Genomic DNA, 57,671 nt, shown 5'->3' on the forward strand with positions numbered 1-57,671 from the left:
TCTAACTTATGGGGTGCAGTTCAGAACGGGAGGGGGACACCTTCGGGTGTGCTGGATTCTTTGGCTCCAGTCTGCTAACCCTCTTTCGTTTCGCCACCATTATTTAGCAGTAATGCGGTGAAACTTCTTTTATAGCCAAAGGAGTCCGCTATGCGTACTAATTCTTCTCAATTTTTGGTCTTTGCCAAAATCTCTCTATTTATACCGTTTAAATGCTCTCTAAATCGGTTTAATCGACTCTAGGTTTTTACGCCTAAACATCGTTACGACTAAAACATAGCAACAATAAAACCGAGATAGGCGAGCACACCATTTTGTGCCGCTTTTGTATGCCTGTTTTTAGCACTCAATTTAAGAGTGACGGCATTTCTATCTCTTTTACATACAACAAAAAATTATTTTAAGCGGTATATATGAAAAATTTAGAATCTTCCTTTCGAGTGTTGCGAACGCTTCACACGGCAACAGATTTATTTAAACAATATGGGTTTCATAAGGTCGGGGTCGACCGAATTATTGCAGAAGCTCAAACCTCAAAAGCTACTTTTTATAATGCTTTTCACTCAAAAGAAAGACTCATTGAGAGGTGCCTCATTTTTCAAAAAGATGCCCTCAAAGACAAGGTAATTTCGATTCTCTATTCTTACAATGAACTTATGGTGCTCGATAAACTTAAGCAGATTTACCTTCTACATACCAATTTAAATGGCCTTTATTATTTGCTCTTTAAGGCAATATTTGAAATTAAAACGCTCTATCCAATGGCTTATCGGATTGCGATTGAATATAGAACTTGGCTTGTAAATGAAATTTATAAACTGCTTTTAACAGTCAAAACTGAGGCTTCAGTTGACGATGCACGGATGTTTTTGTTTGTAGTGGATGGGGGAATGATTCAGCTTTTAAGTAAAAACCAGACAGGTGAGCAAGACAAGTTAGTAGAGTATTTTTTATTAATGATGTCTTAGAGATAGCCCCAATAATCATCAAAATAAAAAGCCCGTGATTGGGCTTTTTATTTTTGGTGTGGCGATTAAAACTTAAGTTTTTTAAGCCCACGACTCACATCATTTTGTAGAGCGGCTTTAATAATAGGACCAATAAAAGGTACGCGGCCTTTAAAGCTAATGGTGTAATCCAAACGAGTTCGATTATTTCCCAAGTCAGTAAATTTCATGACACCACGGTGACCCTTAATTGGGCTAATCCCGCTCGTGATTGCGTACTCGATCAGTTCATTTTCTTTGTAGATTAAATTGGTTTCTACAAATGAAGGGGTCAATGGAATAGACATTTTGCGCGCAGAGCCAACACCATTACGAGCGTCTTTTCCGTTGCTAATACGAGTCACTTTAGCAGGAGCAAAAAGCTTACTTAGGTTTTCATGCTCACTTAAAGTCGCAAAGACCTTGTCTACGGGTGCATCAAATTCTTGTACGATGTTGATTTTTTGAGTTTTTAACATCTTATTCCCTCTAGAAATTATTTTGACATTGGTAATTGTCAGAATTTGGATGTTAGCATGCTTTGGGCAATGGGGGGAATTCTTCTTCGTCGGAGTTATCGCATACTTAAAAAATTCACTTTGGTACATCTACAATACTTTTTGGCTTTTTGTTAATTTTTTAAAGAAAGGCTGAATCACAGACCAGTTGGTTGAAACCCAGCAAATAAAGGAACCAGCCGTTACCATTGCTGTTCCTTGCCAAAAGCTCATTGAAAGTTGAGTTTGTAAAACAAACATTGCCAAAATAGACGAAATAATCGGGGTGAAATAAGAGGCCACCACAAGCACGGTAATGTTTCCATGAATGATGCCAATGTTCCAAGCAGCATAACCAAAACCCATGGCAGCAGAAGCAACTAAAAGAGTCATGACTGTTGGAATATCCATTGAAGGAATAGCAAAGTGCCCCGAGACAAGCAGCTTGAGCCATAGCGTGAGCGCGACACCAACAAAGAAAATGGAAATTGGATTTTGCCCATTACTTAATTTTTTGGTGAGTACACAGTAAAAAGCCCAAATGATGGCGCCTGCAAATGCCAAAATATAGCTCAGTGGGTTGCTATGAAAATTATCGACAAGACTATTTAGACTAAAATCACCGCTTCCAGTTTGAATAAAAATAATGCCGAAAATTGAAAGTATTAGACCTAAAATAATAAGGAAATTAAACTTTAATTCCTTAAAAATAACAAAAGCTAAAACCGTTAAACTCGGCCACAGATAGTTAACGATGCTGATTTCAATTGCCTGCCTTGCTGTCTGAGAATAAGCAATCGCAAATGAAAAGCACACCTCATAAGCCACGAACAGAATTGTGCCAAATATTAAGTATTTTCTAGAGATCTGCTTAAAATCTGGAACTTTGAAAATGGCAAGCAACAGTAGCGCACTTAAAGAATAAATAAAGGTAACACCTAGCTCAGGCCCAATGGCGGCACTGACTTGCTTCATCAGACCGACCAGAGATGCCCACATGAGAATGGCGCTTAAACCAATCAATATTGCTAGATTTTTTGACATAAAATTCAATAAATAACGGTTAAAAAATGGTAAAAGATGAGGTTGTACTAATCAAAGGAATAAATTTTCAAGCTAAGGAATATAGGACAAATTATATAAAATATAAACAATTAAATTTATTGATTGGTTGAATCTGCTATGTTTATTTAGCATTCAATTGAGTAAAGAAATTTCGAATAAAACAACATTTGTACGAGGAAAATATGGAAGTCATTAAAACGGTTGGTGTTGTTGGAGCAGGTGTAATAGGTGCGAGTTGGACAGCCTTATTTTTATATAAAGGATTTAAAGTTAAGGTCTATGACCCATATCCTATAGATGAAGCGGTCTTTAAAAAAAGAATATCTGCAAATTTAAATGATTTATTGGCTTTAGATCAAAATGCTGAATCCAGTTATTTTCAGCAAGATGTACTGCTTCATCTGGAAATTTTTAATAATTTAAAAGATGCAGTTTCAGATGTAGATTTTATTCAGGAAAATGCCCCTGAACGTCTGGATGTAAAACAACAGCTATATCAAGAAATCACAGCATATTGCCCTGAACATACCATTATTGCTTCAAGCTCATCGGGCTTAAAAGTGTCTGATTTTCAAAAAGAGGCGCAGCACCCTGAACGTATTTTATTAGGTCATCCTTTTAATCCGCCTCATCTCTTACCTTTGGTCGAGATTGTCGGTGGTACTTTGACAGATCCTCAAATTTTAAAACAGGCTTCTGAGTTCTATAAACAGCTGGGCAAAAATCCAATTATTTTAAATAAAGAAGTAAAAGGGCATGTCGCAAACCGTTTGCAGGCTGCGCTATGGCGAGAAGCTTTTTCATTGGTTGAACAAGGTGTGTGTTCTGCCGAAGATGTTGATGTCGCGATTACCAGTGGCCCGGGTTTAAGATGGGCTCTCTTTGGCCCCTACATTAATATGCAGCTTGCCAACCAAAAGGGGTTTAAAGAAGCAATTCATCATTTAGGCCCACCAATGACAGAATGGTGGAATGATATGCATGCATTTCAACATTCAGACGAGACAACAGAGTTATTGGAAGCACAAACCAACCAGTTATTAACACAATATAAAGATATCGATTTATATGAAACCAGAGATAAAGGTCTGGTCGATATCTTAAAGCTCAGACAACAACTTAAGTTAGATTAATTCAAAATATTAGAATAGAGCCAATCATTTTATTGCAGAGATGATTGGCTTTTTTTGTTGGGGTAAATAACAAAAACATTCCTACCTGAAACAATCCTATATTCATTAAATGTTACTGAAATTCCTATCGCGTTGCATTTGAACTATATGCCTTACGTGAAAAGTAAGAATCGTTGCAAACCGTAAAGAAAGCCTCCTCATAATCAAAGGACATGATAGAAAATAGAGGAATAACAATATGCGTGCTCTAACTTACCACGGTGCCGAAGATGTTCGAGTAGAAACAGTAGCAGACCCTATTATTCAAGAACCAGATGACATTATTTTACGCGTGACTGCCACAGCGATATGTGGCTCTGATTTACATTTATATCGAGGCAAAATTCCTAGAACCGAGCAGGGTGATATCTTTGGGCACGAATTTATGGGCGTGGTTGAAGAGGTCGGCCCAGCTGTCACCGCAGTCAAAAAGGGTGATCGAGTGATTGTTCCTTTTGTGATTGCCTGTGGCGAATGTTTCTTTTGCCAGCTAGACCTAACCGCTGCCTGCGAAACAACTAATACAGGGCGCGGCGCAATCATTAATAAAAAGCAGATTCCACCAGGTGCAGCTTTGTTTGGCTATAGCCATCTTTACGGCGGTGTACCAGGCGGGCAAGCAGAATATGTGCGTGTGCCAAAAGCCAATAAAGGCCCTTTTAAAGTACCAACCTCATTATCAGATGAAAAAGTACTTTTCTTGACCGATATTTTACCCACCGCTTGGCAAGCCGTGACCAATGCCCAAGTGAAGCGTGGCTCAACCGTTGCAATTTATGGTGCTGGTCCAGTCGGACTGTTAAGCGCTGCTTGTGCCAAGATGCTCGGTGCTGAAAAGATATTTATGGTCGATCACAATGACTATCGATTGAACTATGCAGCGGCAACATACGGTGCCATTCCAGTGAATTTTGACGAAGTCGATGCGGCCGAATTTATTATTCAACATACCGACAATTACCGCGGTGTCGATGCGGTGATTGATGCCATTGGTTTCGAGGCGAAAGGCAGTGTGATTGAAACAGTTCTAACTAATTTAAAGCTTGAAGGTTCAAGTGGTGCAGCACTGCGTCAATGCATTGCGGCGGTTCGCCGTGGTGGTGTGGTCAGCGTACCAGGTGTATACGCAGGCCCGATTCATGGTTTCTTATTTGGTGATGCTTTTGATAAAGGCTTAACTTTTAAAATGGGACAAACCCATGTGCATCAATATTTGCCGCAACTCTTGGAATTGATTGAGCGTGGCGAATTAACACCTGAAACGATTATTACCCATCGAATGAAATTAGAAGATGCCGCAGAGGGATATCGCATTTTTAATGAAAGAGAAGAAGATTGCCGTAAGGTAATTCTGCTTCCTTAATACGCTCTCTTATAATTTAGTCTTAAGCCTCTTAGTGAAAGGGGCTTTTTTATTTTGAGATGCACAATTTTTAGTGCAGCTTTTTATTTTGTGTTTTAAATCGCACTCAAATTGCCCAATCTTAGTATTACTTTTAACCAGAAACGTAATACTAAGCTGGCATGTCCTTTGCATAGTCATAACCAATCAAAAGTGATCTAGGGTTCCGATACTTACAGTATGTCTGGACCGAGAGTTCACGGTTCCTAGCGAACTACACGGAGGGATAAAAGCCCGGGAGGAAGTCTAAAACTATCCGACAGGAGTAGCTATGAACACTGCAAGTTATCATAACAATCAGGCGATTTGGACCGAACTTTTACCCGGCGGACATCACTGGTCGGGTCGTATTCAAAAAGGAACTATTCTTAGATTTACATCGCTAGGCGTTCAGGCAAATGTTTCTTTGTTTTGTGTAAATGCTGCCGATGTGCTTGAACGTTTTAACATGCCCGACAGTTTAAAAGGGCAACACACCGCCTATTTAAAAGCTTCTAATGTGCTGTACTCAGACCTAGGCCGTGTGATGGCTTCCATTGTTCATGATGATCATGGCTGGAACGATGCACTTTGTGGCCCAAGCCGACCTGAGCAAATTGAAAAGCAATTCGGCAATCGCACATTTCAAGATGCCCGCAATGATATGTACCAAAATGGCTTAGACAGCTTACTCATTGAAATGTGTAAATACGGACTTGCCAGTCAAGACCTGAGTGCCGCCGTTAATCTATTTTCTAAAGTTGTGCCAGACGAAAACGGCGCTTTGTCTTATGTCAGTTCTGACAATACTGATCAAAGCATTGAACTGCGCTTTGAAATGGACTGTTTGCTATTTTTATCTGCTGCACCGCATGGTTTAGACACCAGCCCAATCTATCAACCTGCTGATATTCAACTCAGTCTATTTAAAGCCAACTCTCTAACAGACAGCGATATTTGTCGTGATGCATGTTCGCAAAATCAGCGTGCCTTTCAAAACACAGCCCGCTACTACGCGCTTAGCAATATTTAAATCAGGAGAAGCATCATGACAGTTTTACAATCATTTGAAAAAGCAGTTTTAAATGAAGTTTGTCCTGCGGGTGAAGCGTGGATGTGCGAGGTTAAAAAGGGCCAATATTTTCGAATCATTGATCTTGAGGGAAACCAAGCGGTCGATACTTTATTTATGAGTGCCGAAAATCCAACTGAGCGTTATAGCGCAATGGACACTTTGGCTATCAACCAACAAATCTATTTAGAAAAGGGCACCAAGCTCTATAGTAACTTTGGCCGTCCAATTGCGGTTATTCATGATGATAACTGTGGTCGCCATGACACCATTGGCGGTGCCTGTTCGTGTGAAAGTAATACGGTTCGCTATGCACATGAAACGTACCCTATGCATAGTTGCCGTAACAATTTTATGTACGCCTTGGCAAAACACCCGATTGCAAAAAAGCATGGTTTAAATGTCCGTCATATCGGTCCAAACATTAACTTTTTTATGAATGTGCCTGTGACACCAGACGGTCAGCTTAAATTTGATGACGGAATTTCAGGCCCCGGTAAATATGTAGAAGTTCGGGCAGAAATGGATTTAATTGTTTTAATTTCCAATTGCCCGCAGCTAAACAACCCATGTAATGCCTATAACCCAACCAAAATTCAACTGGTTGTCCGTGAAACGGAAGGGGTGTAAGCATGTTTAAAAAAGTTCTGATTGCTAACCGCGGTGCAATTGCCTGTCGCGTCATTCGCACTCTTAAAAAACTCGGGATCGCTTCGGTGGCTGTTTACTCCGAAGCCGACCGTGATTCTTTACACGTGACTTTGGCCGATGAAGCTTTTCTGATTGGTCCTGCGCCCGCTCATCAAAGTTATTTAAATATTGAAAAAATCCTTGAGGTTGCAAAACAATCTGGTGCGGAAGCCATTCACCCCGGTTATGGTTTTTTATCAGAAAATGCCGAGTTTTGTGATTTATGTGAAAGCCAAGGTATTGCGTTTATTGGGCCAACTTCAAGCCAAATGCTCGATTTTGGTTTAAAACATACAGCACGTGAGCTGGCTATTAAAAGCAATGTACCTTTACTTCCGGGCAGTTCGCTACTTGCCGATGAAGCTGAGGCCTTAACTGAAGCGGCCCGTATTGGTTATCCAGTCATGCTGAAAAGTACCGCGGGCGGTGGCGGTATTGGCATGCGTTTGGTCTGGAACGAAACCGAGTTAAAAGATGCCTATCAAACAGTGTCTTATTTAGCGCAGGTCAATTTTAAAGATGCAGGTTTATATTTAGAAAAATTTGTACAACATGCGCGCCACATCGAAGTGCAAATTTTTGGTGATGGAAAAGGACAAGTTTTAGCCTTGGGTGAGCGTGATTGTTCGGTGCAACGCCGTAATCAAAAGGTGATTGAAGAAACACCTGCACCACATTTAAATGAACAGCAACGTGACTACCTTCAAAAAGTTGCGATTCAACTCATGCAGTCGGTGAACTACCGTTCGGCAGGCACGGTTGAGTTTGTCATGGACACCGAAACCCAAGAGTTTTATTTCTTAGAGGTCAACACGCGTTTGCAAGTCGAGCACGGCGTGACCGAGCAAGTGTTTGGTGTCGACTTAGTCGAGTGGATGGTTACTTTAGCAAGCGGTGACTGGTCAGCACCGACTGAAAAGTTAGAGCCAACAGGACATTCCATTCAGGTTCGTCTTTATGCAGAAGACCCAATTAAACAGTTCCAGCCGAGTGCAGGCTTACTCACGCATGTTAAATTTGACCCGCAAGCACGAGTCGAAACATGGGTGGAAACAGGTTCAACGGTGTCGTCTTTTTATGACCCAATGATTGCCAAAATCATTGTGACTGCTGCAACACGAGACCAAGCCATACAGGCAATGAGCGCTAGTCTTGCCAACACGCAAGTCGCTGGCATTGAAACCAATTTGGAATATTTACAAAACATTATTGCTTGCGATGTGTTTGCTTTAGGTACCCAAACCACTCGATTTTTAAATACGTTTGAATGGAAAACTCAAAAAATTGAGGTGTTGCAGGCTGGCATTCAAACTGCCATTCAAGACGTAACAGGTCGATTAGGTTATTGGGATGTTGGGGTGCCGCCATCAGGTGCCATCGATCCACTCAGTTTAACGGTGGCAAACCATCTTCTAGCCAATGAACCAAATACCGCAGGGCTTGAATGTACCTTGCAAGGGCCAACTTTAAAGTTTCACTGCGATAGCCAAATTGTCATTACAGGCGGTGATATGTCTTCAAAACTTGATGGCGAACTTGTGCCGATGTGGCAAACCATCAATGTAAAAAAAGGCCAAGTTTTAAAATGTGGAATTATTCGTTCAGGTTGCCGTAGCTATATAGGTGTGAAAGGTGGTTTCGATGTTCCTAACTACTTAGGGTCACAGGCGACTTTCACTTTAGGGCAGTTTGGTGGGCACGCAGGCCGTAATTTATTAATTGGCGATATGCTGCCGATTACTGAATATTCCGCTCAATCGACCACAGCTTTAGCTCAAGCGCAAATTCCTAGCTTTACCCAAAACTGGGAAATTGCTGTGATGTATGGGCCACATGGTGCGCCAGATTTTTTCACCAAACAAGATATTGATACATTCTTTGCCAACGAGTTTGAAATTCACTATAACTCAAGCCGTACAGGCATTCGTTTAATAGGGCCAAAACCTGAGTGGGCACGTGAAGACGGCGGTGAGGCAGGCTTACATCCATCCAATATTCACGACAATGCTTATGCGATTGGGGCAATTGATTTTACGGGCGATATGCCAATTATTTTGGGGCCGGATGGTCCGAGCTTAGGCGGCTTTGTCTGTCCTGCGGTAGTCATTCATTCCGAGCTTTGGAAAATCGGGCAGCTAAAAGCAGGTGATAAGGTCAAATTTGTACCTGTGAGTTATGCGCAAGCAAAAGCACTCGATCAAAAATATCATCAAAGCTTAACCGCGACTGATACAACTCAAATCGATTTCAACCCAACCATTCAAGCAGAACCAGACACTTTAAAAGATGCAGTTTTGGCAACTTTAGACGGTGAAACTGACTTACCAAGCGTGACCTATCGACCAGCAGGAAATAGCTATTTGTTGGTAGAATATGGTGAGTTAGTACTCGATTTAAATTTACGCTTCCGTATTCATGCACTCATGCAATGGGTCAAAGAACAAAACATTCAGGGCATTATTGACCTAACACCGGGTATTCGTTCACTACAAATTCATTTTGATTCAATTCAACTCGATCAACTTGAGCTTTTACAGAAACTTCAACAAGCAGAAGCCGAATTACCTGACATTCAAAATATACAGGTGCCTTCACGGACGGTCTATTTGCCTTTGGCTTGGGAAGATTCACAAACTCAGCTTGCCACCGAGCGCTATACGCAAATTGTTCGTCCAGATGCACCGTGGTGCCCAGATAACGTCGAGTTTATTCGTCGTATTAATGGCTTAGCTTCTAAGCAAGCAGTTAAAGATGTGGTCTACAGCGCAAACTATTTGGTGATGGGTTTAGGTGATGTGTATTTGGGAGCACCCGTTGCAACGCCACTCGATCCACGCCAACGTTTAGTCACCACAAAATATAATCCGGCACGAACTTGGACACCTGAAAATGCGGTCGGCATTGGCGGGGCGTATATGTGTGTCTACGGTATGGAAGGGCCGGGCGGCTACCAGTTTGTTGGTCGCACGACCCAAATGTGGAGCCGTTACCGTAAAAATGCCGACTTCGAAGAAGGCAAACCGTGGTTATTACGCTTTTTTGACCAAGTTAAGTTTTATGAAGTTTCTGAGGCTGAACTTCTGCAAATGCGTGAAGACTTCAAGGCGGGTCGTTTAAAACTTCGCATTGAAGATGGCGTGCTCAACTTAAAAGAATACAACGAATTTTTAAAAACACATCAAGACAGCATTCAAGCCTTTAAAGACATGCAACAAGCCAATTTTGAGGCTGAGCGCCGCCGTTGGCACGAAGCGGGCTTGCAAGAATATATCTCTGAAAGCCTAGATGCGGTTGATGAAGGCGAAACTGTGGTGATCCCTGAAGGGGGCTGTGCAGTCGAATCGCATATGCCGGGTTCAATCTGGAAAATCGAATGTGCATCAGGAGATATTGTTGAAGAAGGTGCAACCCTTGCGGTGATTGAGGCAATGAAAATTGAAATTCCAATTATTGCGCCTGAACGCATGAAGGTAGAAACCATTACCATTGAAAAAGGACAAACCGTAAAAACAGGACAAGTGCTATTTACCTTAGCCCCTGTCGCTTAAACCAAAAGAGAGCATCGATATTGATGCTCTCTTTTCATATTATGCTTCGGTCAAATGCTTTAATACTTTATGACCATGTTCAACCGCTTCTAATTTAATTTTCGACTCTGGGTTACCTGATAAAGGTGATACGTCATAAAGCAAGTAAGTGGCGCTTAACTGCATTTGCGTATATTGAATTGAATATTGAACCGCTTTTAAAAAGCTATCGATTAAGTTTTCTTGGTCGTTCACCATGTTGGCTTCTGTTTGGCCGACCGTCATACTAATAATGACTTTTTTGTCTTTTAATTTATCGCCCTGAGAGCCATAGGCAAACTGATAAGTAAAAACTTCATCAAACCATAATTTCAAAATTGCCGGCATATTAAACCAGAACATTGGATATTGCAGAATGATGGTGTCATGGCGCAACAAGGCTTCTTGTTCAGCACTTACATCAATTTGGTAGTCTGGATAAAGTTGGAAAATATCTCGGACTTCAAGGTCTGGATAGGTTTTTACGAGTTCATTCACAATCGTTTTATTTGCAATAGATTGCGCGTAGTAGGGATGAGCTAAAATCAGTAAAGCCATGAGAATACCTTTAAACTATAAAAATAATAGTCACTATAATTTTTATAGTATTGGCGTACAATAACTATCAAAGTTGATAGGTAGCGTTAAAAATGGCAAATACTGAAAATACATGTGAAGTCACAGTAAATGGAAAAACTTATCCATGTCATATCAGTATGGCTATGGACTTGGTGGGTGGAAAATGGAAATGCGTGATTTTGTATTATCTAAAAGATGGGCCAAAACGTTTTAATGAAATCAAGCAACTCATTCCTACAATTACTGAAATGACCTTAAGCCTTCAACTCAAGCAGTTAGAGCAAAGCGGTTTAATCTCTAGAACGGTTTATGGTGAAAAAGCACCAATTAAAGTGGTTTATGAAATGACCGAATTAGGCCAATCTTTTAAGCCTGTTTTAGAGTCTTTATCGGTATGGGCACATAGTTTGATTAGTCTATCTGAGGTTGCAGAATAAAAGTTCGATTCACAATTATTATAATTAATATGAAAGATTGATTTTTTAATGCTCACTTCAATTAGCTCCATCCCTGTGCATGGGGCTTTTTTTTGCCCAAAAATCACTCATAAATACCCGTAAAGCCCATCAAAACGACGCTTAAAAACTGGCACATTTTCTGCATCTCTTATCAGTAATACAAAAACTGAATTTGGTAATACCAAGCTAGAGGTGAGATATGAACGATGTAAAACCTGTGGTTCAACCAAAGCCAACTTTAAAAGCCTTTTTAGTCGAATTGCTTAGCGTACGTGCAGGCGTATATATCAAACAAAACAATCAGCCGCCTAAAACAAAAGGATAAGACTGTGGCAAAACAAAAGCTTGCTCGAATCAGTATTACCGTACCTGAAACGACCCTCAACGCACTCGACCAAAAAATTGTCGAGCAGAACTATGAAAGTCGCTCGCAAGCCATTGTCGACATGATTAATAAACACCTGATTGCAGAGCAGGCGCAGGCCAATGAAGTCATGGTGGGCACCTTGACGCTGCTTTATGACGCTAGCCAAATGACCTTGCGTAATCAATTGGTCGATTTACAACAACAGTTTTTAGCGCAGGTGATTAGTTCACTTCATATTCAACTTGACCAACAAAAGATATTGCAAGTCATGTTAATGCAGGGCGCGAGTTCTGAGCTTAGACAAATTAGCCAGCAATTTATTGTGCTGAAAGGGGTAATCAAAGGACATCTAGAACTGATGGATGCCGTCATGCCGCCCATACAGCAAAATGACTAAATGAGGAGTAGCGTGTTGAAAAATTTATGGACAATTCAAGACTGGAAAACAGCATATCAAAACGGGCAAAGCCATCTTAAAGATTTGATTGGCTATGTTGCAGAAATTAAAAATGATGATCATGCATGGATTGAAATTGCATCGAACGAGCAGATTCAGGCACAAATTGATGTTTTAAAAGACCAGAATATTGCTGACTTACCACTATACGGTGTGCCGTTTGCAGTCAAAGACAATATTGATGTCGCTGGTTTTCACACTACTGCCGCCTGTAAAGAAGTTAAATATTTAGCGACTCAAGATGCTGCCGTAGTTGCCAAACTAAAAAAAGCAGGGGCGATTGTGGTCGGTAAAACCAATCTTGATCAGTTTGCGACTGGGCTGGTTGGCGTTCGCTCTCCATATGGCGCAGTAAAAAATAGTTTTAACCCTGAATATATCAGCGGTGGTTCAAGTTCTGGTTCATCAGTGGTGGTTGCCAACGGCATTGTGCCTTTTAGTTTGGGGACAGACACGGCGGGGTCAGGGCGTGTTCCTGCGGGCCATAACAATATTGTGGGTCTTAAGCCGACAAAGGGCTGGTTTTCTACTACAGGTTTAATTCCTGCATGTCGGACTATTGATGTCATTTCTATTTTTGCGCTGCATATTGATGATGCGTGGACCGTTGCCAGTTTAATGCAGGGCTATGATGAAATAGATGAATATTCACGAGCACATCCAGCCAATGTACCGACTCAATTTTCTAAACAAAAAATTGCTATTCCAGCTCAGCTTGAATTTTATGGTGATCTTGAATCTAAAAAAGCCTTTTTAGTTGCAGTCGAGCGCGTAAAAAAACTAGGCTATGACGTTGAGAGTATTGATTTCAGTGCGTTTAATGAGCTTGCTGCTGCACTATATAACGATGCTTGGGTAGCGGAAAGAACAGTCGCCGTTGAACGCATGACAACACGTGAAAAGGCTCATCCTGTTATTGCTCAAATTATTGCGCAGGCAGATAAATTCAAGGCAACAGATGCACTTCAAGCCGAATATAACCGCGCCGTGCTTGCTCGAAAAATTAATTCGGCATTACAACCTTTTGATGCCTTGATGGTTCCGACAGCGCCAACCATTTATACTATTGCCGAAGTTGAAGCCGATCCTTTAACTAAAAATGCGCACATGGGTGCCTATACCAACTTTGTCAATTTTGCCGATCTTTCTGCTTTGGCCTTACCCAATGTACTCCGTGCAGACGGCCTACCAAGCGGAGTAACCTTTATTGCACCAGCTTGGCATGATCAGGCACTCGCCAATTTTGCGCAGCTCTGGCAAGCCGAAACATCGCTGAGTTTAGGTAAATCAGCTCAACATTATCAAAAAAGTATAAACATCCACTCGAATCATTCAGTGCAGCTTGCTGTAGTGGGAGCGCACTTAACAGGCATGCCCCTTAATTTTCAGCTCACTACCCGTAATGCTACTTTGCTCAAGAAAACCCAGACAGCAGATGCTTATAAACTCTTTGCCTTAAAAAATACCACGCCACCAAAGCCAGGGCTGCAATGCGACGTGACAGGTACGTCAATTGACGTCGAAGTGTGGGATGTTCCCTTAGCAAATTTTGGAGCCATTGTGGCTGAAGTGCCTGCACCACTTGGTATTGGGAACCTGAAACTAAAAGATGGAACATGGGTCAAAGGCTTTATTTGCGAAGCTTATGCCATTCAAGATGCAACCGATATTAGTCATTTTGGAGGCTGGCGAGCCTATATACAGTCACTCAATCAAACCGCTCAAAGTGTTGTTAGTAAAAATGTTGGGGAAGTTTCTATATGATTAAAAAAGCGTTGTTATCCGTATCTATTTTATCGGCAGTTGTATTGGGCGGGTGTGACAATACCGCTAAAGTGCCCGAGGCCAAACAAGACACTCAGGCATCCACAAAAACAAAACCAATTACCATTGGATATAGCGATTGGCCGGGCTGGGTGGCTTGGCAAGTGGCTATTGAAAAAGGCTGGTTAAAAGAAGCAGGGCTAAATGTAGAGTTTAAATGGTTTGATTATTCGGCTTCTCTTTCGGCTTTTTCGGCAAATCAGCTCGACGCTGTGTTGGTCACCAATGGCGATAACTTGGTAACTGCTTCTGGCGGTACTCAAGGCATGATGATCATGGCAACAGATTATTCTGCGGGCAATGATGTCATTATTGCAAAAGAGGGCATTAATACCATTCAAGACTTAAAAGGAAAATCAATCGGCGTCGAAAAAGGCTTGGTTGACCATCTTTTATTGGCAACAGCTTTAACCGACCATAACATTAAAGCGAATGAGGTGAAGCTAGTAAACTCAGCCACTAACCAATTACCCCAAGTGTTTAATAGCCCTGATATTTCCGCGATTGCTGTTTGGCAACCTGTTGCAGGTCAGGCATTAAAAGCAGTGGCAGGCTCTAAAATTATCTATACCTCTAAAGACAAGCCGGGTTTAATTTACGACACCTTAACAGTCAATATGAGCCACTTAACTGCTCATCAAGAGGAATGGAAAAAAATCATTCAGGTGTGGGATAAAACCGTTAAATATATTAATGACCCTGCAACTCATGCCGATGCGGTTAAAATTATGGCAAACCGTTCAGGGGTTGATCCAAAGCAATATGAGTTGATGGTCAGCGGTACGCATTTATTAGATATCAGTGCCAATAAAAAAGTATTTGCTAAATCTCAAGGCTTTGACTCGATTTATGGCTCTAGCTATCACGTCAATAAATTTAACGTCGAAAACGGTATTTATAAAACTGAACAAAATGTAGATGGGCTGATTTATCCAACACTCATCGAACAACTTAAATAAACCCTATAAATAAAAAAGCCCAATATGAACTTGGGCTTTTTTATGTCGGACTTATTTTTCTGTACTGACCTGAGTCATACGCGGTATTTTTGGTAAGTCTTGTAAAGCAGGGTCAAGCTCATCTTCTTCAGCGTGTACCAGATAATCAACCCGTGAACGGAGCTGTTTAAACTCATGTGTACTCATTAAATCGAGTGAGCGTGGACGTGGCAAATTAACTTCAATAATTTCTTTAATTTCACCGGGATTGGCTTTGAGTGCCACAATTCGGTCTGCCAGTAAAATGGCTTCATCCATGTCATGGGTGACAAAAATAATGGTGATATCAATGTTTTGCCATAAATCCATTAAATGCTTTTGCATTTTTTGACGAGTGTGCGGGTCGAGTGCACCAAAAGGTTCATCCATGAGTAAAATTTTAGGTTGATTAACCAAAGCTCTAGCAATCGCAACCCGCTGTTTCATGCCACCAGAAAGTTGATGTGGATACTGATTTTCATATTTTTCTAAACCAATAATATTGATCCATTCACGTGCTTGAGCTTCGGCTGTCATTTGACTAGCGCCGCGCATTTGCGGACCAAACATTACGTTTTCTTTTACAGTTTTCCATGGAAAAAGGGTATAGCCCTGAAATACCATGCCGCGTTCAGGGCATGGACCCGTAATGCATTCGCCGTCTACTAAAACTTCTCCACTATGGTATGGGTCTAAACCTGCAATAACACGGCTCAGTGTTGACTTACCGCAGCCAGAAGGGCCAATCACACAAATAAATTCTCTTTTATGAATTTTTAAATCGAGCTTATTTAAAACGGTACGTTCGCTTTGACCATGCTTAAAGACTTGGCTCAGTTGTTTAGCTTCTAAAATAACAGGACGTTCATAAATTTTTTGAAAGTATTCATGTGTGTTAAATGTTGAATCATTCATTATTTTGCTCCTACTTTCCACGTGAACATCCGCTCACCTAACTTCATTAATACCCAGTCACAGACCAGCCCAATCACGCCAATAATCAAAATAGCCGCATAGACGTTGTCAAAGTTTTGATAGCGAGCCTGTTGGGTAATAAACCATGTAATACCCGAGGTCGTACCAATCAACTCCGAAACAATTAAATAGGTCCAAGCCCACCCCAATAGCACACGTAAGTCACGGTAAATATCAGGTAAGGCCGCAGGAATTACCACGTGAAATAAACTTTTGAGCTTATTGGTGCCAAGCGTATAGCCAGCTTCAATTAAGCTTCGATCTACCATTCGGGTGGTATTGGCAATAATGAGAATTTGCTGAAAGAGAGTACCAATCACAATAATGGCAATTTTAGGTGCATCATTAATTCCTAAAATTGCTACTGCAAGCGCGCCAAATGCGGGAGCGGGTAAGTAACGGAAAAATTCAACAAACGGTTCTGTTAACAGCGATATCCGCTTAGAAAAACCACACAAAATACCCAGTGGAATCCCAATCAATGAAGATATAAAAAAGGCTGAAAAAACCAGTTTAATACTGTGCCATAAACTTTGATGAAACCACGGTGAATCAGGTTGTTCTGGTGGTGTTGTAAATGCGGTGACCAAAGCCTTAGCGACTTCATGGGGAGCGGGTAAATAAATCGGATTAACCAAAATACCTTGTGGTGGTGCAGAATTTCGATTGACTGCATTTTGTGCTTCGAGATAGAACACATTTTTATCAATGCGACTTCCTACTTGTAAGTAAGAAACACTTCCCGAACTCGTGATTTGTACTTGAGGATGCCAAACAAAAGGTAAGTAACTGATTGCGCACCAAAGACATATTGGAATCACGAAAGAACAAATACTGAGAATCAGCTTGTTCTTTCGCGTAAATTCCTTTGCAACATAACCCATATCGAGAGCTCCCCATTTTGATCAGTATTACGATTTTCATAAAACGTAATATTGTTAAGCAAAATAGGTGCCATCTTTAAGGTGCATCAGATGAGTTAAGAAGACGAGGGAACTAAAGTTTCATGTAAATACACCCAATAACATTTTTTATCTTCTACTTTAATGCAGGCCGTAGAGGTACGCACTGTCTCGGTTTCATCAGTTTGCTGATGTTCCTGATATTGCACCCAACAATAATTTTCAAATTTGTATAAAGCTGTACTCTTAATAATGTCGATTTTTAAAGAGGGTTTCTTTCCCATATTTTGGCTAAATAAACTATTCACTTCGGCGAAACCAATACTCTGACCTTGAACCGTTACCATCTTAAAATTTTGATCAAAACTATCTAAAAGCGGGCTTAGACTTTGCTCTGCATTTTTTCCTGTAAATACATTTTCTATTAAAACATGTAGGTCAATGACACTTTGAATGGCTTGATCCATTTGATTAGACATGATTTTTCTCCTTTAATACCTTATCTTTCTTTTAGATAAACTAAAAAGTATGTAAGTTAGGGGAAGATAAGCTATTTTATATAAATAGACAATTCTGTCTGTTTTTTATAAAATATCGATGATTATGACTCAGTTTTTATAATAATGATGTCCCCAAATCGACTTCTACCGTGCAAATGGTGATAAGCGCATCAAGTACTTACAAATCAAATTGAAGCATGTTCTAGTGTCTAGTGTAACTCCAACAGTTAATGAAGAAGGTGTTCCAACAGAAGCGTTTGGTTTGAAATACGCAGCTGTTGAATGGACTTACAATCAACAAGATATTAACGGTACTGCTAAAGGTGCTGTTACTAAGAAATGGTCACTTTCTAACAATACTGCTTCTTACGCAGCGTAATTGTTTAAGTGAATATTTGGTGGAGGCTGACTTAAAGTTAGCCTCTGCTGTCTTTAAGCATGCTTGTTGTGAACTCGAATGAATTTAGATCGGCTTTATCCATATGGATTTCGTTCAACTTTGTTTGATCGCTTAATTCCTGAAAGTGAAGATTATGCAAAAGGTCTTTCTATTCAGCAATTAAGAGAATCGGTAGCAAAAGATTTAGAAGACTTACTTAACAGTCGAGTCGCTAAATTGGATCATGTAGTTGATGATTACCCGCTAGTTAAAAAATCTATACTTCAGTTCGGTATTATTGATTTTGTGGGGCTTTCTACAGCCAATCCGCTAGATCGTGCCAAGATTTGCCAATCTATTGAACAGTCAATTGCAGCTCATGAACCTCGGTTAAGACAAATACGGGTAGAGATGTTGTTGGATGGGCACAATATGGGGGCATTGTGTTTAAGCATTCAGGCGTATCTAAATATTCATCCACTGTATGAACCTGTCGTTTTTGATGCATTGTTAAAACCGACAACGCAGCAATATGTAATTTCAGCGAGAACCTAGGCATAGTGGGTGTGTTGTGATAGAAGAGCTTTTACCTTTTTACGAAAAACAACTACAGGAATTTGGTCAGCAATCTCGTGAATTTGCTCAAAAATATCCGAAAATTGCTCAGCGTTTATCTTTAAATCAAGAGCAGATTGATGACCCGCATATCGAACGTCTTATACAAGCATTTTCATTAATTTCTGCTCGTATTGATAAGAAGCTTGCTGATAGTTATGACGTATTTACCCGTTCTTTATTTGAGGTGATGTTCCCTCAATATTTACGTCATTTTCCGGCTTGTTCAGTAATAAGTTTTGAAGATATAAATAAAATAAAGCAGCTCACAGAGGCACATATTGTTCCTGCTCACACGGTCTTGAAGTCACGCAGTTTTAAAGGGGTCCAGTGTGAGTTTAATACTACGCAAGAAGTCAAATTACTCCCTATAAATTTACAAGCGCTAGAGTTTAAAAGCACACCTAGTGCACACATGCATTTAAGCCAAAATGCGACTTTAACTTTTAAGTTTGAAATTTTTAATCATGCTCATGTATGTTTAATAAATGAAAAACTACCTATTTATTTAGATGCAATTTCTAATTTTCCACTTCAAGTACTAGACAGTATTTTTAAGAAGGGAACAACTTTTGCCATTAAAATAGGACAGAAAATTGTTGAACTGGATAAAAATCCATTTGAGTTAACAGGTTTTTCTGAGCAAGAAAGTCTATTACCACTCGATCAGCATACTCATCATGCTTATCGTTTGCTGATGGAGTATTTTTGTTTTCCTGAAAAATTTAATTATCTAAAACTTGATTTAGGTTTTTTAAAGCGCTTATCCCTAGAAGATAGTAATTTTGAACTGCTTATACATTTTAAATTAAATTTAAATGATCAAGCTGTAGTGCGAAATTATTCTGAATTAAATGTCGCTAATTTTAAATTGTTTACTACACCAGTTATTAATTTATTTGAAAAATACGCTGAACCACAAAAAATTGTACATAAGCAATTAGAATATCCGCTGATTACAGATGCTCATCATCCTGAGTTTTATCAGGTGTATTCAATTACTGAAATGAATATGGTTCGTGAAAAAACGAGTCAAGAAGAAAGCTATGTTCCGGTACTGCCTTTTTTTGCCATGAGTCATTATCATGCTGACACAGCACGTTTTTTCTATGCAGTGAACTATCAAAAGCTACAGCCCAATTTTGTCGAAATGGGTTATTCAATTATTTCTAAAAATTTAAATCCTTCGTCAACACGTTCGGATTTTATTAGCACAAAACTATTATGCTCAAATCGTGACTTACCGCATGAAGCATTAGGGCAATCTAATAATATATTAAACCTTAATGATAGTAGTCTGGCTCGCCGCGCTATTGTTTTAAAAAGACCTACAAAACCTTATCAATTTGGTCAAAGCCAGAGTGAGCAGTGGCGTGTTATTTCACACCTTTCATTAAATAGTTTAGCGTTAATGAAAGGTGATGCGGTATCTCATATTAAAGAATTACTTGCTTTATATAACTTACCTTTATCAAAAGAAAATTATCTAATTATTGAATCAATCAAACATCTTGAATTTTCACTTACTCACAAACTTGTAGATGGAAAGCCATTCCCAATGTTTGTAAGAGGAGTAAAGGCAGAGTTACAAATTGATTCATCGGTATTTAGAGGTCATAGCCTATACATTTTTAGTCAGTTATTAAGTCGTGTTTTTAATTTAAAGGTTCAAATTAATAGTTTTGTTGATTTGGTTGTTAAGGATTATTCATCTCAGCAGGAGTTATACCAATGCAGTCAGAACGTTGGTGGCAAGACTCTTCTGTAACAGCTGAGCTCTTTACAAAGCCAAAGTCTTTTGAGTTTATCCAGGCAACACGGCTATTAAGACACGATTCAAATCGTACAGTTAGTTCATCTTGGAGTGATCATTTTAAGTTTGAGACATCCTTTAATTTAAATTTTCCTGCTACAGAGATTGAAAATTTAGAATTAACGGACGAGCGGATTTATATCACGAATTTAATCGTTGGTCTTACGGGCATACAAGGTGCTTTACCTTATACGTATACGAATAAGATTAAGCAGGCTCCACGTCAGCAACGGGCTGAAACTAAAGAGTTTTTAAGCTTATTTAATCATAAGCTTACTGCTCAATATGTAGAGTCTAGTATTACCTATAATCTACCGATTAGATATGAGATAGAACATAAAAATGACTATTTAGATATTCTACATGCTTTGAATGGCTATGTGCGATCACAGCATCAACAAGCCGATCTGGATGAATATTTTGCAGAATTTTCAGGATTAATGCAGGGGCAAAATAATACAGTTCATGCATTAAAAACGATGCTGTCATGTATTTTTAAACATGAAATTACGATTAAAGAATTTGTACAAGAATCCTTTAAGTTAGCGAGTGATCAGTTAACAACTTTAGGTGGAAGTCAGCCGAGTCTGCTTGGTGTTAATACTTTTTGTGGGGAAACCATTCAGCAGATTGACGGAAAAATTGAAATTCAAATTGGACCTTTAAAACGTCAGCAATATCTCAGTTTCTTACCAAATCAAGAGTTAAGCTTAAAGCTTAAGAAACTTGTAGAAACGTGGTGTAGTCCAACTTTATCAATAGATTTACGGCTTATCTTGGATGAATCAGAAATACAACCTATTTGTCTCACTCATAAGAATCAGAGTGGATTAGGGCAGGGTTCTTTTCTTATGTCGCGACAACCAAAAGTACATAGTCATGAAACCTGTTATAGCCTTATTGGGGAGACAATATGATAAAAAAAATATTACTCTCGTTCATTGCTATTTTTTCAATAGTTAGTGGAATTATTATTTTCTACTGGCGTGATGTTCAATATAACCCTGATAAAGGAGATTTTTTCCTTTATTTCTTAGTTTTACCAGCAATAATTACATTGGTGATTTTATCGCCATGGTTAATTTATAGCGCTTATACAACGTATAAAGACAAAAAAGAGCAAGCTATAAATCAAGATAAAGATGACGTTAACTCAAAACAAACTGCGATAACTGATCAGCCATTAGAACAGCTAGATTTCAATATTTATTCTAGTTTTGCTTTACATGCTTTTGGTGAGAATGAAAGCATTATTGAACAGCTACAAAACTTTAAAAGCCCAGAGCTGGATGATCAACTGTTAAATTCTTACGGATTACCCCTTTTATCTTACCGTATTAAAGATTTGGATGAAGAGAATCATGAGGAGAGTGATTACTCATCGCCAAGACAAGTTCGTATGATGTCATTAATAAGACAGCAACTCGAACAAAATATAGAAAATTTATATCTTCTAGCTGAGCATTTAAAGCGTTCAACTTTATTTTATGAGTCGCAGCAAGCCCTTGAATATCATATGCATCCAGCATGGGTAAATCCTGAGTCTGAATATGACAATGTAGAAATGCCGATCGTAGAAGTTTATCGCTTAAATCGCTTAAATCTACACATCCTTCTTTCGGAGGATTTGTTACATATCTGGAATGATGGCCACAGTAATGAATTAATTTTAGAATTTTTTACTGAAATTGGTATTCCTGCTCAAAAAATCCATATTGAATATCATTTTTTTGGAGAGCAACTGGCTTACCAAGAGTTAATGCATTTATTAAAGGGTATTCATAAAAGAGAGCATGAGATGTTCTTTTTGGTCGTGGCCGATTCGGAAATTGATCAAGATCTAATTGATGAAAAATCTTGGATGATTAAAGATTATATTCCTGCTGAATTTGCAGCAAGCTGTTTACTCGCAGATCCTTTAGTAAAAATTCAAGAATTAGAACCGACTAAAGCACTGAAAGTGGTAGTAGGTCAACAAGATACAGCGAAGCTTTTTAATAATTTTGAATTTAATGATTTACCTCAGCATGAAGGTGATGAGCCTTATGTACTGATTTTGTCAGATCAGACCGATATAAAAGTTTCGAAGAAATTGCAGCAACACTTTCTTCAAACGCCTGTAGAACCGCATCACTATATTTATGTGAAATCGTCATTAGGGCATACCCAACATTTAGCTGATATTTATGGCTTTATGCTGAGCATGCATTTCCCTGAACATATCATTCCTTTTGTCTTTGGAGAAAATACGGTGTCAGCACATACGTTTGTGCAGAGTATCACTGAAAACTCAGAAGATGATGCGATGGTGTTGAATAACTAATTTAAACTTTGGACTTAGAACGAGAATAGAATGCATACAATTTTAGGCTACTTGTGGCAGTACATCACGAATCCTAAAGCAATTATCGCCTTGTCATTGTTCGTGGCATTGATGTCTTCATATACTTCAATTCCTCGTCATATATTCTGGGCTTTAGCTACTGCCTATGCTTTGGGTCTCATTGTTTATGGTATCTATTGGCTTATTCAACGAAGAAAGCATGCTGCTCAAGGTGAAGAGTTAGCTGAGGCGATCGAAAAAGATAACCAAGCTGAATATGGCAAAAATAAAGATAAAGAAGAACTTCAGCTAGTTAGTCAACAAATGAAAGAATCAATTCAACTGATTCGTAAATCTAAGTTGGGTGATAAAAAAGGCAATGCTGCATTATATGAGCTTCCTTGGTATATGGTTATTGGTAACCCGGCAGCAGGTAAAAGTTCAGCTATCTATAACTCTGGTTTAAAGTTTCCTTTTGAAGAAACACATCAGAAAATGGTATCTGCTGGCTTAAGTGGTACTCGAAATTGTGACTGGTTCTTTTCTACAGAAGGTATTTTGCTTGATACAGCGGGCCGTTATTCTGTTTATAGCGAAGATCATTCTGAGTGGTTAGGTTTTTTAAATATTTTAAAAAAGAACCGTTCTAAAGCACCAGTTAATGGTTTGATTCTAATTGTTAGTATTGCTGAGTTAATTAGTCAAAGTCCTGAAAACTCATTAAAGCTTGCTAAAAATTTACGTGCTCGTATTCAAGATCTAACCGAACGTCTAGAAGTGGTTGTACCTGTTTATTTAGTCTTTTCAAAAATGGATTTGATTGCAGGTTTTACTGAGTTTTTTGAATTTTATGAAGCTCAAGAATATAACCAAGCTTGGGGAGCAACGCTTCCATATGAGCAAAATTCTTCTCATAACGCGGTAGATTTGTTCGAAAAACATTACACCATTCTTTACGATGGTCTAAAAGGGGTAAGTTCGACTCATTTAAGTCGCCGTCATTCGCAAAATATCTCACCAAGCGTAATGACTTTCCCATTAGAATTTAAAACACTAAAACCAGCTTTAAAAAGCTTTATTGGTACACTTTTTGAAGATAACCCATATCAATTTCAACCTGTTTTCCGCGGGTTTTACTTCACCAGTGCTTTGCAGGAAGGTGTAATTGAAAGTCCAATGACTGAACAAATTGCACAAGAATTCCAGCTGACACAAATTGCTCAAAATGATTTAAAAGACCATTCAAAAATTACTCCTAACCATGGCTATTTCTTAAATGGTCTATTTTCAGATGTTATTTTAAAAGATAAAGATCTCGTTAAGCAGCATGTAAATACGGGAAGAAAACGTCAACGTTATATTGCATTTATTGGTGCTTTAGCAGGTGTTTCAATAATTTTGGGTGTATGGGTTTGGTCTTATCGTAATAACCAGCAATTAATTGGTGAAGTTCAAGCAGATTTAAATAAAGTCGTTCAATTAGAAAGAGCCTCTGGTCAGCAACTGTCTACCCAATTAGAAGCTTTGCTGATTCTTCAAAGACGTTTACAGCAGTTAGATGAGTTTGATGAAAATAGACCACTTAAGTTTAGTTTTGGTTTATATCAGGGCAATGAGCTTCGTGAAAAGTTAAAAGCCGAATATTTAAAAGGTGTTAAGCAGATTGTGTTAACACCAACACAGCAAAATATTGCTCAATATTTGCAACGCGTAAAAAATAATGAAGCAACATTAAAAGCAAACCATACGAATGTTGAGATCAAGCAAACTGCTCAATCTCAACAATATCTGGAACCTTCAGATACCAATCCTCAAGATGCTTATAATGCATTAAAAGCTTATTTAATGATGAGCAATCCGCAATATATGGATGCTAGTCATCTAAGCGATCAGGTTACGCGTTTCTGGCGCTCTTGGTTAGATGCAAATAAAGGTCAAATGCCGCGTGCAGATATGATTCAAGAAGCTGAACAGATCTTGTCGTATGCAATGACCTTAGCAAATGATAAACAATTCCCAGTTTTAGAAGCAGATTCGCAAATTGTTGATCAAACACGTCAAGTATTGCTCTCTGTTGTTCGAGGGATGCCAGCGCGTGATCGTGTTTATAACGAAATAAAAATGCGTGCCGCGGTACGTTTCCCAGCGCTGACTGTAAGTCAGATTGTGGGTGAGGCAAATAAAAATATTGTATTGGGTAGTTATGCATTACCAGGCGTATTTACCCAAAAAGCTTGGAATGACTATGTAGAAAAAGCAATTGAGGAAGCTGCAGATAAGCCAACAGACAGTAAAGACTGGGTGTTAAATAGTCGACAATCTGATGATTTAACTTTCTCGGGTAGTCCAGAGCAAATTAGAAAGCAGCTAACAGCGCTTTATAAGCAAGAATACATTGCTGAATGGAGAAAATTCTTAAGTGGTATTCACTATGCTAAAGCTGGCCAATTTGCTCAGCAAGTAAAAAATATTGATGTTTTAGGTGAACCGCAAAACTCTCCAATTAGAACATTAATTGAAAGAGTTGCAGTCGAAACAAATTGGGATAATCCGGTTGTTCAAGCTGAGCTTGCAGCTCCACAAAAAGGATTTATTGCATGGTTTAAACGTAAAGTTTTAAATCATGATGACAAGCAAGTTGCTAATCAAGTGGCAAACAATGCCCAAGGTGCTATTTCTCAAGAATATCAAATGTTCTACCAGTTGGTTCGCAAACGTGATGATCAACAAGGTAAGTCATTGCTTGATGAATATATGACAAATTTAGCACTCGTTCGTAGTAAGTTTAATGAGCTTAAAAATGCGGGTGAAATTGGACCTAATGCGATGACATTAGTCAAGCAAACCCTTAATGAGCAAACGTCTGTATTTAACCAAACTCAAAAAATTGTAGATGAGAAAATGGCGGTTGGTTTCAATGAAATTGATCAGCGTTTACTGCAAAAATTAGTAGTTAGCCCACTTACGCAAGCTTTTGAGAGTTTAATTACACCGACACAAGACGAAATTAATAAATTATGGGTAATGCAAGCCTATCAACCATTTACAGCAAATCTTGCTAAGAAATATCCATTTAACTCATCAGCTTCTTTACAAGCAACAAGTAGTGAAATTGGTCAAATCTTGGGTGAGAACGGTAGTATTTCTCGCTTTGTAAAAGAAAGTCTTGATCCATTTGTGATTCGTCGTGGCTATACGTTAACGTCTAAAACTTGGAAAGATTTAGGCATTAGTTTAAATCCTCAATTCGTTATGAATTTCCAAAGATATGTTGCACCAGCCAATGGTATGGCAACTGGTGAGTTGAATGCTCAAGCGCAAGCTGCTCCAGCAACCAACCAATCGAACTTCCAGTTCTACCCAATTCCAAACCCGCAATTGCTTTCATATACCGTTGATATTGATGGTCAGCGTATGACTTATGAAAACGGTGTTCAGCAGTGGGTTAACTTCATTTGGCCAAACCAAGGCAGTATTCCAGGTGCTCGTATTACCGCTGTAGATTTACAAGGCCAAACACATACAATTTTTGATGAGCCAGGTGAGTACGGTATTAACCGTTTAATTGATAGTGCTCAACGTAAGGAACAAAATGGCGGATTTGAAATGCTTTGGCGTAGTAAAACTGATCCATCATTATTTGTAAAAATGAATTTCCGTCTAATTAGCAGTAATTCAGGCAGTATTGGTTCAAGCCGTGGTTATGCAGGTATGCAACTAGTTGATAAAGTCACTGCCGACAAAGCAGCTCGTGTGGTGTCTGCTCAGCAAGCGCCAGCTCAAGCTGCTCCAGCAAGAACTGAAAATCCTGTTTCAGCACTTGCTCAGCCTTCTGCGGGAGTTAAACCATGACATGGAAAATAACCTCTATGCGAAAGGAGGAGCAATAATGCAAACATTAAAAACAACTCCTTTGTATTACGGCAAAAGTCCTGCACGAGGCGACTTTTTAAAAACAAAAGGACAGAATGCTTTAATACAGTTGCTTGATCAGTGGATTACTGAAGCACTGGAATATGCAATGCAATCAGGCAGCTTTAAAGAAGCTTATAACACGTTACCTTCACTGGATTTCTTTATTGCGAATCCGAAAGAAAATATGTTTTTAGCGGCGAATCTGCTTGCAAGTGAAGATAGTTCAGGCCGAGCTTTTCCAATGGTACTGAGCCATTTATTAGAAATTGATTTACCGTATGATAATTTGTTGTATGCGCCCTATAGCTATAAACATGTATTAGTTGATTTATTTCAAAACAATCGTGCTTTAAAAGGAATTAAAGACTCCGATCTGTTACTTGGAAAATTAGGTCACTTACAAAATCAAATTCAGGTTTTAACTGAACGTGAATGTGTAGGTTTCTATGAAAATCATACGATGCACTCATTTGCTCAATTAATGAAGTTAAGTATTTATGAGTTAGCGCAAAGTATGATTGGGCTGGGGTTATTACTGCAGCCAATTTTACAAAATGGAACGAGTCGATTAAATAAAGTTTTAATTTTGCCTATTAATAATCCTGCTTACAGTTATGAAATAGCAGCATTTTGGGTCAGTATTATTTGTCGCTTTTTAAAAGAACATAATACTGAGGTGCTGATAGGTTTGCTACATCGAGAGCAACCCGTATTATTCTTCGGTTTTCAAGGGGCTGATATTTTAGCTCTGAGCGATATTTTTACTCAGAATATGGATAGTAAACACTGGGTTTCTTTAATAGAAGCACAATGGATTGATACTTATTTGGAGCAGAATGCTGGTTTAGCTACGCTAGAGCAATCATTATGCCAACGCCAATTAAGTTTAAATCAAGGTTTAAAACTATTTAGACAGACTTTTTTGGGTGAATAATAATGAATCAACGATATCAAAGTAAACTTTCACAGCTCATAAAAGGCTGTTGTATCTATGCAATTGCTAACTATGCTTTAGCTCAGCCCATTGTCGTAGAAGGTGTGGTTCCTAACGAAGCGAGTAAACAGGCCATCTTATTAAAAATGCAATCTGTTTATGGTGCTGATCAGGTTGTAGATAAAATACAAGTGAGACCCGTAGCTGCTCCTAATGGTTGGAGTGACTCGGTAACTCGAGTGATTACGCCTGATCTTAAAAAGGTTTCACAAGGCAAATTAAGCGTAAATGGTACTCGGTTTGAGTTGAGTGGAAAAATGCTGAACCCAGCAGATATTCAGCCTACAATTCAATCTTTTCAAGGATTAGTGCAGCCACCGTACCAACTGTATTCACAGTTATCAGTCAATCAGGCTGAGCAGAAAATCATTGATGATGCACTTAAAAATCGAATTATTGAATTTGAATCTGGTAGTGCGGTTTTAACTGATGCGGGTCAAAAAATTCTTGACGAGATGGCTATTGCTTTAAATAAAGTTGGCGGTAAGAAGGTGAAAATTATTGGTCACACTGATAGTTCTGGTGATGCGACTAAAAACTTAAAACTTAGCCAAGACCGCGCATTAGCAGTTAAAAACTATTTGATTAGTAAGAGTATTCCCGCCGACCATTTATCTACAGAAGGTTTAGGTTCATCTAAGCCAGTTGCAGATAACACTTCTCCAGAAGGAAGAAAGAAAAACCGTCGGATTGAGTTTACTGTTCTATAAATATAAGGAGAAGAACATGGCTAGCCCTTACATTACGATTGGATGCCCAACAACTGGTGGAGGGCAAGTCATTTCAGGAAACAGTACATTTTTAATTGATGGAATTGCAATTGCCTGTGTAGGAGATAAGGCTACTTGTCCGTTACACAAAACGGTTTCTACGATTGTATCGGGAGACCCCAATATGCTTGTCATGGGAAAATCCGCAGCGCGTGTAAATGATTCATTATCATGTGGCTGTAAATTATTGCCAAAACAGAGTTTAGTTAATCAAGGGTAAGGGTAGAGATATTTTTATATAGATATAAATATCTACTAAAACATATTAACGCTTGAAATGATGAGTAGTTTGTCTGATAAAGCTGAATTTTGTTAATATACAGGCATTATGATTTTAAGCATTAAATTATTTAAAAATATTGAGAGTAATGATGAGTAATTTAAAAATTTTAATTACAAAACTTTCTACAGTTGCGCGAACTGCTTTAGAAAAATCGGCTAATGCTTGTGTTATTCAACAAAATTACGAAATTGAAATTGAGCATCTATTTTTAGAATTACTTAATCAATCTTTAGAGAATGATTTAAAAATTTTATTAAAGAAATATAAAATTTCATCTGAAGCTTTAGCTGATGATTTAAAAGAAACAATTTCTCAATTACCAAAAGGTAATACCCGAACTCCTATTTTTGCTAAATCTATTGTTCGTTTGTTTGAACAAGCTTGGTTATTAGCTTCGGCTGAACAAAATCCCGTTATTCGTAGTGGTCATTTATTAGTTGCATTATTAACTGCACCTGATTTATATCAAATTGCAACAAGAGCTTCGAGTTTATTTGATCTTTTACCGATTGATTCAATGAAACATAAGTTTCTTGAAATTTGTGAGAAGAGTGTTGAACAACAAGATGAAACAAAAACACCTTCAGATGAAGCTGAACCTACAGACACAACTGCAGCAGCTACCAAAGTAGCTAAAACACCTGCACTTGATCAATATACGATTAATCTCACTGAAAAAGCGAAAAAAGGCGGTATAGATCCAGTTATTGGACGTGAATATGAAATTCGCTTAATGCTCGATATTTTAATGCGTAGACGCCAAAACAATCCGATCTTAACCGGAGAGCCTGGTGTTGGTAAAACAGCTGTAGTGGAAGGTTTGGCTTTAAAAATTGCTCAAGGTTTAGTACCAAACGCCCTAAAAAATGTTCATTTGCATGTGTTAGATATGGGGCTGTTACAAGCAGGTGCAAGTGTTAAAGGCGAGTTTGAAAATCGTTTAAAACAGGTTATCCAAGAAGTTCAAGCTTCTACTCATCCTATTATTTTATTTATTGATGAAGCGCATACTTTAATTGGGGCAGGTGGACAAGCAGGGCAAAATGATGCTGCAAATCTTTTAAAACCAGCACTTGCACGGGGTGAGTTGCGCACAATTGCTGCGACTACTTGGGCAGAGTACAAACAATATTTCGAAAAAGATGCTGCATTGAGCCGACGTTTTCAGGTTGTAAAAGTAGAAGAGCCGACCGAAGAAGTTGCGGTAGATATGTTGCGTGCGATGATTCCTGTCATGCAGCAGCATTTTAAATTGCAAATTGATGATGAGGCGATCGTTACAGCAGTTCATTCTTCACATCGATATATTAGTGGACGCCAACTTCCAGATAAAGCAATTAGTGTGCTTGATACGGCTGCAGCACGTGTTGCGTTGACCCAAAATGCTCAACCTGTAAAGCTTGATCAGTTAAAGGCCCAAGAACATAACTTAAAGCTTGAACAGCAAATTTTAGAAAATGAACATCGTCAGATTCCAATTCATCATGAACGATTGGAAGCTTTAAAAGCTAATTTAGAATCTTTGCAAAAAGAGATCCAAGAAACCGAAGAGCAGTGGCAAAAAGAATTAGAACTTGTCCATAAAATTCAAGAGTTAGAAGCACAGAATCATGCTAATGAGTCTGAAGCTTTCGATCAGATTAATCTACTGCGTAAAGATCTTGCTGATATTCAAGGTCAGCAACCCTTAGTATTTGAAAGAGTAAACTCTCAAATCATTAATGAAATTATTTCTGATTGGACAGGTATTCCTGTTGGAAAAATGGTTAATGATGAAATTAAACAGATATTAACGCTTGAAGATAAATTGGGCGAGCGTGTAATGGGGCAAGATTATGCACTCACACAATTAGTTCAAGGCATTAAAACTTCAAAAGCAAAACTTGAAGATCCTAATAAGCCACAAGGTGTATTTCTTTTAGTGGGACCGAGTGGTGTAGGTAAAACTGAAACTGCATTAACTTTGGCAAATGAGTTATATGGTGGTGAGCAGCATTTAATCACTATTAATATGTCTGAATATCAAGAAGCGCACACGGTATCTTCATTGAAAGGTGCACCTCCTGGATATGTGGGATATGGTCAAGGTGGTGTTTTAACAGAAGCTGTACGCCGTAACCCGTACAGTGTTGTGTTGCTTGATGAAATTGAAAAAGCTCATAGCGATGTTCAGGAACTGTTCTATCAAGTATTCGATAAAGGTACTTTAGAAGATGGTGAAGGACGAGTAATTGACTTTAAAAACACGACTATTTTGTTAACTTCAAATGCTGGTTCAAGTGCCATTATGCAGGCTTGCTTAAATAGACCTGTAGAAGAGTGGCCTACAGCTGAAGAGTTGATTGAGCACTTAAAACCAAGTTTATATAAACAATTTAAGCCTGCATTTTTAGGCCGAATGAGAGTTGTACCTTATTTCCCACTGCATGATGATCTACTTGTACGAATCATTAAGCATAAGTTAGGCAAAATCACAGCAAGAATTGAGAAACAATACGGAACACAAGTCCAGTATTCTGATGATTTGGTAGAGCTCCTCTTAAGCCGTTGTACAGAAGTCGATAGTGGTGCGCGTAACGTTGATAATATTTTAAATTCTACAGTGTTACCTGCATTAGCTACAGAAATTTTGGTGGCTTTAGCAGAGCAAAAACTACCAAAAGTTATCATGATTGATGCTAAAGATGACGAAATTCAATATGTACTAGACCCAGTTGTAAAAGCTGCTAAAAAAAGGACTAGTAAAAAATTGAAGTCAGAAGTTTAAAATTGAATAGAGCTAAAATTAGATGAATATTGATATTTCTGAACTACTCGAACCCATTAGTGATAGTTTGCCTTGTGGTGATGATTTTTCGTTTTCTAATGAATTTCATGAAATAAAAAAAGCCAAGACACAAGATGATCTATTACTAGATCAAGGTGATTGGGTTGCTGAGCGCAAACAAGCCGATTGGGACTTTGTAGCAAAGAACACGAGTGTTTTGCTAAAAGATAAAACGAAAGATATTCGTCTATTAACTTGGCTCTTAGAGGCTTGGACTCATCTTTATGGTTTTGAAGGTATGGCTAAAGGTTTAACTTTAAGCCATACCATGCTGAATCAATACTGGCAGGAAATTCACCCTGTTATTGAAGATGATGACTTAGATCAACGCATTGGTTTACTACAGGGTTTAATTAATCAGTTGCCTGGCTTGTTGAAGAAAGTTTCTTTAACCAATACAGCTCCTTATTATAATTTGCTTGATTACGATAATTTTCTATATCACGAAAATGTTCGCCGTAAACAAACTGAAGAGTATGACAGCCAGTCAGGACCATCTGAATTAGAACAATTCGACCAAGCCATTTTTAATACTTCTAAAACTTTTCAATACTCTAATTATCAAGATTTTAGTTCAGTCTTAACCGAGTGGGATGTTTTAAAACAGATTCTTGATCATTTAATGGGATTAGATTCGCCGAGTTTTGCTGCTATTGATTCGGCATTTGAGACTATTCACAGCACATTACGTAAGATTTATAAAGCAGAAGCTTTTGGTACAGGGCTTGCGCCAATCCAAGAACAAGCTACTGTTATCACGAGCTCATCTATGGAAAATCAAGTGCCTGTACAAGTTGTTTCAGATCAGCCAGCTTTTCAGCCTCAAGCACAAACGCACTTGGCTAACCGTGAACAAGCAATGAAAGTATTGCAAGAGATCGCAGATTACTTCCAAGCAAATGAACCTCATAGCCCTGTGAGCTATATGCTTCAAAAAACGATTAAATGGAGTCAAATGCCATTACACGAGTGGTTAGCGCAAGTCATTAAAGATGAGCATCCATTACAAATGGTTCAGGAAATGTTAGGTGTGCAGCCTAAAAATGAATATGAATAAAGATTGGTAAAGACATATGTTTAAAGCTGAAAAAGTCCTGTGGGGCGAAGGTTTATTTTTAAGACCTCAACATTTCCAAATTCAAGATACGTATCATGAACAACGCCTAAATCATACGGTTCGCGCAGTTGTACCTTTTTCGTATGGTATTCAAAAATTGAGTTTCGATGAGGCTCAGTTGAGTACGCATATTCTTGCTCTTGAATCTGTAGAGATGATCTGGCAAGACGGTGAAATTTATCAGGCACCGGCATATGATCTATTGCCTGAACCAATTTTATTAGATGATCTTAATTTACGTGGTGAGATGCTAATCTATTTAGCATTGCCGCTTTTACAAGCAAATAAGCAAAATCTAATTGATCAAAACCAAGCGCAAAAGGGTAGATATCAATCTCACCTTGTTGAAACGCATGATTTGTTTACTAATGCTACAGAAGCAGATATTAGTTTGCTACGCCGACGTGCTGTTTTTAAATTATTAGATGTACATAGTAATCCAGACCACAATCTAGATGGTTTCTTATATCTGCCGATTGGAAAGATTAAGCGACAAAGCTCTGGCGCTTTTGAAATTGATCGGAAGTTTATTCCGCCAATTTTGCACGTGGATGCCTCTGAATCACTCATTTCAAACTTAAAAAGAACACTGAATGTGATTAAGGCAAAAATTAAGACGATTCAAACCAATAACCGAGAAAATGAACAGAAGTTAATTGAATTCCGTTCAGGTGATATCGTTTCATTCTGGTTAGTAAATGCCTTAAACACAGCTCATGCTGGCCTGAATCATTTTGTGCAATATCCACAAATCCATCCAGAACGTTTGTTCTTCGAATTGTTACGTTTAGCAGGTTCTTTATTAACCTTCTCGACGGCGTATGATGTCGACCAGTTGCCTGCCTATAAACACCATAATTTACAAGAAAGTTTTTCGCAGTTAGACACGATTCTACGTGATTTACTCGATACAATTATTTCGAGCCGTTACATCAGTATTGCACTTAAAGAAATCCGCCCTTCATATTGGGTGGGAAGTCTTGAGACCGATAAGATTACTCGAGACACTCGACTTTATATTGCAGTATCAAGTAGTGCAATGCAGACACATGAGTTGATTCAGATTGTACCTTTACGATTCAAGATTGGTAGTACTTTAGATGTAGAGCAACGTGTAGTTGCTGCATTACCTGCAATTCCATTGCATCACTTGATTCAGGTTCCAACAGCGATCCCTGTACGTTCTGGTGTGAGCTATTTTGAAGTTGAACCGCATCATGAATTATACCAGCGCATGTTAGATTCAGAGACGATTTGTATTTATGTTCCAGCTGGATTCCAAGATATCAGTATTGAACTGATTGCGGTTATGAACGCTTAAGGGTAAAGGAGAGAAAAATGTCACAATCCACAGGTGCTCCTTCTTTATTTGACGATGGGCAAATTGGAACGGGTGGGAATAATAATAGCCAGTCTCAGGCAAAGCTACAGGCAATCAATCTTATTGATTTATTGCATGATGGCTTTTATTTAGTTTTTTTGATTCGAAATCAGTACGTGCCGGCAGACGCTCAGCAGTTTCGTGAAAAAATCTTAAATTTACTCAATCAATTTGAGCAACAAGCTAAAAAGTTGCAATTTTCAGCTGATGATATTCATGATGCTAAATATGCATTTTGTGCTTTGATTGATGAAACTATCGTAACGCAACAAGACCCAAGCTATTTTAATTTGCAAAATGCTTGGTTAATTAGCCCATTGCAATTGAGCTTGTTTGGTTCTCAGTTAGCCGGGTATCGTTTCTTTGAAATATTGGAACAATTACGAAGTCGTGGAAAAGAACGTCTAGCTGCGTTAGAAGTATTTCATTACTGCCTTTTGCTCGGTTTTCAGGGTAAGTACCGAATTGAATCTATTGAAAGTCTCAACCACCTAGTATCAAGAGTGGGTGATGAAATTGACTATTTAAAAGGGAAAAAAGTTGCGTTTTCGCCGTTCTCGGCAATTCCCGATCAAATACGAAATATTATTCATCGTGAAGTACCTTTCTTTTGGATTTTGATCTTTTTATTGATTTTTGCATTACTTACCTTTGCGGGTTTAAGATTTATGCTGAACAATCAAAATGATAAAGCATTATCTAACTATCAAAATGTGATTTCTGCTCCTCAAGAGCAAGCACATATTACAATTTATTTACCTTGATGATGGAACGAAATGGCTCAGGAAAAACCAACTTCTATTCGAGTTTTACAATCGAATAAAAAAAAGCCGAAATCACCAGTACTTTATATTGTGATTGGTGTGATTGCAGGGGTGTTTGTCAGCATCTCGCTATTCCTGTTCTTGTCTCAACCGAATTCGCCAGAATCAGCAGCAATTGAGAGTAAATCAACGGAAGAGCAAATTTTAAATCAAGATGCTGTACATTCTTCAGATGAACAAAATCAGGTTGCTGTAAGTCAAGATAACGAGACGGACTCAATGAGTCGTGATGGCTTTGAACAGCCAAAAGATAATGAGTTAAGCAATATTTTTAAACCTGTTCCACATAAAACTGTTGCTACGAATGAACAACGAGTTTCACCATTTGATGAACAGCTAACAGGTGAAAAGAAAGTTCAGGTTGTGCCTCAGCTACAAACGGGTGCAGCTAAAGCGGCTCAACCCAAAATACAGCCAGCTCAGCAAAAACCTGTGAGTAAGCTGCAGCAGCAACAAGTGGCGCAGGCTAAACCCGTAGTTGAGAGTAAAGCTCCAGCCGAACCAGAACCTGAGGTTGAGCCACCTAAGGCATCGGTAGATATTAAAATTACACGAAGTCCTTTTGCCGTGAATTAATGAACTGATGATGATCTTTCTCATTTTCTTTTGCTTTACATGTTTGGCAATTGGTTTAGCGTTTTTAATGTCTTATGAACTCAGGAGTAGAAGCAAAGATTTTGTATTGTCATTACTGCCCCAAGGGCGTAAACAGCTTAATCAGGTTAAACAATTTGCTCAAACCATGAATCAGGCAGCTGCTCCTGAAAAATTACAATCTCATTGGCATTTACAGCAATGGTGGATTGTAATTGCAGGCTTTTTCTTGTTCGCCAGTATATTAGTTTTTGCTTTTACTCGTCCGATTAGTTCAACCCGAATTGAAGCTGAATATCTGAAAAAAACGGATCCTCAAATTTATGCACTTTTAAATGGTGAAATATTATCACCACCGCCAGAAGTAGATGAAAGCCTAATTGAAGCCGCAATTGTTGAGGCCACGCAGTTAGAGCAGCAATATTCGTCTCAAAATAGTGGCGCTATTAATTCTTCACCGATTGATAACACCAGTTTCGATGGTCGAGCTATTTTGGATACAAATTTAGTTGATCGTAAATGGGAAAAAATGAACCCACGATATAAACAGCGTTTACTCATGGTCTTTAAAATCATGAAAGAACAGTATGGTTATGAGTTGGTTCTATTAGAAGGCTATCGTAGCCCAGCACGTCAGAATATGTTGGCGGGCAATCCAAATACGACTAGAGCGAGAGGTTATCAAAGCTATCACCAATTTGGTTTAGCTGCTGATGTAGCATTTAAGCGAAATGGAAAAGTGGTTATTTCTGAGCGAGATCCATGGGCAATGCAAGGCTATCGGTTATATGGGCAAGTCGCTGAATCGGTTGGCTTAACTTGGGGTGGACGTTGGAAATCTATCCAAGATTATGGGCATACCGAGTTCCGTATGCCAGGCTTAAGAAAAACTCAAGAAATGGCAGAAAAACTGATTGCTGAAAGTTCGAATGATATAAGTTAAATATTGATTGATGATTGAAAACGTTCTTGTAAAACAGACGTCATTTTATCTACAAGCTGGGAAATTATCCCAGCTTTTTCCCATGTGTAAATTGAAACGGCCATAGGAGGCACATCTCCTAATGAATCATATCGACGTACTCTTCGTCCATTGGTCGTAGCTACAGGCAATAAAGATAATCCTAATCCTGTTTCAACACTGACTAACACGCTTTCTAGGCTACTACCCGTAAAGGCAATATACCAACGTCGCCGTTCGCGCTCTAAAGTTGCGAACATTTCGTCCCGATAAAGTCCGCCTTGAGGAAAGGTCACTAAACTCATGGGATCAGACCATTCAGTTGTTGAATTCGAACTTTCAAACCATGCCATTTCTTCTGGGAATGTAGCGTGGTGATCAGCACTAGCAGTAGGTTCTTTGACAATAATAATATCGAACTCACCATTCCGATAACGTTCTGTTAGGTTCCGACTTAAGCCAGAGGTTACATCTAAACGAATGGAGCGATGCTCTTTGGCAAATATACCGAAAACTTCAGCCATTGCAGGACTCATCATATCTTCTGGTAAACCAATACGAATGGGAATACTTCCTGCCGGATCTTTAAGTAGGGCCTCAGCTTCCTGTTGGAGAGTCAAAATCCTTTGCGCATAACCAATTAGATATTCTCCAGATGCCGTCAGTTTGAAAGGTCTTGCTGTCCGATCTATAAGGGCATGACCGACAGATTCTTCAAGTCGTGCTAACTGCTGACTAACTGTTGATTGAGTCAGGTGTAATCGATCGGCAGCTGCGGTAAAACCGCCAGTTTCAAAAATAGTGACGAAAGCACGTAAAAGGCGAGGATCAAACATATTAGGTACCGCCACACTTAAAAGCCGATAAGATAAATATTTATAATCTTAATACTATCGATTAAATAATTTAATTTCCAAATACTTTTGGTGATCTTTATTCTATTTACAAAATATTTTGCCAAAAAATTCTATTGGGAGGCCACCATGCGTAAGTCACTAATATGGATGAATCTGATTGTCGCATTAGGGACTTCGGGTTTTACAAATATGACGAATGCAATGGGTGAGTATCCTTTACATCAGGCAGTGATAAATAATGATACACAATCTATTAAACGGATTTTATCTCAAAAAGCTTTAATTGATGAGCGAGATGAAACTGGTTCGACTGCTTTGATGGTCGCTACAAGAGCAAATAATGTACATGCTGCTCATATGCTGATAGAGGCTGGTGCCGATGTAAATGCAAAAGACAATATTCAAGACAGTCCATATTTATATGCTAGTGCACAGGGATATTTAAAAATTCTAAGAATGACACTCATGCATGGTGCCGATTTAAAAAGTATTAACCGTTACGGTGGGACTGCACTCATTCCGGCAGCGGAACGAGGCCATGTTGAAACAGTTCGTACATTAATTGCGGCCGGTGTAGATGTTAATCATGTCAATAATTTGGGGTGGACGGCATTACTTGAGGCCATCATTTTGGGAAATGGAGAGCCCAAATATCAACACATTGTAGAGCTTTTATTAAAGGCAGGTGCTGATCCGAACTTGGCTGATAAAGACGGCATAACTCCCTTACACCATGCGCGGTCAAGAGGATATCGCGAAATTGAAAAAAGACTTCTTGCAGCTGGTGCAAAATAGAAAGTGAGAGTATGTGATGGAAAAAGGTGAACATTTTTTACGTAAGGCGATTGAGCTTGCCTATAACAATATAGAAAAAGGTGGCAGACCATTTGGAGCTGTGGTTGTAAAGAATGGGGAAGTTATTGCTTCAGGCGTAAATCAGATTCTGACAACGAATGACCCAACTGCACATGCTGAATTACTGGCGATTCGTGCAGCCAGTCAAGTTTTAGGATCTGCCAACCTAGAAGGCTGTTCTGTGTATGCAAGTGGTCATCCATGCCCAATGTGTATGGCTGGAATGCGTTTAGCAGGTATTAAGTCGGTGAGCTATGCATATTCTAATGAAGACGGAACACCATTTGGTTTGTCTACAGCCGAAATATATATAGAGCTTGCCAAGCCCTTTGCTGAGCAATCAATGAAAATTCAATATATACCCATCAGAGTTGAAAACCGCACTGATCTTTATGTGCATTGGAAGAATTATCAAGCCAATCATTCAGGCTCAAAATAATGAAGCAGTCTGGAGCTTTTTTGACCCAGCCGATGCTCATTGTAACTGTGGCTTTGGTTGGGCTTAATTTAAGACCATTTATCACAAGTATTGGACCATTGATTGCCAATATTCGAATAGCCACTGGTTTAAGCTTACAAGGGATAGCTCTACTTACTTTGCTACCGATGATGCTTATGGGGATTGTTGCATTTGTTGGCCCAATATTGCAGAACTATGTCGGCGAACGATGCGCTATTCTTGGTGCATTACTGGCCATTTGTGGAGGATGTGCTGTCCGATTTTTATTGCCTACATCCGAAGGATTAATTCTTAGTGCAATAGTAATTGGATTTGGCGTTGCGATGATACAAGCGGCTTTTCCCGGCATGATTAAAAGAGAATTTAGCCAATATATTGGGCCGATGATGGGGCTTTATTCGGCTATGCTCATGGGCGGTGGAGCATTAGGTGCATGGTTAGCTCCCATAATTTCAAATATAACGGGCCTTTGGTCGATTGGACTGGCTTTTTTTGCTATTCCAGCTTTATTTGCATTTATATTGGCACTTATCTTTTTACCATTAAAAGTTGGCTCATCCATTCATCGCGCGCCTATAAGAAAGTTATTAAAGCAACCTCGAACTTGGTTATTAATGGCTTGTTTCGGGCTTGTAAATGGTGGCTACTCATCAGTCGTAGCTTGGTTAGCACCTTCTTTTCAAGATCAGGGTTGGAGTGCAGCACAAAGTGGAAAATTACTCGCTTTGCTGGCCTTGAGCCAAGCAGCTTCAGCGCTCATTTTGCCTGTTTTAGCTAGGAAATATAAAGATCGACGTCCATGGTTATGGTTTACGTTAGCAATGCAACTAGTCGGTTTTTCTGGAATGGCTTTTATGCCTGATTTTGCCTCTATACTTTGGGCAATTTGTTTGGGCGTAGGTTTGGGAGGATGTTTTGCATTAATGCTTATCGTTGCATTAGACCATTTTGATGAACCGACACATGCAGGTGCTTTATCTGCACTGATGCAGGGTGGTGGATTTTTACTGGCAGCAATCCCGCCGTGGATTATTGCAATTTTGCATGATCTTACGGGGGCTTACAAAGCAGGATGGCTTTTCCATTTAGCCAGTGTGATATTAGTCGTTATTTTAGTAATTAGGTTGAATCCCAAAAGTTATTTTAAAGTAAGTCTGTAAAACGTTGAGTTAGCCAAGATTCTTTTTTTAAGAATTGCTGTTCCTATAATCACAAGCAAATGAGGGAATAGTGATACTATAGAATTGAAATTTTTCCATTTCTAAATGAATACAACAATATTTGATTTCTATGACTTCTTCTTTGAAACAGCTCACTTTATTTAATCAAGGCTTAGGAAAAACCAGTCGATTTGCAAAAGGCATGGATGGAACTTTACAGGCTATTGAGCATTTAGGATATGTGCAGATTGATACCATATCGGTTGTAGAGCGAGCTCATCACCATATATTGTGGAATCGAGTACCTGATTATGAGCTAAGTCATCTCAATAGTTTGGTTGGTGAGCGGCAGATTTTTGAATATTGGTATCATGCCGCATCGTATCTTCCTATGAAAGATTATCGTTATGCATTGCCTTCCATGATGTCTGTCAGGAACGGAGAAAGCCGTTATTTTAATAGAGGCGATCAACACCTCATGAATGAAATTTTGGCACGTGTTCGTGCTGAAGGAAAAATTCGTCTACGTGATATTGATAAAAATAATAAAAAGAGTTTGGGAAACTGGTGGAATACCGGACCAGGCCGCCGTGCTTTTGAGCAGTTATATATGCAGGGTGACCTGATGATCTGTGAGCGTAACGGAATGGAAAAGGGCTTTGATTTGACCGAGCGCTGCTTGCCTGAAAATATTGATTTAAGTATGCCTACGCTTTATGAATATGCGCAGTATTTATTTAATAATACGCTTCGAGCACATGGTGCATTTACATGGAAACAATTAGTTCATCTAAAGAAAAATGATTTAAAAGAAACTATGCGTGTCGTTCTGAAAGAACATATTGATGCAGGTGTTGTATCAGCAATTAAACTTGAGAATGGTCAAACTTTATATGTTGATGTTGCTGCAATGGAACAAAAGGTTAGTACTGATTTTGGTTTAAAAATACTATCGCCTTTTGATAATTCTCTTATTCATCGTGACCGTCTAGCTTCCTTATTTGAATTTGATTACCGCATTGAATGCTATGTACCAGCGGCTAAACGAGTATATGGTTATTTTTGCTTGCCGATCCTATATCAAGACGAGTTAGTAGGCCGAGTAGATTGTAAAGCGCATCGTTCTATCAAAGAATTAGAAGTGATTAGCCTACATCTGGAAAAAACAGTAAAAAATAAGGAGCTCTTCTTCTTCGAACTGGAACAAGAGCTCAAGCGTTTTGCTGCGTTTAATCAATGCTCAACTATTAATGACAAAGTGATTAAGCGTATTCGTACTAAAATTTAGACACCAAAAGCACTCCCGCTTTTGATGTTTTCACTTTTTTAGTTCAAAGGCATACGATATTCAATAATTCCTGGTTTTTGTGCAATCCAGTCATAAAGCTTTTGCGCTGTTACATTGGTTTCTTGAGTATGCCAATATAAACGGTCACAGTTGTGTTTGATTGCTTGCTTCTGCACATATTCAATGAGTTGCTTACCAATGTGTTGTCCACGAACTTCAGGTGAAACATAAAGGTCTTCTAGATAACAGTAATTATTTTTTGCCCATGTTGAACGATGAATAACATAATGCACAATTCCTAAAACCTGCTCACCTTGTTTAGCAACGGCACAGTACATAGGTTCATTCTCATCGAAGAAACGTTCCCATGTTACTTTTGTGACATGAAGGGGTAAATTCACTTGATAAAAATTTTGGTAAGCAAGCCAATATTTCTCCCATTGTGAATAATCTTGCTGCTGAACAGGAACGATTTGAAGACCTTGATTTTGCATAATAATTACACTCTGTTTTAAAGTAATAAAAAATCGACAATTAGAGTGTAGTTTTGATAGTGGTATTTTTATAAGATACACTTTTGATATTTTTTACAGTACCAGTTTTGATATGGCAGCGTCGATTTCTGCATCTTTTCCACATTTAATTTTGCCAAAAGGTCAGATTAAAAATGGACTATATACGGCTTTGCGTGATGCAATTTTAGATGGAAGGCTGACTGCCGGAACAAAATTACCCTCAAGTCGTGCTCTAGCAGAGATGATGTCAATTTCAAGGAATTCTGTATTGGCGGCTCTTGAACGATTACTGGATGAGGGATATTTATTTACTAAACCAAGTTCAGGTACCTATGTTGCTGAGGTTGTGCCAGATCAGTTAATACACGTTCAAAAAAATTCAAAAGAAACGTCTAAAAATATTCATCGTTCCTTAAATATTAATCCAAATCTTGAAGCTCTATTGGATTCATGGCGAAAGCAGTCATGGTTAAGTAAAAAGAAAAAAATGTTTCATGTAGGGGTAGGCTGTATTGATTTATTTCCTCATCAACTGTGGGGCAAGTTATTAACACAAGCTTGGCGGCAGTCGTATTATCAGCTTGGTCAATTTTACGACCCACGTGGCTATCTACCTTTGCGTCAGGCAATTTCTGAATATGTTCGCTCCACTCGAGGCCTGAACTGCAACGAAGAGCAAATTATTATCGTAAACGGAACGCAGCAAGCTATTCATTTAACGGCCTATGCCTTACTTCAAGCAAATGATGAAGTCTGTTTGGATGAGCCGGGATATGATGCAGCTTTTAAGATTTTTCGAAGTTTTGGTGCGCAGATAAATTTGATCGAGAGTGATGAGGAGGGAATGCAAATTTCTGACATTACTGATCATTACTTCAAAAGCAAACTGGTCTATACAGCACCTTCACATCAGTTTCCTTTAGGGGGAACTTTAAGTTTAGCTCGCCGTTTTGCTTTATTAGATTGGGCAAACAAACAAGAAAAATGGATTTTTGAAGATGATTATAATAGTGAGTTTCGCTATGGCACTCACCCAATTCAAGCACTACAAGGTTTAGATCAGCAGCAAAGAGTCATTTATTCTGGCACTTTTACGAAGATGATGTTTCCAGAGTTTCGTTTAGGGTTCATGGTTGTACCTGAAGCATTAATTGAAACCTTTAGTGCAGCTAAATACTATACTGATGTACGAAGTTCATATTTAGAGCAGGTCGCTTTAGCTTTATTCATTCAACAAGGCTACTATGCTCGACATGTACGTAAAGTTCGAAAGGCATGCGATGAGCGTCAACAAGTATTGATTAACGCTATTAATGAACACCTCTCAGATGTACTCGACGTTCAGCCAACAGATTCAGGCATTCATCTTATATGTTGGTTAAAAGCACCATGGACAGAGCAGGAGTTTATTTCTCATTGCTCGGCATTAGATTTGGAGATTCAACCTCTATCAAGATATTGTCAACTTGAGTCGAAAAAAGCAGCAGTTATGTTAGGCTATGCTGCACATCAACCTGAGGAAATGGTGGAAAATATTAAGAGACTAGCCATCAGTATCAAAAAGTAAAATAGCTAAACTTTTCAAAATTATATCTGGATTTTAGAGTGATTTTATTTTTAATGAGAAGGGCAAAGTATTTATTCGATTTAAATATTTGATGAAATTTTAAAAAATTTAAATTTAAAAGATTTATTAATCTTATTTTAAGCTAACTTCATTATTCTAATAATATCAAAGCTCAGTACAGTACACCTTTTGGCCACATTCTCCAGATGTGGCCTCTTTTTATTAGGAATAAATATAGCTTAGAATGAATTAATTTTTTAAGGAGAATAAGTTTTAATCTTCTTCCATGGCATTACTATAAAACTTAACACCCAGTTTAATTCGGTCTCGACCATTACTCATACGCCAACGATTGGTATCACGTAAAGAATATACACAACCACAATATTCCTGTTGATAGAATTCCTCTCGCTTACTGATTTCAATCATTCGACTAGAGCCACCATTTTTTCGCCAGTTATAATCCCAATATTGAATATCTGGATAATTGGATGCTGCTCGAATTCCGCAATCATTAATTTGAGCCATATTTTTCCAACGAGAAATTCCTAACGAACTACTGATGAGACTAAAGCCGTGTTCATGTGCGTAAAGGGCAGTTCGCTCGAAACGCATATCGAAACACATGGTACAACGAATACCGCGTTCTGGTTCATCTTCCATACCTTTAGCTCGAGCAAACCAATTATCCGTATCATAATCTGCATCGATAAATGGAATATTATGCTTTTCTGCAAAACGAATATTTTCTTCCTTACGGATGAGATATTCTTTTACCGGATGAATATTGGGATTATAAAAAAATATTGAAAATTTAATTCCAGAATCAATTAATGCTTCCATAACTTCTCCTGAACAAGGAGCACAGCAAGAATGAAGTAATAACTGATCATGTCCAGATGGGAGTTCTAATTTTAAACGTTGAGTTGACATAATAAAAAATTAAATTGCAATTCTAATAATTATATATTTTTATTTTGTATAATGTGAACTGAATTATTTTCAATTAAACATGAAATTAATTTAATATCTTGAAATTTATTTATTACTTTATTTGTGGTTTAGTTAAATATAATGAAACAATGAGATTATTAAATATTAAAATTATTTATATAGGCACTTTTGGATTTATTAATAGAAATATTATATAGTAATATAAAATATAGATAAATTTAATATTTTTTAAAAAAATAATATTAAAAATTGGCTAGGTAAGTGATTGATGTTTCTAGATATAGTTTGAAATTTCTATATCTTTATTGTGATGTCTGTCACAAATAAACCTTATTTTTTCAATTAAAATATTTCTTTAGATTTGTAGCTTTAATAAATCTATACTATAAAATTCGATGTGTTTTTAAATTTAAGTGTGTGATTATTTGAGATATGAAAGATTGGCAATGTAAGTATTGTAATGGTTACATTATGGTTAATCATTCAAAGATCAGCGTAGGAGAAAAAGTTTACTTTTTGGTATATAAATTTGATGCAAAGAATGAACGGAAAAAATTATATAAAAAGGGAATTGTAGTTGCTCGCTACGATAATATACTTCACATTGAGTCACGTAAAAAAACTTATAAAATCGAACAAGCTAAGGTCTATCCATTAGGAGCACCAATGCCTTTCGTTTACAACATGTTTTGGGTTTGCGGGTGTCCATGTACTCTACAAAATTAATTTCTTAAATTTAAATGTCAGCAGCTCATTTTATAAATTTAATTGAATTAGTAATCGTATCAAATTTATTTTCTCAGCTTTTATAGAAAAGTTAAGACCAATAAACTCAGAAAAATGACTTTGAGTGGTTGAGTGATTGATTTGACAAAAACAGTAGGCTCTCTTATAAACCTCGAGTAAAGTTGAGGTTAATCATGATAAGTGAAAATAAAAAAGCTGACTCTAGTCGAGTTTTGACTGTGGGTGAAGTTGCAAAAAGGAGTGGAGTTCCTGTCTCGACCCTACATTTTTATGAGACGAAAGGGCTGATAAAAAGTATAAGAACCAATGGTAATCAGCGCCGTTTTCCCTTAATCGTTTTAAGATATATTGCGATTATTAAAGTTGCTCAAAGAGTAGGAATTCCTTTAAATGAAATTAAAGAGGCTCTTAGCGCATATCCTATGGGGAGCAAATTAACAGCTAAACAGTGGAAAGAGTTATCAAGCCATTGGCGAAAAGATCTCAATGATCGTATTCAAAAATTAACGAGGTTACGGGATGAAATGGACTGGTGTATTGGTTGCGGTTGCTTATCACTAGAGCAATGTCCATTAAGAAATCCTGAAGATGTTTTAGGGCAAGACGGATCTGGAGCACGAATTTTGGAAAGGCCATGATCGCAATATTTTGATAATTATTTTTAGAAAGGAAAATCTTAAATTCCAATCAATTAAAGAAATGGTGAGTAGAACTCCCAAGAGAGTTTTTTATTGTAAACAAGACACATGAAACATGAATTTTTTTGATATCTTTAGTTTTTTTATTAAGAAGCAAAAATTTATGAAAAAAATTATCTTTCTTGGTTTAGCGCTTGTTTCGTTAACGGCTTGTTCATCTGTACAACATAAAGATCCAACTCCACCAAAAATTGGTTCACCAAACCCAGCTAGTCAATATTGTGTTGAACAAGGCGGGAAATTAGAAATTAGAAATGAAGCAAATGGTCAGGTTGGGTATTGTCATTTACCAAACGGCCAAGTCGTGGAAGAATGGAAATTATTCCGTGATAATCAAGCAAACTGTGTAGCAGAAGAAGCTCAAAAATTAGTGGGTCAATCTGGCCTTACTGATGATCAAATTAAACAAAAAACTAAATCAGAAATTGTGCGAAAAGTGGCTCCAGGTCAACCAATGACTATGGATTATCGTACAAACCGAGTTACAGTTACTATTGATCCTGCTTCTAAGAAAATTACTCAAGCAACCTGTGGTTAATGTGTGTAATTAAAGTTTGGTAAATCAAATTTTAAAGAAAAGAGCCTGCAGAAATGTGGGCTTTTTTTTCTTTAATTTTCGGAATAATGGATAACGGGATACTCTTGTTGTTGTGGCAGCTTCTGTAAAGCCTGATTAATTTTGATGAGAAAAATATCCACTTTGTCTTGGCTTGGATTGTTGGTGTTGTATGAAGCTCTTTCTTGATAGTTAATTCCGCATCCAATAATTTTCATATTTGCAGGATTAAAGCTCCAATCATTTTTATTTTTGATCGAGATATCTAAATCACTATCACATTCTTTCCAGAGTTTTAAGAATTGATTGGAATATACAGTTGGAGCTTCTTGTGCTCGGTAGGCTGTAAATCCTTGCATTTCAGGATTAGCAAACTGAAGGAGATGATTGGTAGGCATTCCTCCCCAAAGTATAGCGGTATCTTTTGGTAGCTTTATTCCTGTTATATGTTCTTCTTTAAGTGGTGCAGTTTGCTCATCTTTCTGTTTGGACTTTTGAGATTTATAAACCAGTTTTGTTCCAACAGGAACTGTTACACCTTTGACTTGAGTTATTTGTGTTGTATAGAAATAAGGCGAATCATCACGGTTACAGCCTGTCGGGTTATAACAACCAATACAACCACTTAACAATAAAAGCGGACAACTTAAAATACTTAATTTTAAAATTCGATTCATTTTTCTTATCTTTAATTATGTCTAGAAATTTAATATATCAGTATTTAAATCAATAATAAAAAAAGCCCCTAGCGGACTAGAGGCAGAAAAACATCAGATGCAAGAACAGGTGAATTATGCATCTGAGTTAAGTAGGTTGTATCAAACCATGTAAAGCACTTTACCAGTAAAAATGAATAAAAATAGGGAGGTGCGACTAATGGCTAATATTTATAGTTTTTTATTTGTACAACTTCCTGTACTTGTTTTAAGGAAGGGCGCGCTAATACATTTATATTTGTTAATAAAAACTACAAAAGTTATGGCGGTGAAGAAGGTTATTTATAGTGATTGTTCAACCGTTGTCTTTTTGTGCTACTGCCGAAGAGTTATTCGTGCTTTGTACTTGGCTTAATGATAATTTTAGAGCTATCCGAAAGGACACAATAATGACGAACATACGAATAATAATGAATCGAAGGTAGGACCACGTGTTTATTAGTGTATTTGATCTTTTTAAAATTGGCATCGGTCCATCTAGCTCCCATACAGTTGGACCCATGCGAGCGGCATACAGTTTTGTGGATGATTTATTGAAGCAAAACGATTTACAAGCAACAGCTAGAGTTCAGGTGAAGTTATACGGTTCGCTGTCGGCAACGGGTGTCGGTCATGCGACAGACAAGGCTGTTCTATTAGGTTTAATGGGTTTTGACCCTGAACATATTGATACCCAAGTAAGTACAAGCTTGATTGAAGATGTTCTAGAAAATAAAGCCATCCAGCTTAATCAGCAAAAGACTATTTCTTTTGATTATAAGCATGATGTGCTTTTTTTAGATGACTCTTTGCCTTATCACCCCAATGCAATGGAACTGATTGCGTATAACGAGGCTCAAGAAATTTTATATGCAGAAACGTATTATTCAATCGGTGGAGGTTTCATTGTCAGTCAAAGACAATTAACACACACCCAAACTGAAACTAACGATGTTAAGGTTCCATATCCATTTCACAGTGCGGCTGAACTTTTAAGCTTATGTAGAACTCATCATTTATCAGTGAGCGAGTTAATGCTTGAAAATGAAAAAAGCTGGCGTAGTGAAACTGAGATTCGCAGCAAGATTATGGAAATCTGGAAAGTGATGCAGCAGTGTATTCACAACGGATTAATTAATGAAGGCATATTACCGGGCGGATTAAACGTAAAACGTCGGGCTAAAAAAATTCACGATAAGTTATTAAATAAGAAAAACTCAAACCTGATTGTGACGACTTTCCATGCGATGGAATGGGTCAATTTATTTGCCTTAGCGGTAAATGAGGAAAATGCTGCTGGCGGTCGAGTAGTGACGGCACCTACAAATGGGGCCGCAGGAATTATTCCGGCAGTTTTATATTACTACGTGACTTTTTCTAAAGACTTTTCCGAAGATAAAGTGGTTCGCTTTTTTCTAAGTGCGGCAGCCGTTGGCATTTTATGTAAACTCAATGCTTCTATTTCTGGTGCAGAAGTAGGGTGTCAGGGCGAAGTTGGCTCAGCGTGTGCGATGGCTTCGGCGGGTTTAGCCGAAATTTTAGGAGCATCACCTGAGCAAGTGGAACATGCGGCTGAAATTGGGCTTGAACATAATTTGGGTTTAACGTGTGACCCGATTGGTGGTTTGGTTCAGGTGCCTTGCATTGAACGAAATGCAATTGCAGCTGTAAAAGCCATTAATGCAGCCCAAATGGCACTTCATGATGACGATGAACACTTTGTCACGCTAGATAAAGTGATTCAGACCATGAAAGAAACTGGCAAAGATATGTCTGAGAAATATAAAGAGACTTCAAAAGGTGGCCTTGCTGTTAACGCCATTGAGTGCTAAAAAAATGAGATGGGGACGAGGTGACCCCCATCTCATTTTAACCATTAAGCTTCGCGAGCAACTAAAGTTAAAATATCGTAAGTTGCGACAAGTTCACCACGTTGGTTTTTGACTTTAATATCCCACACCACAACGCCATGCGCAGGCTGAGACAGGTCTTTTTGTGGCTTAGGTGTTTTTTGTTTACAGGTGAGTTCAACCTGAATCGAGTCACCAATTTTAACCGGTTCAACAAAACGTAAGTTGTCCATACCGTAGTTGGCAATCACAGGACCTTGTGCTGCATCGACAAATAGACCTGCTGCGGCAGACACAATGAAGTAACCGTGTGCAACGCGTTCACCAAAGAAAGACTCGGCCGCTGCGATTTTGTCGGTATGTGCATAAAAGTAGTCACCGCTTAAACACGCGAAATTGACAATATCTGCTTCGGTGACTGTACGGCGCGCTGTTAATAAACGCTCACCAATCACTAACTCATCAAAAGACTTTTTAAATGGATGTACACGGTCTTCATTAACTTTCGAGCCAGCAGTCCATGAGTGAGTAATTTGAGTCAGACTGTTTGGAGAACCCTGAATTGCAGTGCGCTGCATGTAGTGTTTAACTGCACGAATACCACCTAACTCTTCACCGCCACCTGCACGGCCAGGGCCGCCATGCACAAGATGAGGTAGTGGTGAACCATGTCCTGTACTTTCTTTTGCTGACTCTGCATCGAGTACATGCAGACGTCCATGCCAAGGTGCAATTTTTTGAATAATCTGCTCAATATTCTCATCGTTATTTTTAACGACAGAAGCCACTAGGCTACCTTCACCACGTGAAACAAGGTCAGCAAGCTCTTCAACGTTTTGATATGGCATGAGTGTACATACTGGACCGAAAGCTTCTGTGATATGTACATGTGTTGCTTGTAAAGGTTGTTCGCACACCAATAAAGTTGGAGCGAAAAAAGCACCTTTTTCAGGATGGTCTGCATTAAATGTAAAGCTATCATTGCTACCAAAAACAATTTTTGCATCTTTGCTGAGTTCGGCAACCTTTTCTGCAACGTCATGTTTTTGTTTAATACTGGCTAAAGCGCCCATGGTGGTTTCTTCTTTTTGGGGGTCACCCACCACAACTTTAGCAAGTTTGGCAGTTAGCTTCTCTTGCACAGTCGCTAACAAATTTTCAGGAACGAAAGCGCGACGAATCGCAGTACATTTTTGACCTGCTTTTGTAGTCATTTCACGGAAGACTTCACGCACAAATAAATCGACAGTTTCTTCATTTGCATCAGGGCTTAAAATTGCGCTGTTTACCGAGTCGGCTTCCATGCTAAATGGAATCGAATATTTATTGAGGTGAGGGTGGTTACGTAGTTTTTGGCCTGTGTAGGCAGAACCTGTAAAGGTCACACAGTCTTGTGGGCCTAAGTGATCGAACAAATCATACGTTTGACCGCAAATCAGTTGTAGCGAACCTTTTGGTAATACGTGTGCTTCTTCAATCGCTTTTACAACCGCTTGAGTTAATTGGGCACCATCGGTTGCAGGTTTCACAATACATGGCACACCTGCAAGTAAAGTTGGTGCAATCTTTTCAAGCATTCCCCAAATTGGGAAGTTAAAAGCATTAATGTGAACTGCAACCCCTGCTTTAGGGCTTAAAATGTGCTTAGCACCGAAAGTTCCATTTTTAGATAATTGAATCCAGCTATCTTCAGTAATAATTTTTTCATCATTAAGTTCACGGCGAACCAGACTCGAATAAGCAAATAATGTCTGGATCCCGCCTTCAATATCAATCCACGCATCTTTACGAGTTGCGCCTGTCGCATAAGCAAGTTTGTAGAACTCTTCTTTGCGCTCAAGTAAATGTTGGGCAATTTGTTTTAACGCATTTGCACGTTGGTGAAATGTCCAGTTAGCCAGTTCTGAACCATTTTGTTTGGCATATTGAACAACACGTTTCATATCTATGCCATGACTACTTACGGCATAAATCGGTTCACCTGTAATAGCATGATAAACAGGGCGCAGTTCTTCACTCGTCGAATGCCATGTTCCATAGACATAAGAAGCAAGATGAGACAGTTGATGCTCAGACTGCTGAAAATCTGTGTCAGTTGAGGTTCCTTCTAGGTGTGCTTGTTCAAGCATGACCAAACTCCTTTTTTATTTGATACATCAATTATAAAAATTGCAAAAATATGATTCATAATTTCAGATTAATTTGTCTAAAAGTCAACTTTATTTTGATTTGTAAACGTAAAAAGATTTTTTGTCTTTAATTAATATTTATTAATTTCAATTATTTAATCCTTATTTGTTATTTAGATATAATTTGATACTAAAAAAGTGATTGACTTTGTTTTTGGTGTATCGAAAAATAGATTTAAGGGTGATGCCTACAGGGAATGAAAGAATGGAAAACAACTACCAGAAATTTGAACAAAATATTGCCAATGAAATTACGATTGAGGCTAAGGATCAAATGCCTGATGCCTACCGCAAAACATTGATTCGTCAAATCGGGCAACATGGCCATTCTGAAATTGTAGGTATGTTGCCTGAAGGAAACTGGATTACTCGTGCGCCAACTTTAAAACGTAAAGCGGTTTTGCTCGCGAAAGTACAAGATGAAGCGGGTCATGGTTTATATCTATACAGTGCAGCAGAAACCTTAGGTGCTGACCGTGATGACATGATGGAAAAGTTGATTGATGGAAAAATGAAATACTCATCAATCTTTAACTATCCAACTTTGACTTGGGCAGATGTCGCTGCAATTGGTTGGCTTGTCGATGGGGCAGCCATTGTGAACCAAGTTGCGCTTTGCCGTACTTCATATGGGCCATATGCACGTGCAATGGTACGCATTTGTAAAGAAGAAAGTTTCCACCAACGTCAAGGTTTTGAAGCCATGATGGCTTTGGCAAACGGAACGCCAGAACAAAAACAGATGGCACAAGATGCAGTAAATCGCTACTGGTGGCCAGCACTGATGATGTTTGGTCCAAGTGATGAGCATTCTCCGAACAGTGCACAAAGCATGGCATGGAAAATCAAACGTTTTAGTAACGATGAGTTACGTCAAAAGTTTGTTGATAACACCGTGCCACAAGTGTTGCAACTTGGCTTGGAAGTACCGGACCCAGATTTAAAGTTCAATGAAGAAACAGGTCACTATGAGTTTGGCGAGATTGACTGGCACGAATTTAATGAAGTGATTGCCGGACGTGGACCATGTAATCACGAGCGTATCGAAGCACGCCGTAAAGCATGGGAAAACGGCAAATGGGTTCGTGATGCAGCAGTGGTCTACGCGAAAAAACAGCAGCTTGAAGCGAACAAAGTGGCTTAACAAGATTTATGGAAAAATTTGAGGAAATCAAAATGGAAGATAAAAATAACTGGTCGCTCTACGAAGTATTTGTACGTAGTAAACAAGGCTTAAGCCACCGTCATGTAGGCAGCTTAAGAGCACCTGATGATGAAATCGCACTGCAACATGCTCGTGATGTTTATACACGCCGTAATGAAGGAATTAGCATTTGGGTAGTTCGTTCTGAACTGATTAAATCATCACAGCCAGATGAAAAAGCTGAATTTTTCGATCCTTCTCTAGACAAGGTTTATCGTCATCCGACTTTTTATCATATCCCAGATGGCATTGAGCACATGTAAGGGGAATGGCAAATGAATCATTCAGTTTTATCTAAATTCTTATTACATATTGGCGACAGTCAACTGGTTTTATCTCAGCGTTTGGCTGAATGGTGCGGGCATGCACCTGAGCTAGAAATTGATATTGCCTTAGCAAATATCGGCTTGGACTTGTTGGGTCAGGCAAGGAACTTTCTGACTTTGGCTGGTCAATATGATGAAGCTCAACGTGATGAAGACCAACTTGCGTATTTCCGTACAGAACGTGAGTTTTTAAACCTCTTGTTGTGCGAACAACCCAATGGTGACTTTGCACAAACAATTGTACGCCAGTGGTTGATGGACCATTACCATCTTCATTTATTTACTGCTTTAGCGCAAAGCTCACTTCCTGAATTAAGCGCGCTTGCTGTCAAATCTTTAAAAGAAGTGAAGTATCACATCCGCTTTTCGACAAGCTGGATGGAACGTTTAAGTTTAAGCACAGATGAAGCGCATCAACGTGTACAAGACGGTTTAAATAATTTATGGCGCTTTACCGCTGAATTATTTGAACTGAGTGCAGATGAACAAGCACTAGTTGTAGAAGGCGTGATTCCAGATTTTTCAAATGAAAAAGAACAATGGAACCAAACCATTGCAGATGAGCTTAAGCGTTTTGAATTAAATGTTGCTGTGAACGGTGCTTATCGCCGCGGTGCAAAACAAGGATTGCATACCGAGCATTTAGGTTATTTGTTGGCTGAAATGCAATGTATTCAAAGAACTTATCCGGGCATGACCTGGTAAGACAAGGAGGTGAGCCATGCAAATGATTCGTCATTGCATCGACCAATGTTGGGATGTTCTACAAACGGTAAGTGACCCTGAAATTCCGGTTTTATCGGTTGTCGATTTAGGCATGATTCGCGGTGTAGAGCTTAACGATCAACAAGAAATTATTGTTCGTCTAACTCCGACATATAGCGGTTGCCCAGCAACAGATATGCTCAAAGCACAAATTGTTGAGGCATTTACCGCAGAAGCTTTGACACCAGTCAAAGTCATGGTTGATTTGTCAGAAGCATGGACCACGGACTGGATGTCTGAAGCAGGGAAAAAGAAACTGCAAGTTTATGGCATTGCACCACCTGAAGGGTTGGCGCATCAGTGTGGGACTCACGTTCATTTAAATGATGGTGTCGAGTGTCCACGTTGTAAAAGCCGACATACCCGACTGTTAACAGAGTTTAGTTCTACCGCCTGTAAAGCACTTTATAAATGTCAGGACTGTCTTGAGCCTTTTGATTACTTCAAATGTATTTAAGTCTTTAGATAAGGAAATCAGCCATGAGCCAATTTGTACCATTAAAAGTAAAAAGTATTACACCGCAAACCGATCAGGCAATTTGTATTGCATTTGACGTTGTACCTGAACAACAAGAACAATTTCAATTTCAACCGGGGCAACATTTAACCATTCGCCATTTAACCGAAGCGGGTGAAATTCGCCGTTGTTATTCAATTTGTAGCTATGCGGGTAAAGAAGACATCAGCATTGCTGTTAAAAAAATTGATCAAGGGCAATTTTCAAACTGGGCAAATGACCATTTGAAAGTGGGCGATGTGCTTGAAGTCATGCCACCACAAGGTGTGTTTTTTCAAAAAGCAGCCAAGATGGGCGGACAAAACTATTTAGGTGTTGCTGCGGGCAGTGGTATTACCCCAATTTTATCAATTATTAAACAAGTTTTATTTGAACAATCTGAAGCTAAATTTACCTTGCTCTATGGCAATCGTTCGTGGAAACAAACCATGTTTGCCGAGCAAATTATGGATTTGAAAGATCAGTTTAAAGAACGATTTCAACTCATCAATATCTTTTCTCGTGAGTTCAATGATAGCGAACTCATGAACGGTCGTATTGATGCAGAAAAGCTAAAACAGCTTTTTGATTTTGAAGTGCTTGAAACAAACTTTGACCATGTTTTTGCCTGCGGTCCAGACGAAATGATGAATGCTGTAGAAAGCACTTTGCCGAACTTCGGTATTGCCAAAGAGCGCATTCACACTGAACGTTTCCATACAGGACAAGCACGTAAACGTAGTGCTGAAGCTGATGCAAATCGTAAAGAAGAAAAAGTAAACATCATTTTAGATGGTCGTGAACTGATTGTTTCTGTGGCTCAAGATGATGAAAGTATTCTTGATGCGGCTTTACGGGCAGGTGCTGACTTACCGTATGCATGTAAAGGTGGGGTGTGTGCGACCTGTCGCTGTAAGGTGCTTTCAGGTGAAGTCGACATGTTCCTTAACTATAGTCTTGAAGAAGATGAAGTTGAAAAGGGCTATGTGCTGAGCTGCCAGACCTTACCAAAAGGCTCAAATGTTCGCTTGAGTTTTGATGAATAGAGGCTGTTATGCAAGAGTTGATCAAAGCCAGTACAGCTGCTGACGGTGTTTTGTTATTAACCCTAAACCGTCCAGAAAAAAGAAATGCCTTAAACAATGCAACATTGCAGTGTTTATGCGAGTTGCTCGAAGAAGCTGAACATAATGCTCAAGTTAAAGCAGTGGTTTTAACGGGTAATGCTCAATGTTTTGCGGCTGGAGCAGATCTTAGCGAGCTAGCTGCAATGGACGCCGTGTCTTTGCAACTCGATATTCGTCCAAAGCTGTGGCAGAAAATTGATGCGTTTAGTAAGCCACTCATTAGTGCAGTCAATGGCTATGCCTTAGGCGCTGGGTTCGAGTTGGTTTTGCATTCAGATATGGTGATTTGTGGTGAAAATGCCCGATTCGCTTTACCTGAAATTACCTTGGGTATGTTGCCGGGTGCAGGCGGAACACAACGTTTAGCACGCTTGGTCGGGCAGCAGCTCACCATGCGCTGGGCCATGACAGGTGAGATGATTTCGGCAAAACAGGCAGAACAACATGGCATTTGCAGTCAAGTGGTGCCGACCGAATTAACCGTTGAATATGCGGTTCAACTGGCAGCCAAAATTGCCAAACAAGCGCCTTTAGCGATTCGCGTGATTAAACAATCAATTAAAAGTATTCATGAAACAACGTTAAGTCAGGGACTCAAGTTTGAACGTCAAAACTTTGTCTGGCTGGCGGCTACAAAAGATCGAAACGAAGGGATTAATGCTTTCTTTGAGAAAAGAAAGCCAGTGTTTAGAGGTGAGTGATGGACTATCAAAATATTATTGCTGAAGAAAAAAATGGTGTTGGCTACCTGACATTTAATCGCCCAAAAGCACTGAATAGCTTTAACGTTGATATGCACCGTGAAGTGGCTGAGGTTTTAAACCTGTGGACTAAAAATCCAGATGTTCGCTGTGTTGTGATTAGTGGTGAAGGCCGGGGCTTTTGTGCAGGGCAAGATTTAGGTGATCGTGTAGTAGACCCAAATGCTGAAGCTCCAGATTTAGGATATTCCATTGAAACTTACTATAACCCGCTCATTAAAACGATTGTAAATATGCCAAAGCCTGTGATTTGCGCCGTAAATGGCGTGGCAGCAGGTGCAGGGGCAAATATTGCGCTGGCGTGTGACTTGGTGATTGCAGCTAAATCGGCAAACTTTGTACAAGCATTTTGCCGCTTAGGTTTAGTTCCAGACTCGGCTGGTACATGGTTTTTACCACGTGCCGTAGGCCATGCACGTGCGATGGGATTGGCTTTGTTAGGTGACAAGCTCCCAGCAGAAACCGCAAAAGAATGGGGCATGATTTGGGATGTTGTTGAAGACGCCGAGCTTAAAGCAAAAGTGACTGAACTCGCTGAACGTTTAGCGAAACAGCCTACATTTGGTCTATCTCTCATTAAAAAAGCCATTCATCAATCAAGTAATAACACTTTTGATGAGCAAGTGCTGTTAGAGCGTGATTTACAACGCATCGCGGGTCGTTCAGAAGATTATCGTGAAGGTGTGCAAGCCTTTATGAATAAACGTGAACCAAACTTTAAAGGGCGCTAAGCATGACAGATTTAGACTTATCTCGTGCCCGAATTGCCGTCATTGGTTCTGGCACCATGGGCATCGGCATTGCCCAGTTAGCCATCGTCAATGGGCACTCGACTGTTTTATATGATCTGGACGCTCAAAAAGCGCAACAAGCCGCTCAGGGCTTGGGACAGACGTTTAAAAAGCTGGTTGAAAAGAGCAAGCTCACACAACAGCAAGCGGATGAAGCCTTAGCGCGTTTAACGGTGGTCAATCAAATTGAAGCACTGCGTGATGCTGACTTGGTGATTGAAGCAGTCATTGAGAAAAAAGAAGTTAAACAGTCTTTATTTAAGCAACTCGCTGAGATTTGTAGTGCGCAAACTATTTTTGCAAGCAATACATCTTCAATTTCAGTGACTGCAATTTCGGCTGGCATTGCTCACCCTGAGCGAGTAGTGGGTTTACACTTCTTTAACCCTGCGCCAGTCATGAAACTGGTTGAAATTGTACAAGGCTTAAAAACCCCAAACAGCTTATGTTTAGCTTTAAAAAACTTGATGGTGAATTGGAAAAAAATTCCAGTACTCACCAAGTCGACGCCCGGGTTTATTGTTAACCGAATTGCACGTCCGTTTTATGCAGAAGGCTTTAGAGCACTGCAAGAACAGGTCACCAGCTATGACCAGCTAGATTATGCCTTAAAGCAGTGTGGTGGTTTTGCGATGGGGCCGTGTGAACTTACCGACCTTATTGGGCAAGATGTTAACTTTTCGGTGACCCAAAGCGTTTACCAAGAGTTTTTTTACGAACCACGCTACCGTCCAAGCCTCATTCAAAAAGAATTGGTCGATGCAGGTGCTTGGGGCCGTAAGTCAAAACAGGGCTTTTATCGCTATAACGAAAAAAATCAGTACGAGACTTTTCAGCCTCAAGCTGTGACTGTCAAACCAGTTGATGCACATATTCAGCTCAAAGGGACTTGGTCTCAGCTACCTGCTTTTTTAACGCGTTTAGGTTTAAAAAGCGGATCTGCGAGTGATGACAATATCCTTCAAATTGATGATATCGACTTACGTTTAAGCCAAGGTGAGTCTGCCAATATTCATTACTTAAGCCGTAAAGTTGTTTTAATGGATTGGCACCATGATTTTGAACAGGCGCAAGCTTTAGTACTCAGTCATAACGAACTTTGTGAAGCAAGTGACCTCGCTAAAGTTGAAGCTTACTTTGCGCAGTTTGGTATGAGCGTGATGTGGATTAAAGACCATCCTGCGCTGTTAACCTTGCGCACCATCGCTTTACTCATTAATGAAGCCTGCGAAGCAAGTTTACATGGTGTTGCGAGTCTGGAAGATATTGATAATGCCATGAAATATGGAGTGAATTATCCTAAAGGCCCTTACCAGTGGTTGACACAAATGGGCGGCGCTTACGTGCTCCAAACCTTAAATAATTTATATGCACTGTATGGAGAGGAAAAATATCGCGCGAGTATCTACCTCAAGCAATATGTAGCAAAAACTCAAAACATTGCTACTCAATATTCACGTGATATGACCGAATTTGCATAATCAGGAGTCAACATGGAAGACGTTTTAATTTGCGATTTTATTCGTACCCCAATTGGACGATATGC

The 57,671-nt window shown here is 38.9% G+C and carries 54 protein-coding genes, 1 pseudogene and 1 riboswitch (1 of these 56 running past the window's edge); of the genes and pseudogenes, 44 read left to right on the forward strand and 11 right to left on the reverse strand.

Annotated elements, in window-relative coordinates:
* The first annotated feature begins 413 nt into the window (after positions 1 to 413).
* Positions 414 to 968, forward strand: coding sequence for a TetR/AcrR family transcriptional regulator (locus B806_RS0108685; RefSeq protein WP_017402873.1), 555 nt, complete (start codon positions 414 to 416; stop codon positions 966 to 968).
* Between the two features lie 65 nt (positions 969 to 1,033).
* On the opposite strand, the gene B806_RS0108690 is transcribed toward B806_RS0108685, so the two are convergent.
* Entirely contained in the window at positions 1,034 to 1,465 is a 432-nt protein-coding gene (locus B806_RS0108690) for an SRPBCC family protein (protein ID WP_017402874.1), read from the reverse strand.
* Between the two features lie 129 nt (positions 1,466 to 1,594).
* The gene (yddG, locus tag B806_RS0108695) at positions 1,595 to 2,527 is read right to left on the reverse strand and encodes an aromatic amino acid DMT transporter YddG (RefSeq protein WP_017402875.1); all 933 of its coding nucleotides are present in this window, start codon (positions 2,525 to 2,527) and stop codon (positions 1,595 to 1,597) included.
* Positions 2,528 to 2,730: 203 nt separating this feature from the next.
* Here yddG and B806_RS0108700 point away from each other — a divergent pair, with 203 nt between their 5' ends.
* From B806_RS0108700 to uca, 5 genes are all read left to right on the forward strand, one after another.
* Positions 2,731 to 3,681 carry a 3-hydroxyacyl-CoA dehydrogenase NAD-binding domain-containing protein gene (locus tag B806_RS0108700; RefSeq protein ID WP_017402876.1) on the forward strand — a complete coding sequence of 317 codons (951 nt, stop codon included), beginning with the start codon at positions 2,731 to 2,733 and terminating at the stop codon, positions 3,679 to 3,681.
* 238 nt (positions 3,682 to 3,919) lie between these two features.
* Positions 3,920 to 5,083, forward strand: a complete 1,164-nt coding sequence (locus B806_RS0108705) for a zinc-dependent alcohol dehydrogenase (protein WP_017402877.1) — start codon at positions 3,920 to 3,922, stop codon at positions 5,081 to 5,083.
* 186 nt (positions 5,084 to 5,269) lie between these two features.
* Positions 5,270 to 5,365: riboswitch (guanidine-I (ykkC/yxkD leader) on the forward strand.
* Positions 5,366 to 5,393: 28 nt separating this feature from the next.
* A complete protein-coding gene (locus B806_RS0108710) occupies positions 5,394 to 6,134 on the forward strand; it encodes an urea amidolyase associated protein UAAP1 (RefSeq protein ID WP_017402878.1) in 741 nt (246 codons plus the stop codon).
* A 15-nt stretch (positions 6,135 to 6,149) separates the two neighbouring features.
* A complete protein-coding gene (locus B806_RS0108715; protein WP_017386467.1) occupies positions 6,150 to 6,803 on the forward strand; it encodes an urea amidolyase associated protein UAAP2 in 654 nt (217 codons plus the stop codon).
* 2 nt (positions 6,804 to 6,805) lie between these two features.
* Entirely contained in the window at positions 6,806 to 10,411 is a 3,606-nt protein-coding gene (gene uca, locus B806_RS0108720) for an urea carboxylase (RefSeq protein ID WP_017402879.1), read from the forward strand.
* 39 nt (positions 10,412 to 10,450) lie between these two features.
* Here the strand turns inward: uca and B806_RS0108725 are convergent, their stop codons facing one another.
* Positions 10,451 to 10,987: an NAD(P)H-dependent oxidoreductase gene (locus B806_RS0108725; RefSeq protein ID WP_009388792.1), complete on the reverse strand. Its 537-nt coding sequence runs from the start codon at positions 10,985 to 10,987 to the stop codon at positions 10,451 to 10,453.
* Positions 10,988 to 11,079: 92 nt separating this feature from the next.
* Between B806_RS0108725 and B806_RS0108730 the strand changes: the two genes are divergently transcribed.
* The 5 genes from B806_RS0108730 to B806_RS0108750 all read left to right on the forward strand — a co-directional run bounded on the left by B806_RS0108730 (position 11,080) and on the right by B806_RS0108750 (position 15,073).
* Positions 11,080 to 11,445: a helix-turn-helix domain-containing protein gene (locus B806_RS0108730; protein WP_017402880.1), complete on the forward strand. Its 366-nt coding sequence runs from the start codon at positions 11,080 to 11,082 to the stop codon at positions 11,443 to 11,445.
* Positions 11,446 to 11,665: 220 nt separating this feature from the next.
* The gene (locus tag B806_RS0108735; RefSeq protein WP_001000625.1) at positions 11,666 to 11,791 is read left to right on the forward strand and encodes a hypothetical protein; all 126 of its coding nucleotides are present in this window, start codon (positions 11,666 to 11,668) and stop codon (positions 11,789 to 11,791) included.
* A 4-nt stretch (positions 11,792 to 11,795) separates the two neighbouring features.
* Positions 11,796 to 12,230: a transcriptional regulator gene (locus B806_RS0108740; RefSeq protein WP_001118705.1), complete on the forward strand. Its 435-nt coding sequence runs from the start codon at positions 11,796 to 11,798 to the stop codon at positions 12,228 to 12,230.
* Between the two features lie 12 nt (positions 12,231 to 12,242).
* Positions 12,243 to 14,054, forward strand: a complete 1,812-nt coding sequence (gene atzF, locus B806_RS0108745) for an allophanate hydrolase (protein ID WP_017402881.1) — start codon at positions 12,243 to 12,245, stop codon at positions 14,052 to 14,054.
* Positions 14,051 to 15,073 carry an ABC transporter substrate-binding protein gene (locus B806_RS0108750; RefSeq protein ID WP_017402882.1) on the forward strand — a complete coding sequence of 341 codons (1,023 nt, stop codon included), beginning with the start codon at positions 14,051 to 14,053 and terminating at the stop codon, positions 15,071 to 15,073. The genes atzF and B806_RS0108750 overlap by 4 nt, the downstream gene beginning before the upstream one ends.
* Before the next feature lie 51 nt (positions 15,074 to 15,124).
* Here B806_RS0108750 and B806_RS0108755 read toward each other — a convergent pair whose 3' ends face one another.
* The 3 genes from B806_RS0108755 to B806_RS0108765 form a co-directional block, all read right to left on the reverse strand.
* Entirely contained in the window at positions 15,125 to 16,006 is an 882-nt protein-coding gene (locus B806_RS0108755; protein WP_017402883.1) for an ABC transporter ATP-binding protein, read from the reverse strand.
* Positions 16,006 to 16,950: an ABC transporter permease gene (locus tag B806_RS0108760; RefSeq protein WP_017402884.1), complete on the reverse strand. Its 945-nt coding sequence runs from the start codon at positions 16,948 to 16,950 to the stop codon at positions 16,006 to 16,008. Before B806_RS0108760 ends, B806_RS0108755 begins: the two co-directional genes overlap by 1 nt.
* 95 nt (positions 16,951 to 17,045) lie before the next feature.
* Positions 17,046 to 17,447: a hypothetical protein gene (locus B806_RS0108765; protein ID WP_017402885.1), complete on the reverse strand. Its 402-nt coding sequence runs from the start codon at positions 17,445 to 17,447 to the stop codon at positions 17,046 to 17,048.
* Positions 17,448 to 17,601: 154 nt separating this feature from the next.
* Here B806_RS0108765 and B806_RS0108770 point away from each other — a divergent pair.
* From B806_RS0108770 to B806_RS0108840, 15 genes and pseudogenes are all read left to right on the forward strand, one after another.
* Positions 17,602 to 17,847, forward strand: a pseudogene (locus B806_RS0108770) (type VI secretion system tube protein Hcp); the annotation flags it as partial.
* Between the two features lie 78 nt (positions 17,848 to 17,925).
* Positions 17,926 to 18,402 (forward strand): type VI secretion system baseplate subunit TssE, encoded by a 477-nt coding sequence (gene tssE, locus B806_RS0108775; RefSeq protein ID WP_017402887.1) that lies wholly within the window; start codon positions 17,926 to 17,928, stop codon positions 18,400 to 18,402.
* Between the two features lie 16 nt (positions 18,403 to 18,418).
* Positions 18,419 to 20,230 (forward strand): type VI secretion system baseplate subunit TssF, encoded by a 1,812-nt coding sequence (tssF, locus tag B806_RS0108780; protein ID WP_017402888.1) that lies wholly within the window; start codon positions 18,419 to 18,421, stop codon positions 20,228 to 20,230.
* The gene (gene tssG / locus B806_RS0108785) at positions 20,194 to 21,192 is read left to right on the forward strand and encodes a type VI secretion system baseplate subunit TssG (protein WP_017402889.1); all 999 of its coding nucleotides are present in this window, start codon (positions 20,194 to 20,196) and stop codon (positions 21,190 to 21,192) included. Before tssF ends, tssG begins: the two co-directional genes overlap by 37 nt.
* A complete protein-coding gene (locus tag B806_RS0108790; RefSeq protein ID WP_017386480.1) occupies positions 21,189 to 22,598 on the forward strand; it encodes a hypothetical protein in 1,410 nt (469 codons plus the stop codon). The genes tssG and B806_RS0108790 overlap by 4 nt, the downstream gene beginning before the upstream one ends.
* Before the next feature lie 30 nt (positions 22,599 to 22,628).
* Positions 22,629 to 26,450, forward strand: a complete 3,822-nt coding sequence (gene tssM / locus B806_RS0108795) for a type VI secretion system membrane subunit TssM (RefSeq protein WP_017402890.1) — start codon at positions 22,629 to 22,631, stop codon at positions 26,448 to 26,450.
* A 37-nt stretch (positions 26,451 to 26,487) separates the two neighbouring features.
* Complete coding sequence (tagF, locus tag B806_RS0108800; RefSeq protein ID WP_017385503.1) at positions 26,488 to 27,447, forward strand: type VI secretion system-associated protein TagF; 960 nt, start codon at positions 26,488 to 26,490, stop codon at positions 27,445 to 27,447.
* Between the two features lie 2 nt (positions 27,448 to 27,449).
* Entirely contained in the window at positions 27,450 to 28,217 is a 768-nt protein-coding gene (locus B806_RS0108805; RefSeq protein WP_017402891.1) for an OmpA family protein, read from the forward strand.
* Positions 28,218 to 28,233: 16 nt separating this feature from the next.
* Positions 28,234 to 28,497, forward strand: a complete 264-nt coding sequence (locus B806_RS0108810) for a PAAR domain-containing protein (RefSeq protein ID WP_004793184.1) — start codon at positions 28,234 to 28,236, stop codon at positions 28,495 to 28,497.
* A 148-nt stretch (positions 28,498 to 28,645) separates the two neighbouring features.
* A complete protein-coding gene (tssH, locus tag B806_RS0108815; protein ID WP_079381068.1) occupies positions 28,646 to 31,327 on the forward strand; it encodes a type VI secretion system ATPase TssH in 2,682 nt (893 codons plus the stop codon).
* 22 nt (positions 31,328 to 31,349) lie between these two features.
* Positions 31,350 to 32,444 carry a type VI secretion system protein TssA gene (gene tssA / locus B806_RS0108820; protein WP_017385506.1) on the forward strand — a complete coding sequence of 365 codons (1,095 nt, stop codon included), beginning with the start codon at positions 31,350 to 31,352 and terminating at the stop codon, positions 32,442 to 32,444.
* A 16-nt stretch (positions 32,445 to 32,460) separates the two neighbouring features.
* A complete protein-coding gene (gene tssK, locus B806_RS0108825) occupies positions 32,461 to 33,825 on the forward strand; it encodes a type VI secretion system baseplate subunit TssK (RefSeq protein ID WP_005076735.1) in 1,365 nt (454 codons plus the stop codon).
* 17 nt (positions 33,826 to 33,842) lie between these two features.
* Positions 33,843 to 34,649 carry a type IVB secretion system protein IcmH/DotU gene (icmH, locus tag B806_RS0108830; protein WP_002114531.1) on the forward strand — a complete coding sequence of 269 codons (807 nt, stop codon included), beginning with the start codon at positions 33,843 to 33,845 and terminating at the stop codon, positions 34,647 to 34,649.
* Between the two features lie 12 nt (positions 34,650 to 34,661).
* Positions 34,662 to 35,285 carry a hypothetical protein gene (locus B806_RS0108835; protein ID WP_017402892.1) on the forward strand — a complete coding sequence of 208 codons (624 nt, stop codon included), beginning with the start codon at positions 34,662 to 34,664 and terminating at the stop codon, positions 35,283 to 35,285.
* A 7-nt stretch (positions 35,286 to 35,292) separates the two neighbouring features.
* Complete coding sequence (locus tag B806_RS0108840; RefSeq protein WP_029768971.1) at positions 35,293 to 36,246, forward strand: M15 family metallopeptidase; 954 nt, start codon at positions 35,293 to 35,295, stop codon at positions 36,244 to 36,246.
* Here B806_RS0108840 and B806_RS0108845 read toward each other — a convergent pair.
* The gene (locus B806_RS0108845; protein ID WP_017402894.1) at positions 36,243 to 37,100 is read right to left on the reverse strand and encodes a LysR family transcriptional regulator; all 858 of its coding nucleotides are present in this window, start codon (positions 37,098 to 37,100) and stop codon (positions 36,243 to 36,245) included. The two genes, B806_RS0108840 and B806_RS0108845, sit on opposite strands and share 4 nt — an antisense overlap.
* Before the next feature lie 147 nt (positions 37,101 to 37,247).
* Between B806_RS0108845 and B806_RS0108850 the strand changes: the two genes are divergently transcribed.
* The 4 genes from B806_RS0108850 (at position 37,248) to B806_RS0108865 (ending at position 40,884) form a co-directional block, all read left to right on the forward strand.
* The gene (locus B806_RS0108850) at positions 37,248 to 37,916 is read left to right on the forward strand and encodes an ankyrin repeat domain-containing protein (RefSeq protein WP_017402895.1); all 669 of its coding nucleotides are present in this window, start codon (positions 37,248 to 37,250) and stop codon (positions 37,914 to 37,916) included.
* 16 nt (positions 37,917 to 37,932) lie between these two features.
* Positions 37,933 to 38,415, forward strand: coding sequence for a nucleoside deaminase (locus tag B806_RS0108855; RefSeq protein ID WP_017402896.1), 483 nt, complete (start codon positions 37,933 to 37,935; stop codon positions 38,413 to 38,415).
* Positions 38,415 to 39,596 (forward strand): cyanate transporter, encoded by a 1,182-nt coding sequence (locus B806_RS0108860; protein ID WP_017402897.1) that lies wholly within the window; start codon positions 38,415 to 38,417, stop codon positions 39,594 to 39,596. The genes B806_RS0108855 and B806_RS0108860 overlap by 1 nt, the downstream gene beginning before the upstream one ends.
* A gap of 130 nt (positions 39,597 to 39,726) precedes the next feature.
* Complete coding sequence (locus B806_RS0108865) at positions 39,727 to 40,884, forward strand: crosslink repair DNA glycosylase YcaQ family protein (RefSeq protein ID WP_017402898.1); 1,158 nt, start codon at positions 39,727 to 39,729, stop codon at positions 40,882 to 40,884.
* Positions 40,885 to 40,922: 38 nt separating this feature from the next.
* On the opposite strand, the gene B806_RS0108870 is transcribed toward B806_RS0108865, so the two are convergent.
* Positions 40,923 to 41,378 (reverse strand): GNAT family N-acetyltransferase, encoded by a 456-nt coding sequence (locus B806_RS0108870; protein WP_017402899.1) that lies wholly within the window; start codon positions 41,376 to 41,378, stop codon positions 40,923 to 40,925.
* Positions 41,379 to 41,490: 112 nt separating this feature from the next.
* On the opposite strand from B806_RS0108870, the gene B806_RS0108875 reads away from it, so the two are divergent.
* Positions 41,491 to 42,966 (forward strand): PLP-dependent aminotransferase family protein, encoded by a 1,476-nt coding sequence (locus B806_RS0108875; RefSeq protein WP_017402900.1) that lies wholly within the window; start codon positions 41,491 to 41,493, stop codon positions 42,964 to 42,966.
* A gap of 273 nt (positions 42,967 to 43,239) precedes the next feature.
* On the opposite strand, the gene B806_RS0108880 is transcribed toward B806_RS0108875, so the two are convergent.
* Positions 43,240 to 43,899: an epoxyqueuosine reductase QueH gene (locus B806_RS0108880; RefSeq protein ID WP_005070032.1), complete on the reverse strand. Its 660-nt coding sequence runs from the start codon at positions 43,897 to 43,899 to the stop codon at positions 43,240 to 43,242.
* Positions 43,900 to 44,352: 453 nt separating this feature from the next.
* On the opposite strand from B806_RS0108880, the gene B806_RS0108885 reads away from it, so the two are divergent.
* The 3 genes from B806_RS0108885 to B806_RS0108895 all read left to right on the forward strand — a co-directional run bounded on the left by B806_RS0108885 (position 44,353) and on the right by B806_RS0108895 (position 45,903).
* Entirely contained in the window at positions 44,353 to 44,646 is a 294-nt protein-coding gene (locus tag B806_RS0108885; RefSeq protein WP_005070027.1) for a hypothetical protein, read from the forward strand.
* 194 nt (positions 44,647 to 44,840) lie between these two features.
* On the forward strand, positions 44,841 to 45,305 hold the full coding sequence (gene soxR, locus B806_RS0108890) for a redox-sensitive transcriptional activator SoxR (protein WP_017402901.1): 465 nt from the start codon (positions 44,841 to 44,843) through the stop codon (positions 45,303 to 45,305).
* 163 nt (positions 45,306 to 45,468) lie between these two features.
* The gene (locus B806_RS0108895; RefSeq protein WP_005076719.1) at positions 45,469 to 45,903 is read left to right on the forward strand and encodes an I78 family peptidase inhibitor; all 435 of its coding nucleotides are present in this window, start codon (positions 45,469 to 45,471) and stop codon (positions 45,901 to 45,903) included.
* Positions 45,904 to 45,974: 71 nt separating this feature from the next.
* Here B806_RS0108895 and B806_RS0108900 read toward each other — a convergent pair whose 3' ends face one another.
* A complete protein-coding gene (locus B806_RS0108900) occupies positions 45,975 to 46,598 on the reverse strand; it encodes a hypothetical protein (RefSeq protein WP_017402902.1) in 624 nt (207 codons plus the stop codon).
* Positions 46,599 to 47,068: 470 nt separating this feature from the next.
* On the opposite strand from B806_RS0108900, the gene B806_RS0108905 reads away from it, so the two are divergent.
* The gene (locus tag B806_RS0108905) at positions 47,069 to 48,448 is read left to right on the forward strand and encodes an L-serine ammonia-lyase (protein ID WP_017399174.1); all 1,380 of its coding nucleotides are present in this window, start codon (positions 47,069 to 47,071) and stop codon (positions 48,446 to 48,448) included.
* A 44-nt stretch (positions 48,449 to 48,492) separates the two neighbouring features.
* On the opposite strand, the gene paaZ is transcribed toward B806_RS0108905, so the two are convergent.
* Entirely contained in the window at positions 48,493 to 50,595 is a 2,103-nt protein-coding gene (gene paaZ / locus B806_RS0108910) for a phenylacetic acid degradation bifunctional protein PaaZ (RefSeq protein WP_017402903.1), read from the reverse strand.
* A 265-nt stretch (positions 50,596 to 50,860) separates the two neighbouring features.
* Here paaZ and paaA point away from each other — a divergent pair, with 265 nt between their 5' ends.
* The 9 genes in view from paaA to pcaF are tightly spaced (at most 32 nt apart) and all read left to right on the forward strand, a layout consistent with a single transcriptional unit that may run on beyond the window.
* The gene (gene paaA / locus B806_RS0108915) at positions 50,861 to 51,799 is read left to right on the forward strand and encodes a 1,2-phenylacetyl-CoA epoxidase subunit PaaA (protein ID WP_014206395.1); all 939 of its coding nucleotides are present in this window, start codon (positions 50,861 to 50,863) and stop codon (positions 51,797 to 51,799) included.
* A gap of 32 nt (positions 51,800 to 51,831) precedes the next feature.
* Positions 51,832 to 52,122 (forward strand): 1,2-phenylacetyl-CoA epoxidase subunit PaaB, encoded by a 291-nt coding sequence (gene paaB, locus B806_RS0108920; RefSeq protein ID WP_000389648.1) that lies wholly within the window; start codon positions 51,832 to 51,834, stop codon positions 52,120 to 52,122.
* A 12-nt stretch (positions 52,123 to 52,134) separates the two neighbouring features.
* Complete coding sequence (gene paaC, locus B806_RS0108925; protein WP_017402904.1) at positions 52,135 to 52,890, forward strand: 1,2-phenylacetyl-CoA epoxidase subunit PaaC; 756 nt, start codon at positions 52,135 to 52,137, stop codon at positions 52,888 to 52,890.
* Positions 52,891 to 52,906: 16 nt separating this feature from the next.
* Positions 52,907 to 53,407, forward strand: coding sequence for a 1,2-phenylacetyl-CoA epoxidase subunit PaaD (gene paaD / locus B806_RS0108930; RefSeq protein ID WP_005070011.1), 501 nt, complete (start codon positions 52,907 to 52,909; stop codon positions 53,405 to 53,407).
* Between the two features lie 23 nt (positions 53,408 to 53,430).
* The gene (gene paaE, locus B806_RS0108935; protein ID WP_017402905.1) at positions 53,431 to 54,492 is read left to right on the forward strand and encodes a 1,2-phenylacetyl-CoA epoxidase subunit PaaE; all 1,062 of its coding nucleotides are present in this window, start codon (positions 53,431 to 53,433) and stop codon (positions 54,490 to 54,492) included.
* 8 nt (positions 54,493 to 54,500) lie between these two features.
* Positions 54,501 to 55,274, forward strand: a complete 774-nt coding sequence (locus B806_RS0108940) for an enoyl-CoA hydratase-related protein (protein WP_001156944.1) — start codon at positions 54,501 to 54,503, stop codon at positions 55,272 to 55,274.
* Positions 55,274 to 56,065: a 2-(1,2-epoxy-1,2-dihydrophenyl)acetyl-CoA isomerase PaaG gene (paaG, locus tag B806_RS0108945; RefSeq protein WP_017402906.1), complete on the forward strand. Its 792-nt coding sequence runs from the start codon at positions 55,274 to 55,276 to the stop codon at positions 56,063 to 56,065. The genes B806_RS0108940 and paaG overlap by 1 nt, the downstream gene beginning before the upstream one ends.
* 2 nt (positions 56,066 to 56,067) lie before the next feature.
* Positions 56,068 to 57,606 carry a 3-hydroxyacyl-CoA dehydrogenase gene (locus B806_RS0108950; RefSeq protein WP_017402907.1) on the forward strand — a complete coding sequence of 513 codons (1,539 nt, stop codon included), beginning with the start codon at positions 56,068 to 56,070 and terminating at the stop codon, positions 57,604 to 57,606.
* Positions 57,607 to 57,618: 12 nt separating this feature from the next.
* A protein-coding gene (pcaF, locus tag B806_RS0108955) for a 3-oxoadipyl-CoA thiolase (RefSeq protein ID WP_017402908.1) crosses the window boundary here: on the forward strand, positions 57,619 to 57,671 show its beginning. 1,156 nt of this gene lie beyond the right edge of the window; the window shows 53 of its 1,209 coding nt (coding positions 1-53); its start codon is at positions 57,619 to 57,621; the stop codon falls past the right edge of the window.

Origin of the sequence: Acinetobacter sp. TG2027 (genome assembly GCF_000302435.1) — a bacterium.
Lineage (GTDB): Bacteria > Pseudomonadota > Gammaproteobacteria > Pseudomonadales > Moraxellaceae > Acinetobacter > Acinetobacter pittii.

Excerpts from the sequence above, each read along its gene's own strand:
- B806_RS0108835 (WP_017402892.1), top strand. The coding sequence starts at position 34,662 with ATGGCTCAGGAAAAACCAACTTCTATTCGAGTTTTACAATCGAATAAA.
- tssM (WP_017402890.1), top strand. The coding sequence starts at position 22,629 with ATGCATACAATTTTAGGCTACTTGTGGCAGTACATCACGAATCCTAAA.
- B806_RS0108790 (WP_017386480.1), top strand. The coding sequence starts at position 21,189 with ATGATAAAAAAAATATTACTCTCGTTCATTGCTATTTTTTCAATAGTT.
- B806_RS0108895 (WP_005076719.1), top strand. The coding sequence starts at position 45,469 with ATGAAAAAAATTATCTTTCTTGGTTTAGCGCTTGTTTCGTTAACGGCT.
- tssE (WP_017402887.1), top strand. The coding sequence starts at position 17,926 with ATGAATTTAGATCGGCTTTATCCATATGGATTTCGTTCAACTTTGTTT.
- B806_RS0108875 (WP_017402900.1), top strand. The coding sequence starts at position 41,491 with ATGGCAGCGTCGATTTCTGCATCTTTTCCACATTTAATTTTGCCAAAA.
- B806_RS0108750 (WP_017402882.1), top strand. The coding sequence starts at position 14,051 with ATGATTAAAAAAGCGTTGTTATCCGTATCTATTTTATCGGCAGTTGTA.
- uca (WP_017402879.1), top strand. The coding sequence starts at position 6,806 with ATGTTTAAAAAAGTTCTGATTGCTAACCGCGGTGCAATTGCCTGTCGC.
- paaB (WP_000389648.1), top strand. The coding sequence starts at position 51,832 with ATGGAAGATAAAAATAACTGGTCGCTCTACGAAGTATTTGTACGTAGT.
- B806_RS0108700 (WP_017402876.1), top strand. The coding sequence starts at position 2,731 with ATGGAAGTCATTAAAACGGTTGGTGTTGTTGGAGCAGGTGTAATAGGT.
- B806_RS0108810 (WP_004793184.1), top strand. The coding sequence starts at position 28,234 with ATGGCTAGCCCTTACATTACGATTGGATGCCCAACAACTGGTGGAGGG.
- tssG (WP_017402889.1), top strand. The coding sequence starts at position 20,194 with ATGCAGTCAGAACGTTGGTGGCAAGACTCTTCTGTAACAGCTGAGCTC.
- paaG (WP_017402906.1), top strand. The coding sequence starts at position 55,274 with ATGGACTATCAAAATATTATTGCTGAAGAAAAAAATGGTGTTGGCTAC.
- B806_RS0108850 (WP_017402895.1), top strand. The coding sequence starts at position 37,248 with ATGCGTAAGTCACTAATATGGATGAATCTGATTGTCGCATTAGGGACT.
- B806_RS0108885 (WP_005070027.1), top strand. The coding sequence starts at position 44,353 with ATGAAAGATTGGCAATGTAAGTATTGTAATGGTTACATTATGGTTAAT.
- yddG (WP_017402875.1), bottom strand. The coding sequence starts at position 2,527 with ATGTCAAAAAATCTAGCAATATTGATTGGTTTAAGCGCCATTCTCATG.
- B806_RS0108715 (WP_017386467.1), top strand. The coding sequence starts at position 6,150 with ATGACAGTTTTACAATCATTTGAAAAAGCAGTTTTAAATGAAGTTTGT.
- B806_RS0108855 (WP_017402896.1), top strand. The coding sequence starts at position 37,933 with ATGGAAAAAGGTGAACATTTTTTACGTAAGGCGATTGAGCTTGCCTAT.
- B806_RS0108755 (WP_017402883.1), bottom strand. The coding sequence starts at position 16,006 with ATGAATGATTCAACATTTAACACACATGAATACTTTCAAAAAATTTAT.
- tagF (WP_017385503.1), top strand. The coding sequence starts at position 26,488 with ATGCAAACATTAAAAACAACTCCTTTGTATTACGGCAAAAGTCCTGCA.
- B806_RS0108690 (WP_017402874.1), bottom strand. The coding sequence starts at position 1,465 with ATGTTAAAAACTCAAAAAATCAACATCGTACAAGAATTTGATGCACCC.
- paaC (WP_017402904.1), top strand. The coding sequence starts at position 52,135 with ATGAATCATTCAGTTTTATCTAAATTCTTATTACATATTGGCGACAGT.
- B806_RS0108870 (WP_017402899.1), bottom strand. The coding sequence starts at position 41,378 with ATGCAAAATCAAGGTCTTCAAATCGTTCCTGTTCAGCAGCAAGATTAT.
- B806_RS0108765 (WP_017402885.1), bottom strand. The coding sequence starts at position 17,447 with ATGTCTAATCAAATGGATCAAGCCATTCAAAGTGTCATTGACCTACAT.
- paaE (WP_017402905.1), top strand. The coding sequence starts at position 53,431 with ATGAGCCAATTTGTACCATTAAAAGTAAAAAGTATTACACCGCAAACC.
- B806_RS0108730 (WP_017402880.1), top strand. The coding sequence starts at position 11,080 with ATGGCAAATACTGAAAATACATGTGAAGTCACAGTAAATGGAAAAACT.
- B806_RS0108710 (WP_017402878.1), top strand. The coding sequence starts at position 5,394 with ATGAACACTGCAAGTTATCATAACAATCAGGCGATTTGGACCGAACTT.
- paaD (WP_005070011.1), top strand. The coding sequence starts at position 52,907 with ATGCAAATGATTCGTCATTGCATCGACCAATGTTGGGATGTTCTACAA.
- B806_RS0108940 (WP_001156944.1), top strand. The coding sequence starts at position 54,501 with ATGCAAGAGTTGATCAAAGCCAGTACAGCTGCTGACGGTGTTTTGTTA.
- B806_RS0108705 (WP_017402877.1), top strand. The coding sequence starts at position 3,920 with ATGCGTGCTCTAACTTACCACGGTGCCGAAGATGTTCGAGTAGAAACA.
- B806_RS0108760 (WP_017402884.1), bottom strand. The coding sequence starts at position 16,950 with ATGGGTTATGTTGCAAAGGAATTTACGCGAAAGAACAAGCTGATTCTC.
- tssH (WP_079381068.1), top strand. The coding sequence starts at position 28,646 with ATGATGAGTAATTTAAAAATTTTAATTACAAAACTTTCTACAGTTGCG.
- B806_RS0108900 (WP_017402902.1), bottom strand. The coding sequence starts at position 46,598 with ATGAATCGAATTTTAAAATTAAGTATTTTAAGTTGTCCGCTTTTATTG.
- B806_RS0108880 (WP_005070032.1), bottom strand. The coding sequence starts at position 43,899 with ATGTCAACTCAACGTTTAAAATTAGAACTCCCATCTGGACATGATCAG.
- B806_RS0108860 (WP_017402897.1), top strand. The coding sequence starts at position 38,415 with ATGAAGCAGTCTGGAGCTTTTTTGACCCAGCCGATGCTCATTGTAACT.
- B806_RS0108805 (WP_017402891.1), top strand. The coding sequence starts at position 27,450 with ATGAATCAACGATATCAAAGTAAACTTTCACAGCTCATAAAAGGCTGT.
- paaZ (WP_017402903.1), bottom strand. The coding sequence starts at position 50,595 with ATGCTTGAACAAGCACACCTAGAAGGAACCTCAACTGACACAGATTTT.
- B806_RS0108685 (WP_017402873.1), top strand. The coding sequence starts at position 414 with ATGAAAAATTTAGAATCTTCCTTTCGAGTGTTGCGAACGCTTCACACG.
- tssK (WP_005076735.1), top strand. The coding sequence starts at position 32,461 with ATGTTTAAAGCTGAAAAAGTCCTGTGGGGCGAAGGTTTATTTTTAAGA.
- tssA (WP_017385506.1), top strand. The coding sequence starts at position 31,350 with ATGAATATTGATATTTCTGAACTACTCGAACCCATTAGTGATAGTTTG.
- B806_RS0108845 (WP_017402894.1), bottom strand. The coding sequence starts at position 37,100 with ATGTTTGATCCTCGCCTTTTACGTGCTTTCGTCACTATTTTTGAAACT.
- icmH (WP_002114531.1), top strand. The coding sequence starts at position 33,843 with ATGTCACAATCCACAGGTGCTCCTTCTTTATTTGACGATGGGCAAATT.
- soxR (WP_017402901.1), top strand. The coding sequence starts at position 44,841 with ATGATAAGTGAAAATAAAAAAGCTGACTCTAGTCGAGTTTTGACTGTG.
- B806_RS0108735 (WP_001000625.1), top strand. The coding sequence starts at position 11,666 with ATGAACGATGTAAAACCTGTGGTTCAACCAAAGCCAACTTTAAAAGCC.
- B806_RS0108725 (WP_009388792.1), bottom strand. The coding sequence starts at position 10,987 with ATGGCTTTACTGATTTTAGCTCATCCCTACTACGCGCAATCTATTGCA.
- B806_RS0108950 (WP_017402907.1), top strand. The coding sequence starts at position 56,068 with ATGACAGATTTAGACTTATCTCGTGCCCGAATTGCCGTCATTGGTTCT.
- B806_RS0108840 (WP_029768971.1), top strand. The coding sequence starts at position 35,293 with ATGATGATCTTTCTCATTTTCTTTTGCTTTACATGTTTGGCAATTGGT.
- paaA (WP_014206395.1), top strand. The coding sequence starts at position 50,861 with ATGGAAAACAACTACCAGAAATTTGAACAAAATATTGCCAATGAAATT.
- B806_RS0108865 (WP_017402898.1), top strand. The coding sequence starts at position 39,727 with ATGACTTCTTCTTTGAAACAGCTCACTTTATTTAATCAAGGCTTAGGA.